The sequence below is a fragment of the Pseudomonas sp. DWP3-1-2 genome, from assembly GCF_049896285.1.
Taxonomy (GTDB): domain Bacteria; phylum Pseudomonadota; class Gammaproteobacteria; order Pseudomonadales; family Pseudomonadaceae; genus Aquipseudomonas.
Window position 1 is genome coordinate 852380 of sequence record NZ_JAFCTZ010000001.1, and the last position, 57671, is coordinate 910050.

Consider the following 57671-nt stretch of genomic DNA (forward strand, 5'->3'; position numbering starts at 1 on the left):
ATCGACCTTGATGCGGACCGCCTGGCGCTGGCCGCCGGCAATGCTGACCATACCGACACCGCTGATCTGCGCGATTTTCTGCGCCATGCGCGTATCGACCAGATCGTTGAGCTTGGGCAGCAGCATGGTCTTGGAGGTGATCGCCAGCGTCAGTACCGGCGTATCGGCCGGGTTAACCTTGTTGTACACCGGCGGTGCGGGCAAATCGGTCGGCAGCAGGTTAGTGGCCGCGTTGATTGCCGCCTGCACTTCCTGCTCGGCGACATCCATATTGATGTCGAGACTGAAGCGCAACGTGATGACCGAAGCGCCGCCCGAACTGGTGGACGCCATCTGCGTCAGGCCCGGCATCTGTCCGAACTGACGTTCCAGAGGCGCGGTCACGGCGCTGGTCATTACTTGCGGGCTCGCGCCCGGGTACAAGGTCATGACGCGAATGGTCGGATAGTCCACCTGCGGCAAGGCCGACACCGGGAGCAACGTGTAAGCAATCAAACCCGCCAGCACCAGGGCCAGCATGCTGAGCGTGGTGGCTACCGGACGCAGGATGAACAGCCGTGAGATGTTCATGCGTCGCCTTTTTCCGCCTTGTCGGCCGCAGCCGATTCACCCGATGCCTTGGCGGGCTTGCCTTGTAACTGCTGGCCTGGCGTGCTCGGCACATCCTTGCTGTCATTGACGATTTCCACTTGGCTGCCGTCGCGCAGCCGATCAGTCCCTTCAAGCACCACACGATCCCCCGCAGCCAGACCTTCAGTGACCACCGTTGACTGTTCATCGCTCGGACCGGTCTTGAGCTGGCGAATGCTGACTTTCTTGTCACCGTCCATGACATAGACAAACGTGCCATTGGTTCCGAACTGAACCGCAGCCGTTGGCACGAGCACTGCCTGATTCAGGGTGTCTGCGCGCAGGCGAACGTTGACGAACTGATTGGGGAACAGCACTTCATCCTGATTCTCGAACTGCGCCTTGAACTTCAAGGTGCCGGTGGCCACGTCAATCTGGTTATCCAGACTGGCCAGCACACCGGTGGCCTGCAGCTTCACATCGCCGCGATCCCAGGCTTCGACGGGCAGTTTGTCGCCGCTGCGGTACCGCGCAATGACCGATGAAAGGTCTTGCTCCGGCAGCGTGAAATTGACAGTGATGGGCTTGGTCTGGGTGATAACCACCAGAGCGGTGGTGTCATTGGCGGCCACGAGGTTGCCGACGTCCAGCTGTTTGAGACCGGTGCGGCCCGCAATCGGCGCGCGAATCCGCGTGAAGTCCAGATTGAGTCGGGCATCGCCCACGGCGGCCTGGTTGGTCTTGATGGTGCCCTGATACTGATTGACCAGAGACTCGGCGGTATCCAGCGTCTGCTTGGCGATGCTGTCCTCGGCATAAAGCCCGCGATAACGCTGCACGTCGATCTGAGCATTTTTCAGCAAGGCCTGGTTGGTCGCCAACGTACCTTCGGCCTGTTGCAACGCAATCTGGTAACTGCGCGGATCGATCTCGGCCAGCAAGTCCCCGGCCTTGACCATCTGGCCTTCCCGGAAGTTGAGTTTGACCAGTTCCCCCGCGACCCGACTGCGCACATTGATGGTGTTCATCGCCGTGACCGTACCCAGCGCCTTGTAATAGATCGGGAAATCCCCCAACACCGCAGGCGCTACGCGCACGGGCACAGGTCCCGTGGAGCCACCAAACCCTGGGCGCGTCGGGCTCGCCTTCAAGGCGCTTGCCGGCCTTGAGCCACCCGCGTGTTTGCCTGCGTCCGTCCCGGTCCCGGAAGACGGCCAGAACCACCAGCACAGACCGATGATAATCAACAGAACAAGCAGACTGATCAGCCAGCGACGGGAACTACGGGAGCCAGACAATTGCATGAATAATCAACCATTGCGGATGGGGCTTCTTCAGGAGGTGAACAATAAGCACAGACGAACTGTAAGCAAAGCGCCTTTACCGGCAATTTACCTTGGCGTTACTTCTGTTAAACACCTGAAGCATAAATAGAAACGGCCTGAGCAGGCTCAGGCCGTCGAAGTGTTGCCGGGTGTTACTTCAATACGGACAGCGCAGCGTCGTAATCAGGTTCGTGACCGATTTCCGAGACCAGCTCGCTGTGCAGAACGTTGTCGTTTTCATCAAGCACTACCACGGCGCGAGTCGTCAGGCCCTTCATGGGGCCATCGGCGATTTCAACACCGTAGTGCTTCATGAACTCGCCACCGCGCAGGGTGGAGAGGTTCTTTACGTTGTCCAGACCTTCTGCACCGCAGAATCGCGCCTGGGCGAAGGGCAAGTCTGCCGAGATGCACAACACCACGGTGTTCGTCAGGCCGTTGGCCTGGGCATTGAACTTGCGCACGGACGTCGCACAGGTCGGGGTATCAACACTTGGGAAAATGTTCAGCACTTTGCGCTTGCCGGCAAAGTCAGCCAGGGTCACGTCGGCCAGGTCACCACCGACCAACGTGAATGCCGGAGCAGCGCTGCCCACTGCCGGCAGTTCACCATTGATTTGGACAGGGTTGCCTCTACGCGTCACTTGAGCCATGAACTGAGTCCTTATTCCAGGGTTTGGGAAGAGCCGGAAGTTAACCACGAAAGTGTCCGGCCACCTACACAGGATGCGGCTGAATTTGATTCAACCATTGAGTTTTTCCTGCAACGCCTCGCGCGCGCACAGCTCCACCAACCAATCGATAAAGACCCTGACACGTCGCGACATCTGCCGATGCGGTGGGTAAAGCGCGTGCAATGCCATGGCCGGTGGACGATAGGTTTCCAGTACTTCCAGCAGCGCCCCGCTGCGCAGTTGCTCGGCAATATGGTAATACGGCGTCTGAACCAGACCGTACCCCGCTTCGCAGGCAGCCAGGTAGCCATCGGCACTGTTGATCGACATTGCCTTGGGCAAATTGAAGTCCTTGATTTGCCCGTCAATCATGAATTCCAGGCCATAACGCTTGTTAAAACTGGCAGAGAAATACTCGATCACCTTGTGCTGCGGCAGATCCGCCAGGGTTTTCGGAATGCCGTACTGATCGAGGTAGCCACGGCTGGCGCAGGTTACTTGAGTCATGGAGGTCAGGGGACGCGCCACCAGTGAGTCATCGTGGGGCGGTCCGGCACGCAGTACGCAATCCACGCCCTCCCGAATCAGGTCAACCGGCCGATCACTCATGCCGATTTCCAGCTCGATCAATGGGTAGCGGGCACTGAACTCGGGCAAGGCAGGTATCACAATCATCCGCCCGAACCCCACGGGGATATCAATGCGCAACACGCCCGTAGGCGCAATGCTGGCCGACGAAAACACGGCTTCCACATCATCCAGATCGGCCAGCAAGCTCACACAGCGCCGGTAGTACGCCTGACCGTCCAGCGTCGGGCTGACCTGCCGGGTGGTGCGCTGCAACAACTGCACACCCAGATGCGCTTCCAGTTGCTTGATCAGGATCGTCACCGAGGCCCTCGGCATGTGCAGGCTTTCGGCGGCCCTGGCAAAACCGCCCAACTCGACAATCCGAGCGAACACCCGCATGGCGTTGAATCGATCCATCGCGACGCCCCCGAACCGAGATTGTTTAGATTTTTTGAACAGTGAAAGCATTTTTAGCGGGTTTATCCCCATTCTGTCGAGGAGTAAAACTGTTGGCCTCTTTCATCCGACAGGAATCCATCATGCAAACCCGTCAACTGGGCCGCAACGGCCCGCACGTTAGCGCTGTAGGTCTTGGCTGCATGGGCATGACTGACTTCTACACCACCGGCAGCGACCGCAAAGAATCCATCGCGACGTTGCATCGTGCTCTGGAGTTGGGCGTCACGCTGCTCGACACCGCCGACATGTACGGACCCCACACCAATGAAGAGCTGCTGGGCGAAGCGTTGCAAGGCAAGCGCGACCAAGTGTTTCTGGCCAGCAAGTTCGGTTTTGTGCGCGATGCCAACGATCCCGCCGCTCGCGGCCTCAATGGCAGTCCTGAATACATTCGCAGCGCCATTGAGGGCACCCTCAAACGGCTGAAAATAGACACCCTGGACCTTTACTACCAACACCGGATCGACCCTCGGATACCCGTTGAGGAATCAGTGGGCGCCATGGCGGAATTGGTCAAGGCCGGTAAAGTTCGCTATCTGGGTTTAAGCGAGGCGTCAGCAGAGACACTGGAGCGCGCCCATAAAGTCCACCCCATCACGGCCCTGCAAACTGAATATTCCTTGTGGAGCCGCGAACCCGAGGAGAACGGCAGCCTTGAGGCCTGCCGCCGCCTGGGCATTGGCTTTGTGCCTTATAGCCCGCTGGGTCGTGGATTTCTCACCGGCACGTTGCAAAGTCCGGATGACTTCGCGGCTGATGATTACCGACGCAGCGCCCCGCGTTTCATGGGTGACAATTTCGCCAAAAACCTGCTGCTGGTCGAAAACGTGCAGCGACTTGCCGCCGAGAAAGGCGTCACTGCCGGGCAGTTAGCGTTGGCCTGGGTACTGGCCCAGGGAGACGACATCGTTCCCATCCCCGGAACCAAACAGCGCAAGTACCTTGAGGAAAACGTCGCCGCGTTGGACATCAAACTCAGCGCCAGGGAACTCAAGGCATTGAAAGACCTGTTCCCGGTCGACGCGATTGCCGGGCAGCGTTACAGCGACGCTTCGTTGAAACTGGTGAATGGCTAACACTCAAAGGGGACTGCAAGAACGCGCTTACCCACGATAGCGTCCCGGCTGAGCGTGCTATCAGCCGGACCAACGCCTTTGCGGGCAAGCGCCGCTCCAACTGGATCAACTGCGTTTACATCAAAAATCCCGCTTATAGAAGATATCCAGCGAACTGGCGATGCCGCTGGCAGCCTCCAGATACACCCGTTTACTGAGCATGTAGCGGAACGCGATGGTATTGGCCGATTCAAAAACACCTACGCCATAGCGCAAGCTCAATTTTTCGGTGATCTTGCCGCTGGCGACCACATTGGTGCGGTCGCCGCTGCCCTCGGTGTCCAGTGTGAAATCTTCGATCCCCAGATTACGCGCCAACTTGCCGGTGGTGGATTCGCTGCCGGCGAGCCCCAGGGCCAGAGCCGCTTGGGCCACCATATTGCTGTCTTCGCCTGTATTGTTCAGCGGCCTGCCCAGCACCAGGTAGGAAAGCGCCTGCTCCTGACTCATCGCGGGCTCGGAGAACACGGTTGTGGTGGGCTGTTCGGCACTGCCGGACAGGCGAATGCCAGCCACCACGTCATCGGTCGTTCGAATGGCTTCAACGTCCAGATAGGGTTGATCCACGGGACCTGCAAACAGAATCCGCGCCCTGCGGATCGTCAATCTCTGGCCATAGGCTCGGTAACGACCGTTATTCAGATTCAATTCGCCCCGGGTATCGAGGTTATCGCCAATATGCACCCGGCCGACCAGATCGGCGGTGAGTCCAAAACCGGTGAAGCTCAGCTTCTCCTGCCCCACCTGAACATCGATGTCCATGGCAATTGCCATGGGTGGTGCGCCCTGTTCGGTCTGATGCCCCACAATCACCGTATCGCCGGACACCTTGACGGTGGACGGCGGGAGTTCACGAACGGTAATCACACCCTTGGGGATCAGGACTTTTCCGGAGATCCCGAGCCGATCACCCTGCATGGAAATTTTCAGATCAGGGGCCGCTTCCAGCGTTGCATAGGGTTCGACGATGATTGGCAGGCGAGCACCTTTCACATTCAAGTCCACCACCAGCGTCGGTCCCCAGCTGACTTGACCGTTCAGGCTGCCTTGACCCGATGCTCCGCTTTTCCAGCCACCCTCCAGCTGAATGCTTTCCCCGGCAATCAATGCCTTGATCTGCAACGCCTCCAGGCTGATAGGCAGCTCCGGGCCGGAAATTTCGCCACCACTGAGGGTCACGCTGCCGTTGACCTGAGGCGCCAACAGCCCGCCCGACAGCCGCCCACTGCCGTTAAGCCGCCCAGTGAGCTTCTGCACCCCAGGCAGGAACGGCCGTGCAATGGAAACGTCCAGACCGCTGAGGTTGAAATCACCACTCAATGTCTTGGTCTGGGCCAGGGGATCAATCTTTGCGTTCAGCAGCAGCGTGCCGAGCTTCCCGCCACGAAAGTCCAGGCGACTGTCGATGAGTTTTGGTGTCAGCGTGCTGTTGAGTACCAGACTTTCATAGGGAAAATCCAGCCACTGGTTCTTGTCCCGGATGCGCAGCGTGCCGCCGCTGGCATTGACGGTAATCTGGCCATTGGGCCCCGACGCAGGCACATCAAGCTGCACGTCGGCGTTGAGCGAACCTTTCCAGGCAAAATCCTTGGGCAGCCATTGAGCGAGGCTGTCGAGGGGGAAATTTTTCAGGTGGTAGCGCAGACGCGGTTCCGGCATCAGGCGCTGCTCTTCCCCGCATAGACTGGCAGGCCCGGAAAGCCAACAGTGCGCACCAAAATTGACTTTGCCATCAGCCAGCCTTTCCAGCTTGGCAGGCTGTTGCAACCGCCAGTTCTGACCGCCGCTCTGCACCGTGCCACTGGCCAGCCGACCCCGCCAGCTGCCCTGGTCAAGATTGCCGTCCAGCGCCAGGGCAAGCTTGAGCAACGGGCCCTGCAAGTCGATGTTCAACTGCTGACGCTTGATATCGCCCTGAGCCCCCACGACCAGCGTGCCCAATTGAGTATCGCCCGCCTGAATGCCGCTGCCTTTGAGGTCAATGACGGCCCGCTGGGCGGCATCGAGTTTTGCGCTCAACACCAGACTTTGCAGACGATTATCCTCAAATGTCAGTTGTGCACCTTGCAGCGTCAACGCTCCCTGGGGAGCGTGTAAGGTTCCAGCCAGATCCAGACGGCCCTTGACTTGTCCTTGCAGACCCGGCCAAAGCTGACCAAGACGTGGCAGGTTGAGTTCCAACTGACCCAACAGTTGCTGCTGCAAACTGCCTTTGCCCTGTATACGGTTAGCCCCTAACTGAACGTTCAGGGCACTGACCGTCCATTTATCACCGTTACCTTCCGCCTTGGCCTGTAACAACGCCGGTTGCCCCCGCAAACGCCCCTTGAGATCGAGGTCCGCGTTCAGGCTCAGTTGCTCATTCTTGAATTGCCCCTTGCTACGCAGCGGACCGGCCAGGGTGCCGGGCATCTGTGCCAGCCAATAGGCGGGATCGATCGCACTCAGGTCCAGCGCTGTGTCCCAGCCAATGCCATCGGCGAACTGCAGATTCAGATGGCCGCGTGCCTTGCCCTGCCCCGCGTCCAGCTCCAGTTGCGGTAAAAAGACCTGAGTGAGGTCACCACTCAACGGGCTGCTCAACGTAAACACGCCTGCAGGGCCGTCCAGTTCAGAGCCGAAATGACCCAGGTACTTACCGTCGGTGTAGGACACTTCACCGTTGAACTTGCGCAATGTGACCTGCGGTTCAGCAACCTCGGGATAGAGCCGATGCCAGGGAAAATCCAGCCAATCGATTTTTGCATCGGCACGCAGACCTTGTTCCCAGTTCAATGTGCCGCTCACATTCAGACGCTGTTGCGCGTCGGCGCTCAAGTCCAGGGCATCGATATCGGCCCCTTTCGCGTCCACTCGACCTTTGAGCGCCAGGGCGACCGGCCCTTTTTCGGCTGGCAGACTGGCATTGCCGGTCAACCGATAGCCGTCTTTGAGATCGCCCTGGGCGTCCAGGACCAGTTGATTGAGCTGCAAAGTAGCCGGCAGCGCAGCGCTGGCCCTGAACGCATCGGCGGTGATTTTCAGTTGCGCCGGCAGGTTTTCAGCCAGAGGTTGCAGCTCGCCCGTGAGCTGAGCTTGCAGATAGCCGCTGCTGATGCCCTGAAGTTTCAGGGTTTTGAGCAAATCCCCTTGTACATCCAGGTTTAGTATCCAGACCTTTTCGTCCTGGTCAGGCAGCTTCAGAAGACCGCTGGCGGTCAACGGCCAATCGCCCGAGGGCTTGAGCAAACCGGCCAGGTCCAGCACCAGATCATCGCGTTGCAGGTGGGCGTTATCGATGCGCAGTCCGTCCCGGGTCCAATGAGCGGCCAATTTCAGCTCATGCAGTTCCTCTGTGCCATCCAGTTGCAGGCTGCCGATCCGCACGTCACCCAGACGAATGGCCAGCGGCAGATCAAGGTCAGGCAAGGTGATCGCCCCTTCACTCCCTTCATCGGCGCCGGGCGCCAGTTGCAGGCGAACCTGATCCGCCTGCAACTCGTCAATGCACAGGGTCATTTTGAGCAGGCAGCCGGGGGACCACGCAAACACCGGACTGTCGAGCTCGACGGTGGTCCCGGTCTGCTGCCAAAGCAGTGTGTCGGCCGTCCAGCGGCCACCCAGCGTGCCGTTGAAATTGTCTACCTGAAGGCCCGGCACTTGCTGCACGACCCAACGGCTGCCCGATTGAGTGCCGAGCACCAGCCACAGCCCTGCAACGATCAACAGCAACAGGGTAATGACGCTCAGGCCGATTATCTTCAGCGAGCGCTGCCAGGTCAGGGTTTTCACAGTTCCGGCCCCATGGAGAAATGCAGGCGTATGCCACCGTCGTCATCCAGCGCATGGGCCAGATCCAGTCGCAACGGCCCGACTGGCGACACCCAGCGCACGCCAATGCCAACACCCGTCTTGAGGCTCGGCAGTTCCAGGTTATTGAACGAGTTACCCTGGTCGACGAAGGTCGCCACCCGCCATTTTTCGGCAATCGAATACTGATACTCCACGCTGCCCGCCACCATGTAGCGCCCACCGATCCGATCGCCGTCAGAGTTTTCCGGAGACAATGTCTGGTAATCGTAACCACGCACGCTTTGATCGCCACCGGCGAAAAAGCGCAAGGAAGGCGGAATCGACTTGTAGCCATTGGTGGCATTGCCGCCAAATTGCACGCGCCCCAGAAGACGATGGTTCTGCCCCAGCGTTGTCAGGCCTTTGAGCAGGACATTGCCATGCAACAGATTGGAATCCGACATCAGCCCTTCCTTGGCGACCTGAGCATCAAATTGCAGGCGATAGCCGTTATGGGGGTCGATAGGATTGTCGCTGCGCAGAAACGAATAGCTGATACCCGGCATCAACAAGGTGCTCAGGCCAGTGTCATCCCCCAGGCGATACTCCTCGCGCTGCCATTTCAATGAGATAACCCGCTCCCAACCGCTGGGCAGCTTGCTGTGCCATTCGGGACCCACCGTGAGCAGCTTGCTCAAACTGTCGGTACCGGCGATCTCTTCGTATTGATAGCCGCCGGCGTAGCGCAACTTGTCGGTCAGGGGCGGATCCAGAGGAATGTCGTACCAGAGGCCCACGTTTTGCCGAGGGGCCGAGAGTTCTGACTCGATGCCGTAGCTGTGTCCTTGAGGGTTGACCCAGTGACGCGTCCAGTTGGCTTTACCCCGCGGCCCCACATCCGTGGAATATCCCAGGCCAAGCCCCATGGTGCGAGGCTTGCGGGTGTCCAGCGAGACCGTCACCGGGATGCTCTGCCCCACAGCCGCAGTGGGCGCAGCGTCAACCCGCACCCCTTCGAAGTAACCACTGGCCTGCATTGATTGGTTGAGCTCGGCGATCAGCTCCGAATCGTAGGGCGTTCCTTCCTTGAAGGGCACCATGCGCCTCAACAGGTCATCATCAAAGGGCGCATCGCCACTGAAGCTGACCTTGCCCAGCGTATAACGAGGACCGCTGTCGTAGACCAGATCGATGTCCGCCACGCCGGCCGCAGGATCCACCGACAGGCGCTGTTCGGTAAAACGACCGGAGAAAAAACCGTAGCGCGAGGCCCGATTCAGGATCAGGCGCTTGGCGTCCTCATAATGGCCGTGATTGAGCACTGCCCCACTTTTCAGAGCATCGCTTTTGGGAATGCGAAAAGCCTTCAGGGAAGCAGCCGGGCCGTCAATTCGCACCGTGACATTGCGCAAGTGGATCGGCTCGCCAGCCTGCACATTGATGACCAGGCGCAAGGTGCCATCAGTGCCCTTGACCACTTCGCTGTCGATGCGAGCCTGGTAATAGCCCAGCGCCTGGGAGGCTCGTTGCGCCTGCTCTTGAGCACCGATGCTGAAATGTTCCAGGCTGTCCTGATCGCGCTCGCCGGGGCTGCCCACATAGCCTTCGATATTGGCTTTGAGTTCAGAGTTGGCTGGCGAGATTCTCACATCGAGTTGCGCAGCGGCGGCAGCCAGAGCGCTTGAGAAAACGAGCAATAAGCCGCTGGTAATGTTTACAAAAGACTTCATAGGCGCGAATGCTAACACGTGCGGCAGGTGCCACTAAAACACACCGAAAGGCAGAAATTTCATACCTTTACGCCATGGATCTCAGGGAAGCCTGCGGATTTGGGTGGAAAAACACGTGCTCTCGGATAGGCCCTACAGCCACTTCACCGATTTCCTCGTATCCCAGTCGCTTATAGAACTCAAGGTATCGAGGATTCCCCGTATCCACGACGATGCCTTGTGAGTTTTCATCCACTGCGCACCAGTCGTGCAACGCCTGCAACAATTGTTCGCCCAGGTGTTTACCTTGAAACTCGGGGTGGATGCCCAGCAGCGGCAGCATATGCACGGACTCGGAAGGCACGCACGCCATGACTGCGTTGTAGTACTCCAGGTAACGCTTGGTGCAGTTGAACCCCGTACTCAGCACCATGCGCAGGCGCCAGGCCCAGCTTTCGGTAATACCCAATCGGCGCTGCGGCGGGGCGATCAGCGCGGCGCCCACCAGTCGATCTTCTATAAACAGGCCCAGTGCGGGAAGCTCCTGCAGGAAGTGCTGTTTGACCAGTTCGCGAATCGTCGCCCTCACCCGCTGATCGAACCCGGCGCGTTGCGAGTTGAACAAATACGCGAAGCTCGGCTCATGGCGATACGCCTGATACAACAGCGAGCGGGTTTCCCGGGAGTAACCGCTGTCGAGTTGGCGGACTTCGGCCACGATGGCAGACGATTCAGGCATGAAATAAACCTCGCATTGACGCAGCTGCTCGAACGGCAGCGTTCTCGTGATGCAAAGGCTTCGAGTGTTGGCCTTGGCCGAAAGTTGCGATAAACCTTCGCGTGCAGGCTTGAGCGTAGCAGTCGACTGCCAAGAGGCGGTGTCGGACAGCAGACTGGCCGAGAACCGACAGGTGGGCTAGCATCGCTTTTTGTTTCTGTCAGGACTGCCGCCACATGAAAATCGTTTCGTTCAACATCAACGGTCTGCGCGCCCGACCTCATCAGCTGGCGGCGCTGATCGAAAAGCATCAGCCGGACGTGATCGGCCTGCAGGAAACCAAAGTCTCTGACGAGCAATTCCCCCAGGCGGACATTGAGGCACTGGGTTATCACGTGCACTTCCACGGGCAAAAAGGCCACTACGGCGTGGCGCTGCTGTCGCGCAAAATGCCCCTGGCCTTGCACAAGGGTTTTGACACCGATGATGAAGAATCGCAAAAGCGCTTCATCTGGGGGACTTACGCCGATAACGATGGCCAACCGGTGACCATCATGAATGGCTACTTCCCACAAGGCGAAAGCCGTGACCACCCCACCAAGTTTCCGGCCAAACAGCGCTTTTACAACGACCTGCAGACCCTGCTTGAAACGCGGTTCAGCAACGAGCAGCCACTGGTGGTCATGGGTGACGTCAATATTTCACCCCAGGATAGCGACATCGGCATCGGCCCGGACAACGCCAAACGCTGGCTCAAAACCGGCAAATGCAGCTTTTTGCCCGAGGAGCGTGAGTGGATGGAACGCCTCAAGGCCTGGGGTCTGGTGGACAGCTTCCGGCATCTGTACCCGGAAGTGATCGATCAGTTCAGCTGGTTCGATTACCGCAGCCGGGGATTCGAGGACGAACCCAAGCGCGGCCTGCGCATCGACCTGATCATGGCTTCCCGTGGTCTGCAACCCCGAATCAAGGCCGCCGGTGTGGATTACGAGCTTCGCGGCATGGAAAAACCTTCCGATCATGCGCCGATCTGGCTCGAACTGGTCTGATTGAATCCATCCAATCTGGCCGGTTGCTGCAACCGGCCAGGATGTCTTGCAGCAATAACTGGATGTGACCGCCCTGTCACGTCCCGGTAACGTATCTGACTTATTCTCCCGGCACTTTCCTTCCTCTGTAGGTGCCGCAGATGCTGCGCGCTGTGTTGTCCCTGAAAGTTGGCCGCCTTGTGCCGACGTTGCTGACCGGCCTTCTTTTAGCGTCCATGGGCGTCTCGGCGGCCACCCCTCTCTCTAGCGATAACAACCCCGTGCTGCGTATTCAGGGTTCAAACACCATCGGCGCGCAACTGGGGCCTGCACTTGTCGAAGGGTTGATGCGCAAGCAAGGCTTGCAGTCGGTGCACACCGAACCCGGGGCGCAGCCCAATGAAGTGCGCGTGTCTGGAACAACAACCGAGCGTCACGTGGTCACCATTGACGTGGCGGCCCACGGTTCAAGCACCGGCTTTGAGGCGCTGAAAACCGGCAAGGCTGATCTGGCCGCGTCTTCGCGCGCCATCAAGCCTCAGGAGGCGCTCGACCTCAAAGCCCTGGGGGACCTGCGAAGCCACAAGGCCGAACAGGTCATCGCGATTGACGGCGTTGCGGTGATCCTGCACCCGGGCAACCCCCTGCGGGAATTGACCACCGAGCAACTGGCCCAAGTGTTTTCCGGGCAAATTGTCAACTGGGAAGAACTGGGCGGTTCCGGCGGCCCGATCCATCTGTACGCCAGGGACGAGCAATCAGGGACCTTTGACACCTTCAAGGAGCTGGTGCTGCTTAAATATGGCAAAACCCTGTCACGTAGTGCCAGTCGCCTGGAGTCCAGCGAGCAATTGTCGTATCTCGTGAGCCAGGATCTCTACGGCATCGGGTTCATCGGCCTGCCTTACATCCTTAAAGCCAAGGCGGTGGCCATAGCTGATGGCGAAGCGAAACCCATGCTGCCAACCGTCAGCCTGATCGCCACCGAGGACTACCCGCTCTCCCGACGCCTCTATTTTTACCTGCCGCCTGAGGCGCCTCAGCACTGGGCTCAGGCACTCGTACAATTTGCACAAAGCCCTGAAGGACAGGCTATCGTCGCGCAGAGTGGTTTCGTGGCGCAGACGGTACAGGCCATCCAGGTCCAGCCCACAGCGCAAATGCCTCGTGACTATCAGGTGCTGACCCGGGAAGCCCAGCGGCTCTCGGTGAATTTCCGCTTCGCCCAGGGCAGCGCCCGGCTGGACAGCAAGGCACAGCAGGACCTGACGCGGGTGATTGATTACCTCAAACACCACAACAAAATGAACGGCAGCGTCACGCTGGTGGGTTTTGGCGATGCCAAAAGCGATCCCGCACGTGCGACATTGCTGTCAAAACTGCGCGCCATGGCGGTACGCCGGGAACTGATCAAAAACAACGTGATCGTCCGGGATATTCGGGGATTCGGCGAGGATATGCCCGTGGCGGGCAATGACGTCGACGGAGGCCGAATCAAAAATCGCCGGGTGGAGGTTTGGGTGAATTGAGGCGCGCATGCACCGCTCACTCAAACCTCGCCTTCCTGACTGACTCGCGCCCCGGACGACGCGCTTAGCGCTTCCCGGCGCCAGGCAGGTCCTTGGGCAAATACTTGCCTATCTCGAACTTGCCAATGGCTGCGCGATGCACTTCGTCAGGGCCATCGGCCAAGCGTAGCGTGCGCTGCATGGCGTACATGTAAGCCAGGGGGAAGTCATTGGAAACCCCGGCGCCGCCGTGTATCTGGATGGCCCGATCAATGACTTTAAGTGCCACGTTGGGCGCGACCACCTTGATCTGGGCAATCTCGCTCTTGGCCACCTTGTTACCCACGGTGTCCATCATGTAGGCGGCTTTGAGGGTCAACAGCCGCGCCATATCGATCTCCATTCGAGAGTCGGCGATTTTGTCGACATTGCCGCCCAGCCGGGCCAAGGGCCGACCGAAAGCCACCCGACTGATTGCGCGCTGACACATCAACTCCAACGCCCGCTCGGCCATGCCGATTGAGCGCATGCAGTGATGAATACGGCCCGGCCCGAGCCGGCCCTGAGCAATTTCAAAACCGCGACCTTCGCCCAACAGGACGTTTTCGTACGGCACACGCACGTTTTCGAACACCACCTCGGCGTGCCCGTGAGGCGCGTCGTCGTAACCGAAAACCGGCACCGGACGGACGATTTTGACCCCCGGTGTATCCGTCGGTACCAGGATCATTGAGTGCTGCTGATGCCGCGGCCCATCGGGATTACTCAGCCCCATGAAGATCAGAATCTTGCAGCGCGGATCGCAGGCCCCTGAGGTCCACCACTTGCGGCCATTGATGACCCACTCGTCACCCACACGCTCAGCGCGCGCGGCCATATTGGTAGCATCCGACGACGCGACGTCAGGTTCGGTCATGGCAAATGCCGAGCGAATGTCTCCACGCAGTAACGGCTCAAGCCACTGGATTTTCTGCGCCGGGCTGGCATAGCGCACCAGCACTTCCATGTTGCCCGTATCGGGTGCAGAGCAATTGAAGGGTTCCGGTCCCAGCAGGGAGCGGCCCATGATTTCCGCCAACGGCGCATATTCCAGATTGGTGAGCCCGGCCCCCAGTTCGGATTCCGGCAGAAACAGGTTCCACAACCCTTGCGCCTTGGCCTTGGCCTTGAGCTCTTCCATGATCGCGGTAGGCTGCCAGCGGTCGCCTTCTGCCACCTGACGTTCGAAAACCGGTTCTGCAGGGTAAACGTAAGCATCCATGAACGCGGTGACGCGCTCGCGTAATTCCTGAACCTTCGTTGAGTACGCAAAATCCATGGGGCGCTGCCTTCTGATGAGGTTATTCGGTCATTAACCGGATGCTAGGCCAGCGACCAACATTTATCTAACCTATTCTCAGCGTGTATAAACATTCATAACCGATATATGATCGGGCTACGCAGCGATCGAGCCGCGACACAACAAAAACAGCAATGAGGGCATGGAATGAACCTGAGCAAGGTCGATCTCAACCTGTTTATCGTCTTTGACGCGATTTACACCGAAGCCAATCTGACCCGCGCCGGGCAAATCGTCGGCATCACCCAGCCCGCCGTTTCCAACGCGCTGGCGCGCCTGCGTGAGACGTTCAACGACCCGCTGTTTGTCCGTACCGCCCAGGGCATGGTGCCCACGCCCATGGCCCAGAACATCATTGGCCCGGTACGCAATGCCTTGTCGCTGCTCAGGGTGTCGGTGCAGGAAAGCCGCATCTTCAATCCCCTTCAAGCCAACAAGAACTACCGCATCAGCATGACCGACCTCACCGAAGCGGTGACGCTGCCCGCCTTGTTCCAGCGTCTGCGCCGCCTGGCGCCCAATGTGACCATTGAAAGCTTTCTGTCCAAGCGCCGGGAGACCACCAAGGAGCTGGCGGCCGGGCGTCTTGATTTCGCGGTGGACGCGCCCCTCAACACCGATCCGCAGGTGCGCCACGTCAAGCTCATGGAAGACAAATACGTCTGTGCCATGCGCCGTGGCCATCCGCTGGCCAGCAAGGAACATTTCAAGCTCGATGACTACCTGTCACTGACGCACATCCACATTTCCAGCCGCAGAAGTGGCTTGGGGTATGTGGATCTGGCGCTGGGAAAAATGGGCATACAGCGCAAGATCGCCCTGCGCTCGCAGCATTACTTGATGGCGTCTCAGGTGTTGCAGCAAACCGACATGGTGATGACGGTGCCAGAGCGCTTTGCGCGGCGACATGATCTGCACTACGTGGCACTGCCGGTCAATGACGTGCCGTCTGTGGAGACCCATCTGTATTGGCACGAAAGCACCGATCAAGACCCTGCAAACCGCTGGATGCGGGAGCAGATCATTGAGCTGTGCCAGTCAATCACAGCGAAGGAAAATACCTCTAAAGACTCTCAAGAATCAGCTTTAATTAGCTGATTTAAATAAAATATTCGACAACAGTTAAAGTTATTTCTAGCTAACAAGCTCAAGGGAATTTAGTGGTTACGCCACCGTGGGCCCTGATACCAACGGGATGTCTGCTTGACGTTTACGTCAAGGGGGTCGTAGGTTAGCGCTATGTTTTCCCCTGAGCCGGCTGATGAGCAATCAAACCTATAGCATTTCCGATCTCGCCCGTGAGCTTGATATTACGACCCGGGCGATCCGCTTCTATGAAGAACAAGGCATGCTGGCCCCCGAGCGCCGAGGGCTGGAGCGTATCTATTCGGCTCGCGACAAAGTCACCCTCAAACTGATTTTGCGTGGCAAACGCATCGGGTTTTCCCTTGCCGAATGCCGGGACCTGATCGGGCTGTACGACCCCAGCGGCGGCAATAGCAAGCAGCTGCATACCATGCTCGACAAGATCGGCGAGCGCCGCCTCCAGCTTGAACAACAGTTGCTGGACATCCGGCAAATGCAGCTGGAACTGGATACCGCTGAAGAGCGGTGCATGCTTGCGCTAAACACAATCGATGAAAATCAGAAAATTACTCAATGATCCTCGACTGAATCCAGCTGGAGTCCTCTATGTTGCTGCCTAAACATGTCCGCCTGATAGAAGTCGGCCCACGGGACGGGCTTCAGAATGAGGCCCAACCCATCAGCGTCGCAGACAAGGTTCAGTTGGTGGATGACCTGTCCGGCGCTGGCCTGGGCTATATCGAGGTCGGCAGCTTCGTCTCGCCCAAATGGGTGCCGCAGATGGCCGGGTCTGCCGAGGTGTTCGAACACATCCAGCGCAGCAAGGACGTCACCTACGCCGCACTGACACCCAACTGGCGCGGTTTCGAAGATGCCCTGGCGGCGGGCGTCAAGGAAGTCGCCGTGTTCGCCGCCGCTTCCCAGGCGTTTTCCCAACGCAATATCAACTGCTCCATCAGCGAGAGCCTTGAACGTTTCGCCCCCATCATGGAGGCGGCGCGGCTGCATGGCATCAAGGTACGGGGTTACGTTTCCTGCGTGCTGGGCTGTCCTTACGAAGGCAAGGTGGAGCCGCAACAGGTCGCAGCGGTGGCCAATGAGTTGCTGGCCATGGGTTGCTACGAAATCTCCCTCGGCGACACCCTCGGCACCGGAACCCCCGGCGCAACCCGTGAGCTGATCAACGTCGTTGCCAGTCAAATCCCCCGAGGCAAGCTGGCCGGGCATTTTCATGACACGTATGGCCAGGCTCTGGCCAATGTCTATGCGAGCCTGCTGGAAGGCATTCAGGTCTTTGACAGTTCGGTCGCCGGGTTAGGCGGCTGTCCCTATGCCAAAGGCGCCAGCGGTAATGTCGCCACCGAAGACTTGCTGTACATGCTCAACGGTCTGGGCATTGAGACCGGCGTGGATCTGGACAAGTTGATTGCCGCAGGCCAACGCATTTGCCAGGTATTGGGCCGTCCAACAGGTTCGCGCGTGGCCAAGGCGCGACTGTCGGCCTGAACTGCGACAACTTGTCACAGAGTGTTACCCTGGGCACAGCGACACGGGCAGCGAGCCACGCAAACGGGTAACACGGAAACAAATCTCGATACATTTCCCCGCTTCATCGGCCATCGAATCTCCCGACACCCCCGTAATCAAAGGACTTGGCAAAACTGGCACGGGTCCTGCTATATCTTCCGTACAACAACAATAAAATGTGCAACAACCCAATAAAAACAATACGTACCGGCTCTGACATAACAAGAACAACACGGACAGAGACGCAGCTAACAGATCTTTTTGGAGTGGATTAGCTTTTTGAGGCTTCTGGTTTACAGAACCTCGCCACCGGATAGAGAACAATAAAACTGCCTTCAGGCAGCGCCAGAACGGTTGGATCGATTCGATAAAAGCAGCATCAGCGCTCAAAAAAATACGTTTGCTCTTGACCCCGAATGGGGGTCGCTCAACAACGCAGTGAAGGCCAGGTCGCCAAAAACAACAACAGGCCAGCCTCATAATAAAAAAAGAGCAGCAATACATACCTTGAAGGGGAGCTTAGGCTCCCCTTCGTGCTTTCCGCTCATCCGTTTTTCCTTCCCCCTCCCCCCCATGCTGCAAACCTTTTCTGTAGTCCTTTTCCTGTTTGACACATTCTGTTTACAGGTTTACGTTAACGTAAAGGTCACAGCATCTACACCCGATAACAATAAGGAACGCCACCCATGAGCTACCCCAGCCTGAATTTTGCTTTGGGCGAAACCATCGACATGCTGCGCGACCAAGTGCAGTCCTTCGTTGCTGCCGAAATTGCCCCGCGTGCCGCGCAAATCGACAAGGACAACCTGTTCCCGGCCGACCTGTGGCGCAAATTTGGCAAGATGGGCCTGCTGGGGGTTACGGTCGACGAGGAATACGGCGGCGCGGGCCTGGGTTACCTGGCCCATGTGGTGGCCATGGAAGAAATCAGCCGGGGATCGGCCTCTGTTGCCCTTTCCTACGGCGCACATTCCAACCTGTGCGTGAATCAGATCAATCGCAACGGCAATCCGGCGCAGAAAGCCAGGTACCTGCCCGCGCTCATCAGCGGTGAGCATGTCGGTGCCCTGGCCATGAGTGAGCCCAATGCAGGTTCGGACGTTGTGTCCATGCGGCTGCGCGCCGACAAGCGCGGTGACCGGTTCGTCCTCAATGGCAGCAAGACCTGGATCACCAACGGCCCCGACGCCAACACCTATGTGATCTACGCCAAGACCAGCCCGGAAAAAGCCGCCCACGGCATCAGTGCGTTCATCGTTGAGCGGGACTGGAAAGGTTTCTCCCGCAGTACCAAGTTCGACAAGCTCGGCATGCGCGGCTCCAACACGTGTGAGCTGTTTTTCGACGACGTTGAAGTACCGGAAGAAAATCTGCTGGGCGCACTCGATGGCGGCGTGAAAGTGCTGATGAGTGGCCTGGATTATGAGCGCGTGGTGCTTTCAGGAGGCCCTACCGGGATCATGCAAGCCTGCATGGACGTGGTAGTGCCTTACATCCATGACCGCAAGCAATTTGGCCAGAGCATCGGCGAATTCCAGTTGATCCAGGGCAAGGTCGCCGATATGTACACCCAACTCAACGCCAGTCGTGCCTACCTGTACGCCGTGGCGCAAGCGTGCGAGCGCGGTGAAACCACCCGCAAGGACGCCGCCGGGGTGATTCTGTACAGCGCCGAACGCGCCACGCAAATGGCCCTGGACACCATCCAGATTCTGGGCGGCAACGGTTACATCAACGAGTTTCCGGCGGGCCGGCTGCTGCGCGATGCCAAGTTGTACGAAATCGGCGCGGGCACCAGTGAGATCCGGCGGATGTTGATCGGGCGCGAACTGTTCAACGAAACCCGATAAGCCGCCGCAAGGTTCAAGCGGCGCGCCGGGTTCCGGATTCAGCGCCAGGGAGTAACGGATGGCCATTTTTCTTACACGTATCAATACGCACTCGGCGGAATTCTCTGCCAACAGCATGGCAATGCTGGAGCAGGTCGAGGGCTTGCGTCAGTTGCTGGAAAAGGTCCAGCAAGGTGGCGGCTCCAAAGCCCAGGAGCGTCACGCCTCTCGAGGCAAGCTGCTGCCTCGGGAACGCATCAACCGTCTGCTCGACAGCGGTTCGCCCTTCCTTGAAATCGGCCAGCTCGCCGCGTATCAGGTCTACGAGGAAGACGTTCCCGCCGCCGGGGTCATCGCTGGCATTGGCCGGGTCGAAGGCGTCGAATGCATGATCATTGCCAACGATGCCACGGTGAAAGGCGGCTCTTACTACCCCCTCACGGTGAAGAAACACCTGCGCGCCCAGGCCATTGCCCAGCAAAACCGCCTGCCCTGCCTCTATCTGGTGGACTCGGGAGGCGCCAATCTGCCGCGTCAGGATGAAGTGTTTCCGGACCGCGAGCACTTCGGTCGCATCTTCTTCAATCAAGCCAACATGAGTGCTCAGGGCATCCCGCAGATTGCCGTGGTCATGGGTTCCTGCACGGCGGGCGGTGCCTATGTGCCCGCCATGGCTGACGAAGCGATCATGGTGCGCCAGCAGGCCACGATTTTTCTTGCCGGTCCACCACTGGTCAAAGCCGCGACCGGCGAAGTGGTGAGCGCTGAAGACCTCGGTGGTGCTGACGTGCATTGCCGCACCTCCGGGGTCGCGGACCACTACGCCGAGAACGACGAGCATGCGTTGGAGCTGGCCCGTCGCTGCGTCGCCAACCTGAACTGGCGTAAACGGGGCCAACTCGACGCCATCGCACCCATCCCGCCGCTGTACGCCAGCGACGAGCTGTATGGCGTTGTCCCCGCCGACGCCAAGCAGCCATTCGACGTGCGGGAAGTCATCGCCCGACTGGTGGATGGCTCGCAATTCGATGAATTCAAAGCGCTGTTCGGCACCACCCTGATATGCGGGTTCGCCCGCCTGCATGGCTATCCCGTCGCGATTCTGGCCAATAACGGCATTCTGTTTGCCGAAGCGGCGCAAAAAGGCGCGCACTTTATAGAACTGGCCTGTCAGCGCGGCATCCCGCTCTTGTTTTTGCAAAACATCACCGGGTTCATGGTCGGCCAGAAATACGAGGCCGGGGGCATCGCCAAGCACGGGGCCAAATTGGTCACGGCCGTGGCCTGCGCCAGGGTGCCGAAGTTCACCGTGATCATCGGCGGCAGCTTTGGTGCGGGCAACTATGGGATGTGCGGTCGCGCCTACGATCCGCGCTTTCTGTGGATGTGGCCCAACGCGCGCATTGGCGTCATGGGGGGTGAACAGGCGGCGGGCGTGTTGGTGCAGGTCAAGCGCGAACAGGCCGAACGCAGCGGCCAGCCTTTCAGTGCCGCCCAGGAAGCCGAGATCAAACAGCCGATTCTGGATCAGTATGAACATCAGGGGCATCCCTATTACTCAAGCGCCCGCTTGTGGGACGACGGCGTGATCGACCCCGCCCAGACCCGGGACGTCCTCGCCCTGGCGCTGTCCGCCGCGCTGAACGCCCCCATCGAACCCACCACATTCGGCCTGTTTCGCATGTAAGCCGGTGTGTGCGCCCAAGGAATGATCATGACCGATTTTCATACTGTAGAAATACACCGCGACCCCCGTGGCTTCGGCACCCTGTGGCTCAATCGCCCGGATAAAAACAACGCGTTCAATGCCCAGATGATTCGCGAGCTGATCGTCGCACTGGATCAGGTTCAAAGCGATTCCAGCCTGCGTTTTCTGTTGATTCGCGGACGTGGCAAGCACTTCAGCGCCGGCGCCGATCTGGCCTGGATGCAGCAGTCCGCAAACCTGGACTACAACACCAACCTGGATGACGCCCGGGAACTCGCCGAACTGATGTACAACCTGGCCAGGCTGAAAATCCCCACATTGGCGGTCGTGCACGGCGCGGCCTTTGGCGGCGCGCTGGGGTTGATCAGTTGCTGCGACATGGCCATTGGTGCCGAGGATGCGCAATTCTGTCTCTCGGAAGTGCGTATTGGCCTCGCACCTGCCGTGATCAGTCCGTTTGTGGTCCAGGCCATCGGCGAGCGTGCAGCACGCCGTTATGCCTTGACCGCCGAGCGATTCAGCGGGGCAAAGGCACAGCAGATCGGCCTGCTGGCCGAGTGTTATGGCGCTGACGAGCTGGAGCAGCAGGTCGAGCAATGGGTGGCCAACCTGCTGCTCAACAGCCCGCTGGCCATGCGCGCCAGCAAGGACTTGCTCCGCGAAGTCGGCAACGGCGAGTTGAGCCCGGCGCTGCGGCGCTATTGCGAGAATGCCATCGCACGCATCCGCATCAGCGCCGAAGGCCAGGAGGGGTTGCGGGCCTTTCTGGAAAAACGTACGCCCCGCTGGCAGGCCGCCGCCGACAGTCATAAGGAGCCGCGCCCATGAGCACCTCGACATTGACCACGTTGCTCGTCGCCAATCGAGGCGAAATTGCCTGTCGGATCATGCGCACCGCCAAAAAAATGGGGCTGACGACCGTCGCCGTCCACAGCGCAGCGGATCACGATGCGCGCCACACCCGTGAAGCGGATATCTGTGTGGATCTGGGCGGCAACAAGGCAGCCGACAGTTACCTGCGGATCGACAAACTGATCGAAGCCGCCAGGGCCGGCGGTGCCCAGGCGATCCATCCCGGTTATGGTTTCTTGTCAGAAAATGCCGACTTCGCCCGGGCTATCGAGGCCGCAGGGCTGATCTTCCTCGGTCCGCCCGCCTCGGCCATTGACGCCATGGGCAGCAAGGCCGCGGCCAAGGCGTTGATGGAGGATGCCGGTGTGCCACTGGTGCCCGGCTATCACGGACAGGCGCAAGATCTCGACACCTTTCTGGCCGCTGCGCAGCGCATTGGTTATCCGGTGCTCCTCAAGGCAACGGCGGGCGGCGGCGGCAAAGGCATGAAGGTCGTGGAGCGCGCCGAAGACATGGCCCAGGCTCTGGCGTCCGGGCAACGGGAAGCCCAGGCGTCGTTCGGCGACTCGCGCATGCTGGTGGAAAAATACCTGCTCAAGCCACGGCACGTGGAAATACAAATATTCGCGGATCAGCAGGGTCGCTGCATTTATCTGCACGATCGCGACTGTTCGATTCAACGGCGCCATCAAAAAGTCGTCGAAGAAGCCCCTGCTCCGGGCCTGAGCGCAGAACTGCGCCGGACCATGGGCGAAGCAGCCGTGCGTGCGGCACAAACCATCGGCTATGTGGGCGCAGGAACCGTGGAGTTTCTGCTCGACGCCCGTGGCGAGTTTTTCTTTATGGAAATGAACACGCGCCTGCAAGTCGAGCATCCGGTCACCGAACTCATTACAGGTGTGGATCTGGTTGAATGGCAGATTCGCATTGCCCAGGGTGAAGCCCTGCCGCTGTCTCAGGAAGACGTGCCGTGCAACGGCCATGCGATCGAGGTTCGTCTGTACGCCGAGGACCCCGATCACGATTTCCTGCCTTCAACCGGCACGCTGGAGCTCTACCGAGAGTGCTCGCTGCAACCGGGCGAACGTATCGACAGTGGCGTCCATGAAGGGGACCGTGTTTCGCCGTTTTACGACCCGATGCTGGCCAAATTGATCGCCTGGGGCGACGACCGCGAACAGGCCCGCCTGCGCCTGCTACGCATGCTGAATGAGTGTCTGGTGGGCGGCGTAAAGACCAACCTGCCCTTCCTGCGGCGCATCGTGGGCCATCCGGCGTTCGCCGCGACCGAACTGGATACTGATTTCATCCCCCGTTATCAGGCCCATCTGTTGCCTGGCCCCACCGAGCTGTCCGCTGACTTCTGGCAGGCTGCGGCTCAGGCCTTCAGCCAAAGCGCTACGACGCGGGTTCGTGAAGATGACGTTCATTCACCCTGGGCAACCCACACCGGGCTGCGGCTGGGATTGCCCGCTGAAATCGACCTGCATTTGAGCTGCAACGATCAGCATCAGACCCTCAAGTTGCGCAACAGCCCATCCTTCTGGAACGGGGAAGAGCTACAGGTCATCACCCATGGCGTGACGCGCAGGCATCAGGCCATTCGACGCGGGAACACGTTGTTTCTGCACTGGCAGGGTGAAGTTCACGCCGTCAAACGCCTGGACCCGATTGCCGAGGCAGCGTCCAGTCACGGCCCTCAAGGCGGCCTGACGGCCCCCATGAACGGCAGCATTGTTCGCGTACTGGTAGCCGTGGGCGAACCGGTGGAGGTTGGCACGCAATTGGTGGTGCTGGAAGCCATGAAAATGGAACACAGCATCCGCGCAGCGCACGCCGGGACTGTAACGGCGCTGCATTGCGCAGAAGGCGAGATGGTCAGTGAAGGGACGGTGTTGGTGGAGCTTGAGGCCGCTTGCGAATGACCTGAGTGGCGGGTCTGTTTGCCAGGACCTACCCGCCTCCAGCCCCAACCCGTCCAGAAAGACAAGCGATCACCTGCGAACACGGGGTCTTCCATAGACCCCGTTTACCGGCTTGAATCAGGCAGCCACTTCATACAACTTCGGCAACTCCACTTCGCCGCTGATCAAACCCTGGCGCATGCGCCCGGCTTGCAGGGCGGCGGCTTTCATGGCGCTTTCCTTGATGTGGCCGTAACCCCGGATTTTCTCCGGCAGCCGTGCCAGGCTCAATGCCGTGTGGCGATTGGAGGCATTCAAGCGTTGGAGAATCAGCTCGATGTCGCTGACATAGGACTCGATCAGTTCCCGCTCCTGACGCCGCTCCAGACTGCGCCCAAAGGGATCAATGGCTGTGCCACGCAAGAACTTGAATTTGGCCAGCACATTGAAAGCTTTCAGCATCCAGGGTCCAAAGCTGCGCTTGCGCGGTTGTCCGGTCAGCTTGTCGCCCTTGGCCAGCCATGACGGGGCCAGGTGGAATTCCAGACGATAATCGCCTTCAAATTGCGCCTGTAGTTGGCGAGTGAACTCGCCATTGCTGTACAAGCGCGCCACTTCATACTCGTCCTTGTAGGCCAGCAATTTGAAGTAGTTGAAGGCCACGGCTTCGGTCAACGCCAACTGCTGACCGGGGAACAGGCGTGCCTCGGTGGTCTGGACTTTCCTCACCAGGTCCATGTATCGCTTCGCATAAGCGGCGCTCTGGTAGTCAGTCAAGGCCGCGACATTGGCCTGCACGCGCTGATCGAGCGTCAGAAGCTGCGGCGTTTCAGGTACCTGCCGCTGAGGATCGGCTGCAGCCTGAACGGCCGCCGGATCATGGGCAGCGCGACGGCCCCACAAGAAGGCCTGCTGATTAAGCGCCACCGACACCCCATTGAGTTCGATGGCTTTCTCGATCGCCGCCGAACTGAGCGGGATCAAACCCAGCTGAAAGGCGTAACCCAGCATGAACAGGTTACTGGCGATGGTGTCGCCTAGCAGTTTGGTGGCCAGTTCGGTGGCTTGCACAAAGTGGGTATGCGACTCGCCCACGGCATCACGAATGGTTTGCTTCATGGCCTCAGCCGGAAACTCGGCGTCCGGGTTGCGGGTAAACTCGGCGGTGGGCGTTTGCTGGCTGTTGACCACGGCGTGGGTAAATGTCGAGTTGAGTTTGGCAATCGCGTCCGGGCTGGACGCCACCAGCAGGTCACAACCCAGCAACAGATGGGCTTCACCGGCGGCAATGCGTACGGCAAACAGATCGTCTTGACGCGCTGCGATTCGAATATGGCTGACCACCGGGCCAAACTTCTGTGCCAGACCGGCCTGATCCAGCACGCTGCAGCCCTTGCCTTCCAGATTAGCGGCAAAGCCCAGCATGGCACCGACCGTAGTCACACCAGTGCCGCCGACACCCGGCAATAGAATATTGAACGGCTTGTCCAAGCTCGGGAGTTGCGGCTCCGGCAGCGCTGCAAAGGCTGTTGCCTGGGTTGGCAAGGTGGGTTTACGCAATGTTGCGCCGTGGACCGTCACGAAGCTTGGGCAAAAGCCTTCAACGCAACTGAAGTCCTTGTTGCAGGCGTTCTGGTCGATTTCACGCTTGCGGCCCTGAGCGGTTTCCTTGGGCAATACCGACAAACAGCCCGATTTGACCCCGCAATCGCCGCAGCCTTCGCACACGGCGGGATTGATCACCGCGCGCTTTTCCAGATCCTTCAGGGTGCCGCGTTTGCGCCGACGACGCTTCTCGGTGGCGCAGGTCTGGTCGTAGATGATCACCGACACGCCTTTGAATTCCCGAAGTTCTCGCTGCACGCTGTCCAGGTCGCGACGATGGTGAAAGGTGGTGATCGGCGCAAACCCTTCGCGGCTCGGGTATTTATCCGGCTCATCGGAGACCAGGGCAATGCGCTGCACGCCTTCATTGAACACCTGACGGCTGAGCTGATCGACCCGCAGGATGCCATCGATGGGCTGCCCGCCGGTCATGGCCACCGCATCGTTGTAGAGAATTTTGTAGGTGATATTGACCCCGGACGCCACCGCCGCCCGCACCGCCAGATGCCCCGAATGGAAGTAGGTGCCATCACCGAGGTTCTGAAACACGTGGGGTGTGTTGGTAAACGGTGCCTGGCCGATCCAGGTCACGCCCTCACCGCCCATCTGGGTAAAGGTGTCGGTGGCGCGGTCCATCCAGATGGTCATGTAGTGACAACCAATGCCCGCCAGGGCCCGACTGCCTTCAGGTACACGGGTCGAGGTGTTGTGCGGGCAGCCGGAGCAGAAATGCGGGGTGCGCTGGGTGTTGAACAAGGGCGCTTGCAACGCCTGTTCCTTGTCAGCGAGAAATTGCAGGCGTGCTTCGATCTGCGGGCTGCTGTAGAACGGCGCCAGGCGCTTGGCGATGACCCGAGCGATCATTGCCGGAGTGAGCTCGCTGAGGTTTGGCAACAGCGAACGCCCTTGCTCGTCGAACTCCCCCACCACGACCGGGCGGCGATCCACGGGCCAGTTGTAGAGCTGGCCCGTGAGCTGATCCTCAATGACGCTGCGTTTTTCTTCAACCACCAGAATTTCGTCCAGCCCCTCGGCAAAATCATGCACCGACACCGGCTCCAGCGGCCAGCTCATGCCAACCTTGAGCACCCGGATGCCGACCTGCGCGCATAAATCCTGATCGATGCCCAGTTCTTCCAGCGCCTGGCGCACGTCCAGATAAGACTTGCCGGTGGTGACAATCCCCAGCCGAGGCTGGGGCGAGTCAATCACCACCTGATTGAGTTTGTTGGCACGAGCAAAGGCTCGGGCCGCATAGATCTTGTAGGTATTGAGCCGCGCTTCCTGGGCCAGGGGCGGATCGGGCCAGCGAATGTGCAGGCCGCCTTCGGGAATTTCAAAGTCTTCGGGGATGTGCGTGGTGATGCGCAGTGGATCGACTTCAACCACGGCTGAGGAATCGACGTTCTCGGCAATGGTTTTCATCGCCACCCAGCAACCGCTGTAGCGCGACAGCTCCCAGCCGATGATGCCGTAATCGAGGATTTCCTGAACGTTGCTGGGGTTGAGCACCGGAATCATCGACGCGATGAATGCATGTTCACTCTGATGGGCGATGGTCGACGACTTGCAGCCGTGGTCGTCACCCGCCAACACCAGCACGCCGCCGTTATTCGCCACACCCGCCGAATTGGCATGCTTGAACACATCACCGCAACGATCAACCCCCGGGCCTTTGCCGTACCACAGGGCAAAGACGCCATCGTACTTGCCTTCGGGGAACAGATTGACCTGCTGACTGCCCCAAACCGCCGTCGCCGCCAACTCTTCGTTGACGCCCGGCTGGAAATGGATGGCGTTCTGCTTGAGGTAGTCCTTGGCTTCCCAGAGGCTTTTATCAAGGTTACCCAACGGTGAACCGCGATAGCCGGAGATAAACCCGGCGGTGTTGAGGCCACGTGCCTCGTCGCGCTGCTTTTGCAGCATCGGCAGGCGGGTCAGTGCCTGTGTGCCGGTCAAATACAGATTTCCGGTCGCGAGCCGGTACTTATCGTCCAGACGAATATCAGCCAAAGACATTCAGGTGCTCCTTTTATTTTTATGAGCATTTCAGGCTGTGGCGCCCAACCGGTTCGATCCAGGGGCACACGTAAAATACTGCCTGTAGCAAAGGGGCTTTTTCTTTCTAAATGGGCCAATATCTGCTGATATTCGACATGTTCCTTTCGATAACAATAAAAAAGCGGGTCAGTTCATGCAGACAAAATTAAGCCCTATCGACCGTAAGATCCTGCGCCTGCTGCAACACGACGCCGACCTCTCGGCGGCCGAGATCGCCGAAAGGGTCGAGCTGTCCCAATCCCCCTGCTGGCGGCGAATCAATCGTCTTCAGGAAGAAGGCGTGATCGAGCGCAAAGTCGCCTTGCTCAGCCCGAAAAAACTCGGCCTGACCATGACGGTCTTCGTCAGCGTGAAGTTATCGGGGCATGGTCGGCGCTATCTGGCCGAGTTCGAAGAGGCGATCACCGGATACCCGGAGGTGCTGGAGTGCTACGCGATGGCGGGAAATATGGATTTCTTGCTGAAGGTCGTGGCCCAGGACATTTCCAGCTATGAACGCTTCCTGCGCGATCATCTGCTGCAACAGCCACACGTACAGGAAGCGCATTCCAACATCGCCATGAGCGAAGTCAAACGCACCACGGAGCTTCCGCTGGATTGAGGTGTGGGCCTGGAAAGCGATTGTTTTTTTGCATGGGCGCAAGAAAAACATTTGACTTGCAAATGATAATGATTATTATTGCATCAGCTGATCGCAAGATCAGCTGGATAACTCAGGAGTCTTAGGTCGGCTCCTGGATTATCTCCTCATCAGGCTAATCACGGTTTTTGACCCGGATTTTTTCCGGGTCTTTTTTTTGGTTTTTTCGTTGCTTCAGGCTAATGAAGACGTGTCGTTCTACGATGGCGCGGATCATAGCAAAAAGAATATTGAACGGGTTTGTGAAGTTGGCTTTCATAGACTTTGATGAACAGATAAATAGTAAATGATGAGGGATCTCCGCTGAGAACCACTCTCATCATCACCCGGTTCCACGAGCGTCACGGAAGACGCCCCCCTTCTTTATCAAGGACGACGACATGAAAGACCAGCGAGGCCAATCGATCATGAGTACTCAGCTCTCGTCTTTTTCTGCCCTTCCTGATCTTCGGCCGGACGAACCCCTGAGCCGACAATCGGAAAACCTGCGCATCGGCCTGCAGAAACTGTCACGTCGTACCCAGCAGGTTTTCCTCCTCAGCCGACTCGACGGTCTGACCTACGCGGCCATTGCCGGCTTTCTGAACATGGCGCCGGACAGCGTCGAGCGCGCCATGGTGCGTGCGCTGCAACAGAGCCGACGCCATGGCACCGCGCCCATCGACCCGATTGCCGAGTCGGCCCATGAAGCGGCCAGTCGCTGGTACGTGCATTTACAAAGCCCCCAGGCGACGGCCAGCCAGCGCATCGAGTTTCGTCACTGGCTGGATGCCAGCCTGGATCACCTTCACGCTTTCGAAGCCACCGAACGACTCTGGCGTCAGTTGCAGGCACCGGCGTCCGCCATGGGCTCAAGTGGCTGGCATCGGCGCAAGCGCCGCGCGTTTCTGGGCTGGTGGCTGTTGTGCACATTCGTGAGCGGGCTGCTGGTCGCGGCCGAGGCGTTCTCCTGAGTTGCCGGCGACAGATTGATTGAAGTTTACGTCGCCGAGGCACCCGGTGTTCCGTGTAAAGTAGCTGTCACATTTGGCACTGACGTACAGGAACACACCGTGACGACTCTCAGCATCAGCGCGGACTTCGACAGCGGCAATATAGAAGTCATAGACGCAAGCAGCCCTGCACACATTCAACTGGCCATGCGCCCTGACACCCAAAGCCCGCATTTCCAGTGGTTCCATTTCAAGGCTGACGGCCTGAAAATCGGCGAGCCGCACCACTTCAGCCTCAACAATGCCGGCCAGTCCAGCTATAACCAGGCGTGGACAGGCTACAACGCTGTCGCCTCCTATGATCATCAGGACTGGTTCCGCGTGCCCTCTTCATTCGATGGCACGGCGCTGAACTTCACCCTGACGCCGACGCACACGCACGTCTATTTCGCCTATTTCGAACCCTACAGCCGTGAACGCCATGACTGGCTAATCCAACACGCCCAGGAAAACGCGGGCACGCAATGGCTCGCCACGGGAAAAACGGTCGAAGGTCGGGACATTACGCTGCTGCGCAAAGGGGATGGCGCGCCGGGCAAACGCAAGATCTGGATCATCGCCCAGCAGCACCCCGGCGAACACATGGCCGAGTGGTTCATGGAAGGCGTGATCGAGCGTCTGCAGGAACAGAACGATCCTGTACTGAATCATCTGCTGGATGCCGCCGATTTGTATCTGGTGCCGCACATGAACCCCGACGGTTCGTTCCATGGCCATCTGCGCACCAATGCCAACGGCAAGGACCTCAATCGTTGCTGGCAGGATTGCACCGAAGACGCCAGCCCCGAGGTGTTTTTCGTCAAGCAGCAAATGGAAAAGTATGGCGTGGACATGTTCCTCGACGTCCATGGCGACGAAGAAATCCCTTACGTTTTCACGGCCGCGTGTGAAGGCAATCCTGGCTATACGTCCAAGCAGCGCGAGCTGGAGGCGTTGTTTCGCAGCCGCCTGAGCGAAATCACCCGGGATTTCCAGACCCGGTACGGGTATCCACGCTCGCAGCCCGGCCAGGCCAACATGAACCTGGCCGCCAACAGCGTCGGCGAGCAGTTCAAATGCCTGTCGCTGACCCTTGAAATGCCGTTCAAGGACAACGACGACGCCCCCGACCTTATAACGGGCTGGTCCGGCAAACGCTCGAAACAGCTGGCCAAGGACGTGCTGACGACGCTATCGGATATGGTGTCTGTGCTGCGCTGAACACGAGACACCCTCTTTGCGACCTTACTGCGCCCCTCCTTTGTTTTGGCAAAGGAGGCAAACTTCCGCTCTTTTGTCAGGTTGCGCTTCGCGCAATCCCCTCACTTCGGTCGGCCACAAGTCGCAATCGCGTCGTCTGGACGATTTGCGCACACGCACAAACCCGTGGGACCGGCTTTAGCCGGGAAGAGGCCAGGGCGTTCGCTGCATCTGCATCGCCTGAAATACCCCTTCCCGGCTAAAGCCGGTCCCACGGTGTCAGGAAGGTGTGCGACCGCCTACAGAACCCAGACGCGAGCTGCCTGACAAGTGCAGCTCGCTAGCGAACGTCCCTGCCCCGCAACATACTCCCCAGCACCTCGTCGCGCCGTATCCAGGCATGAAACAAAGCGGCCGCGACGTGCAGCAGGATGGTAAGAAACAGCAAGTAAGCCAGGTACGTATGCGCCTGGCGCAGCCACGCAAAGACATGAGGGTTGGCAGCGACGATAGAAGGCAGTCGCACCGAACTGCCCAGCATCACCGGGTCTCCGGCAGCGGAAATCATCGACCAGCCAATCAGTGGCAGCACCAGCATCAGGGCGTACAGCAGCACATGGGAAAGCCTGGCCGATAACACCTGCCATGCGGGCAAATCCGCAGGCAACGGCGGCGTTTTCGTGGACATCCGCACGATAAGGCGCAGGATGACCAACACCAGAATCGCGATACCCAATGGTTTGTGAAGGTTCAGCAACCATTCATGACGCTGGGACACCGAGGCAACCATGCCCGCCCCCACGAACAACATGGCAATAACCATCAGCGCCATGGACCAGTGCAGCAGCCGCGCCAACGGGGCGAAATGTCGATTAGGTTCGCTCATGATTTTTTCTCCGATACGGGCGCTGTTGTTTTCGGTAACTGATCGACCTCACCCGTACGGCGCTGATAAGACGCCGCATAGGCCGCGGAACGGGCCGCCAGCAACGGGTCTTCAGAGCCCGCAATACCAGCAGGCAGCACCAGAGGGTCAAAATTGATATCACGGCAATCGCCGTCCACCTGCGGTTGGGTGCTGTCGATCACCAGCGTTCCGGCATTGACGACGCGGCGCTCGCCCGGCCATTGTTTGCTGGCATCACTGACCGGGTCACCCGGTTCGGCCAGGGTGATCATCAGGTCCCAGCGCAAAGGCCCGCTGGCCAGCCGCCCGTCGAGGTCCGGCTCCAGATAATCCTTGGCATCCGGTGGCGGGCTGGCCACTGTGGGCTGATCGACCGGCACCATTTTCCAGCGCACGGCCTGCCGTTCGCCTCCGGCATTGATCAGGTAGAACGCGTTGACGCTGGTATAGGTCTCAGTGGCGTAACTGGCTGAAGGCTTGGCGGTCTTGACCCAGGCGAGAAACGCCGCGGACTCGGGATGACTGGCGAAAAATGCGGCCGGTTTGGCCGGATCAGGTTTGCCGGTGGCGGGGTCCGGGGCCTGCGCTTGCATCAACTCATAAAACGCCTCGGGCGTGCTTACCGGGAAAACCGGCATGGCGTTCATTCCCGTGCGCCATTGCTGGCCGTTGGCCTGGGTGAAGCGCAATGCCATGCTGCGCAAGGGAACGGCACTGTCCGGTGAATAGGGGTTGCCGGTGGGCAGCGCAAACCGGCCTTCAACCGGCGTGCGCGTCGGGGAAAACACTTCGGCGCTGGAGAACGGCGCGGCGTTGCCGTTGCTTTCAAAGTAACCTGCCACGCAGACACCCTTGGAATGGTTACGCCTGAAGCCGGGATGCACGCCATTGTTGTGTTCCAGACCGTCAACCAGCCTCGCCGGAGTCAGGCGATGAGGGTCAAGGTAACCGCCAACGTAGGCCAATGAGACGGCGGCAGTCACGACAAGGACGCCGATCCCGGCCAGGCGAAACAGGGTATTGCCGGTGCCAAGGGGCGGTTTTTGCTGCTCGGGCGGAGGGAAGCGCTCGACCATGAGTGTTCTCCTGGGCCATTGGCCTGTCGGTAAGTGGACGGTAAGACGCACCCCCGAAGTGTTTATTCCCTCCCGGGAAATTAATTGTAGATATGAAGGAATAAACGCCAGGGAGCGTCGTCTTTCTGCTCACACACTGATCATCGTGACAAACCGGAATCACGCCGACCATGAATGAGTTTGATGACCTGTTACGGGAGTTGATCCCTCGCCTGCGCCGGTTTGCCCAGTCGCTGACCCGCAATCCCAGCAGTGCCGACGACCTGGTCCAGTCCAGCCTGGAAAAAGCGTTGTCGGCCTGGGGAAGCAAGCGACCGGAGGGTGATTTACGCGCCTGGCTGTTTTCCATCCTGTACCGGCAGTTTCTCGACGCCCATCGACGCTCCCGGCGCTATACACGGATGCTGGAACTGTTCACCGGTGGCGCAGAGGACCATTACCAGCCCAGCGTCGAACGCACCGTGGTGGCGCAGTCCACGCTGGTCGCTTTCGAGCGATTGAACACCGAACAACGCGCCCTGCTGCTGTGGATTTCGGTGGAAGGCTTGAGTTACAAGGAAGTCGCAGAGATTCTTGACGTACCGATCGGCACTGTCATGTCCCGCCTGTCTCGCGCACGTCAGGCCCTTCGTCAACTCAGTGAGGGTGAAATCATGCCCCCTGCCCTGCGGATATTGAAATGATTACCCTGCCCCCCACCGAACATGTACTCCATGCCTATGTTGATCATCAGCTCGACGAGGCGGACCGGCTGACGCTGGAAACCTGGCTGGCCGCACACCCCGACGTCGCCTTGCAGGTCCGGCAATGGCAAGAAGATGCGCAACTGCTGCGCGCCGCGTTGAGCGGTGATCTGCAGCGCGAAGCCAACCCCGAACTGGACCCGGCATTCATACGCCAACGCCTGCGCCGCAATCGCTATCGGCATTTCGCCACAGCGGCGGTGTTGCTAATGGCCGTCAGCATCGGTGGCCTGAGCGGCTGGCAGGCCAGGGAAATGACCCTGAGTAACGCCACGCCGCCCATGGCCGATGCCGTTCAGGCGTACCGGATGTTCGCGGTCAACGACACGATGGCCAGCGACTGGAACCCTGAAAAGTCAAACGATGCCCAGCAATGGCTGGACCGCAACTTCGCCCGTGCCGAGCGGCTGCCCAACATGGAAGCTGCCGGTTTCAGACCGGTCAGCGGGCGCATGACCAGCACTGAACAAGGGCCGGCCGCCATGGTGGTGTACAAGGATGAGCAAGGACGAACCTTGAGTTTCTACATCCGGCCGCCAGGTGCGCGCAACCATATGCTCCCCCGTGGCAGTCGTCTGGACGGCGATTTGCAGGCTGACTATTGGTCCGGCGACGGATACAACTACGCAGTGGTGGGCGCGGCAAAAGACGAAGCCACCCAACGCGCCCGACAGGCATTGCCTGCATCGATCTGATCACTGGCAAGTGGGCACAGCGGCGTGAACGGCGGCGTGTCGCTGGCGATTCGGGTTCTGAAACGAACGGGACATGGGTAGACTCTCGCCCCACGCCAACCCTCAACGCTGATCGTTAACGTTTTCGAGCATGTTGACTGCCGCGACCCAACCGATACCCCGTGTTAAGGCCCGCATCATGGTTATAAAAGAAGGAACAGGCACTCCAGGCCATAGCGCCCCCGTGCACACGTCGCCGCACAGCCTCGACGACTTGCGCGCCGGCAGACTGGCCGGCCTTAAACGGCTGGACCTGTCCTGTGGCCTGAAGGAATTCCCCAGGGAAATCTTCGAACTGGCGGATACGCTGGAAGTGCTCAACCTGAGCGGCAATGCCCTGCAACAACTGCCCGATGACCTGCATCGCCTGACGCGTCTGCGGGTGCTGTTTGCCTCCGACAACCTGTTCACTGACCTGCCTGAGAGCATCGGCCAGTGCCTGGCGTTGCAGATCGTCGGCTTCAAGGCCAACCAGATCAGCCACGTGCCGGCTCAAGCCCTGCCGCCCCGGTTGCGCTGGCTGATCCTGACCGACAACCGGATACAGCGCCTGCCCGAAGCGCTGGGTGACTGCCAGGCGCTGCAAAAACTGATGCTGGCCGGCAACCAGTTGCAGAAACTGCCCTCCAGCCTTGCCCGCTGTGAACAGCTGGAGCTGGTACGCATCGCGGCCAATCAACTGACGCAATTGCCCTCATGGCTGCTGGAACTGCCGTCCCTGGCCTGGCTGGCTTACGCAGGGAACCCGCTCTGTACCGAACCTGCACAGCCCGCCGTGCGGCAGATACCCTGGCAGCAGTTGCACGTTCAGCAGCAATTGGGGGAAGGCGCGTCGGGGGTTATCCAGCAGGCACACTGGCACAGCCCCCATCAGGCCGAAAAAGCGGTGGCCATCAAGCTGTATAAAGGCAGCGTCACCTCTGATGGCTCGCCCCTCAATGAGATGGCCGCCTGCATTGCCGCTGGCAATCACGCCAACCTGATCGGCATCGAGGGCCAGATTCTCGACCATCCCCAAGGCCAGTCGGGTCTGGTGATGCAATTGATCGCCCCGAGCTTTGCCAATCTTGCGGGGCCGCCCAGCCTGGAATCCTGCACCCGGGATATCTACCCGGCGGCGATGCGCCTGTCTTTGTCTGTCGTCCTGCGTATTGCTCACGGCATCGCCTCGGTCACGGCACACCTGCACGCATGCGGCATGACCCATGGCGATTTATACGGACACAACATTCTGTGGCAGGCCGATGGCACGTGCCTGCTGGGGGATTTTGGCGCCGCGTCGTTCCATCCCGCTGCGGCCTATGGGCATGCGCTGGAAAGGATCGAAACCCGGGCGTTCGGGATTTTGCTGGGGGAATTGCTGAACCGTTGCGAGGAGGACGCATCGCAGTTGACTGCGTTGCGTCAGTTGCAGGCGCGTTGTGTGCAGCCTGCCGTGAATGAAAGACCGGCATTGCGGGACATCGAGCCACTGCTGCGCTTCTGACACTCAAGCCGGTTGGAGCGCCGCAGGCCAGCGCGCTCCAACAGGTACGACGGCTGCTTAGCCCGCCAGCCCCACATAAACGTTCTGCACGTCATCGTGGTTATCGATGGCGGCAAGAAAAGTCTCGACTTCGGCCATCTGCTCGTCGGTCAGGCCATCCACGGTGCTTTTCGGGCGATAGCCCAATTGCGCGGACTGCACGGTGAAGCCGAACTCAGGCAGTTTTTTGCATACAGCGTCCATATCGGTCGGCTCGGTGAGGAACAGCGTTGCGCCCTCTTCGCCCGGCTCGCAGTCCTGCGCGCCCGCTTCGATGGCCGCTTCGTCAGGGTCGGCGTCAGGCGTGGTGGGCACCGCTTCGATCATGCCTTGATAGTTGAAGTCCCAGGACACCGAACCGGCGGCGCCCAGTTGGCCCTTGCGGAACAGCACGCGAATTTCCGACACGGTGCGGTTGATATTGTCCGTCAGGCACTCGACGATCACCGGGACTCGATGGGGCGCGAAGCCTTCGTAGGTCAGGCGTTCGAACGTCACGTTCTCGCCCAGCAGTCCGGCGCCCTTCTTGATGGCGCGCTCCAGCGTTTCCCGGGGCATCGATGCCTTTTTCGCTTGCTCGACCACCAGACGCAAACGCGGGTTCATGTCCGGATCAGCGCCTGCGCGTGCGGCGATCATGATTTCCTTGGACAGCTTGCCAAAAATACGGCCCTTGGCATTGGATGCTGCTTCTTTATGCTTGACCTTCCACTGTGCGCCCATGCTCGTGCTCTCTTGATCCGATTGCGCCCTGCCCATCACAGCCACCGTCGATACAAACGCCGATGATGGCTGGGGCAACGCGCTGAAAATTGGGTAAACGACTGAAACGCGTCGTGACCGATGGACAACGCCGGGCGCATTTTATACGCGATGGCGTCAGATGAAACCCCCTAGAGCCTGTTGGCCCACCCCTCCCGCTCAAAGCTCTGGAGCGCAATTACCGATATTCCTCTTTAAGTTGTAGTCCTTTTCCGAAAAAGACTGGAGCGATGCCCATGGACCTTGGCATTTCGTACCCTCTGCACCCTGAATTTCAAGCCGGGAGCGCCGTGGATGTTCGAAGACAAGCAAATGCCGATCACGCTGGACATTGCCGGCACGCCGATGGACCTGCGCGTCCTGGCCTTTACCGGACAGGAGGCACTGAACGAGCCTTATCGCTTTGACATCGACCTGATCAGCACCAACCCGCATGTGGACATGAACAGCCTGGCAGGCAAGCCCGCCTGGCTAAGCTTCGGCGTTCAGGACGCTGGCGTACACGGCCTGATCCACGACGGCAGGCAACTCCATGCGGGAACGTGCGTGAGCCTGTACCGGATAACATTGGCGCCCAGCCTGATGAAGCTGGAACTCGGTCGCCAGCGCCGCGTATTCAAGGACCTGAGCGTGCCGCGGACGATCACCCTGTTGCTGGAACAGCAGGGTTTTAACGAGCGTGACTTTCGTTTTGAGCGACCGGTGGGGATTTATCCGCCCAGAGACCTGTGCGTGCAGTACAACGAAACCGACCTGCACCTGCTGCAAAGGCTGTGCGAGGAGGAAGGCATTCATTTTCGCTTTGAACATCACCGCGACGGTCATGTGCTGGTGTTTGCCGATGACCCGGCCAGCTTTCCCGAGCGCCAGGGACCCATCCGTTTTCGGCTTGATGACGCTGAAAAGGATCAGCCCGCTATCGGCCATCTCAGCGAACGCCTGACCCTTCACCCCGCAAGCGAGCCTCTGCCCAGGCACGAAAGGCTAACCACTGATGCAAGCCCGCCTGGCGACTCGCAATCCCGGGACAGGGCTGCAAGCAACCAGCCTTTCGATACCCGCTACAGCGTACCCACGCCTCATGATGAGGAAACGCATCATCGACAGATAAGCGCTCGCACGCTGGAGCGCCTGCGTTGCGAGCGACGTCATGTTCATGGCCGAAGCCGTCATTGCCCGTTGACCAGTGGCCAGATCATGCAGGTTCTGGATCACTCCGTCGCCCTGTTCAATGACCAATGGCTACTCGTCAACGTTCACCATCGTGGTAAACAGCCGCAGGTGCTGGAGGGCTTAGACCCTCACGACATCGCTGCAGTCCTGACGACGGAAAACGACAGTCCATCGTCGGTGCAAGCACCGGGGCGGCTGCCTGTCATCGAGTCGTTCGAACACGGCTATCGCAACGGCTTTGGCGTTTTGCCCTGGGCGATGACCTTTCGCCCGTCCTGCACCCATCACAAGCCTGGCATTGGCGGTGATCACCACGTCACCCTGATGGGTGAGGCTCGGTCAACCCAAACGGGGGAGCCGGTCCGGCTGGCGATACGTTACGACTGGCAGCAAGCATCCACTTCGGAGGATCAAAAAAACGGTTGGCCGCTGGCGGCGTTGTCTGATTTCGCTGACCTGCCGATCAATGCGCTGATACCCGGAGACAGGCTCGTCGTTCGCCATTTCGACAATGATCCCGACCGGCCCGTCATCTGCGGCGTTCCCGATCAGGAAACGGCCGCCACACTCGTCGACAACCCTGCACTGTCCCTGCGCTTGAATGGCAATCGCGTTGGCCCTGAGTTAATCGATGTGCAGCTAGAAGGCGCTGACGCACTGTGCGTCCATTCCCGACAGGACCTGACGATAGACACCGCGAACACGACACTCTTGATCGGGTCAGCAAGCATAACCCTCACTGGCCCACCAACCTTCAACCTTGGCTTGCGCACCTCAACGAGCGGGGCCGTGACTGAACCCGCAATCCCTAAGGCCCTTGAAGGCGACCTGCGCCTGACGGAGCATCCCGGCCTGAGCGGTGCGCCCCTGGCCCACCGGATCTGGTACATCGTGGCCATGGCAAAGCCCGGCCTGGACCAGTTGGCGCGGCTTGACCCAAAGCACCTGCTATTCGAAGGCAAGACCGATGAACTGGGCTACCTGGGCCTGACGCGAGCCCAACGGCGCGAGCTCGCTGCACGCTATCGCGCCAGTCCGGAGGCGCTTTGCCTGGTGCATCCGGGCTGCTGCATACGTCTGCATGACTATTTTTCCCGGAACTGGAGCGAACAGCGGTTACGTGAGTTCCTGCGGCCTGACGGATAATCCGCTCAGGTTACCGTCCCTTGATTAGCGCCCCTTGAAGTGCGGCTCACGCTTCTCGATGAACGCCGCCATGCCTTCCTTTTGATCCTCGGTAGCGAAGGCGGCATGGAAAACGCGGCGCTCGAAACGAATGCCTTCGGCGAGGCTCACTTCAAAGGCCCGATTCACGCTTTCCTTGATCATCATCGCCATCGGCAGGGATTTATCCGCAATTGAGGTGGCGACCTTCAGGGCCTCATCCATTAACTGCTCTGCGGGCACGATACGCGCCACCAGTCCGGCTCGCTCGGCTTCCTTGGCGTCGATCAGGCGTCCTGTCAGGCACATTTCCATGGCCTTGGCCTTGCCGACTGCAAGAGTCAGGCGCTGTGTACCGCCCATTCCCGGCAGCACGCCCAGCTTGATTTCCGGCTGCCCGAAACGGGCAGTGTCGGCGGCCAGGATGAAATCGCACATCAAGGCCAGCTCACAGCCTCCGCCCAAGGCAAAACCTGCCACGGCGGCAATCATGGGCGTGCGTCGATTGGCGACTCGGTCACTCTGGGAGAACAGATCGTCGAGGTAGATCTGCGGGTAGGTCAGCTCGGCCATTTCCTTGATGTCCGCACCGGCCGCGAAGGCCTTGGCAGAACCCGTGAGCACAATGCAGCCGATGTCGCGGTTGCCGTCGAACGCATCCAGTGCGTGGTTGAGTTCATTCACCAGCTGCGCGTTCAGGGCGTTCAGGGCGTTGGGGCGGTTCAACGTAATCACGCCGACCCTTCCTAGAACCTCTGTCAGAATAGTTTCATAAGTCATTGATATTTATCCGTTTAGAGCCATCGAATCAATATTACAAACAAGATTAGATTTGATTCATAACTCATTATTTTTTATCAATTATCAAACAACCTCGATGGCCATCGCGGTCGCTTCGCCTCCGCCAATGCAGATCGCTGCAATTCCACGCTTGAAGCCTTTTTGCCGCAACGCATGGATCAGCGTAACGAGGATCCGGGCCCCCGATGCACCAATGGGATGACCCAGAGCGCAAGCGCCGCCCTGCACGTTTACCTTCTCATGGGGCAGCGCCAGTTGGCTCATTGCCACCAGTGTGACCACAGCGAACGCCTCATTGATTTCGAACAGATCCACGTCACTCAAGGACCATCCCGTGCGGCTGATCAGCGCCTTGATCGCACCGATGGGTGCGGTGGTGAACAACCCCGGCTCACTCGCGTATGCCGCGTGACCATGAATCACCGCCAAAGGCGTCAAGCCACGACGCTGCGCCTCGGAGCGACGCATCAAGAGCAGTGCCGCGGCACCGTCGGAAATCGAGCTGGAATTGGCGGCCGTCACGCTACCGCCTACCCGAAATGCAGGCTTGAGCGCCGGGATCTTCTCCGGGCGCGCCTTGGGCGGTTGTTCGTCCCGGGTGATTTCCCTTTGTTCTTTGCCCTCGGTGACGTGCAGTGGGACGATTTGCGCGTCGAACCCGCCATTGTTGGCCGCCGCCTGGGCGCGGGTCAGCGAAGCAATAGCGAAAGCATCCTGATCTTCACGGCTGATGCCGTAGGTTTCGGCGCAGTCCTCGGCAAAGGTGCCCATCAACCGGCCGCGTTCATAGGCATCTTCCAGCCCGTCGTAGAACATATGGTCGATGACCTGACCATGGCCCATGCGATACCCGCCTCGGGCGCGGTCCAGCAGGTATGGCGCGTTGGACATGCTTTCCATGCCGCCGGCCACAATGACGTCGGCGCTACCGGCCAGCAGCATGTCATGACCGAGCATGGCGGCCTGCATGCCGGAACCACACATTTTGTTCAACGTGGTGCACAGCGTCGACGTGGGCAAGCCTGCACCCAATGCGGCTTGTCGCGCAGGTGCCTGGCCCAGCCCGGCTGACAGGACGCAGCCCATCAGCACCTGCTGGACATCCACCGAAGCCAGCCCGGCGCGCTCGACAGCAGCGCCAATGGCAACGGCCCCCAATTGCGGCGCCGTGAGGCTCTTCAGATCGCCCTGAAAACCACCCATGGGCGTACGCACCGCACTGACGATGACCACCGGATCATCGCGGTTTGCAGAATCAAAATTGGACATGATCAAACTCCTGAATCGGGTGGCTCATTTGGCGGCCATGCGCAGCGCGCCATCCAGCCGGATGACCTCGCCATTGAGCATGGGGTTTTCGATGATGTGCCGCACCAGCGCCGCGTATTCTTCCGGCTTGCCCAGCCGTGGGGGGAATGGCACACCCGCCGCCAGGGATTCACGCACCTGAGGCGTCATGCCGGCCATCATCGGCGTTTCGAAAATGCCGGGGGCGATGGTCATGACCCGTATGCCAAAGCGCGCCAGCTCCCGAGCGGCCGGCAACGTCATGCTGGCAATGCCGCCCTTGGATGCGGCATAGGCAGCCTGACCCATCTGGCCGTCGAAGGCGGCAATGGAAGCCGTGTTGATGATCACACCGCGCTCCCCGCTTTCGTCAGGAGAGCTGTTGGCGATGGCCGCCGACGCCAGACGCAGCAGGTTGAAGCTGCCGATCAGGTTGACGTCGATGACCCGGCGAAAGCTCTCCAGGTCATGCACGCCGTCCTTGCCGAGTATTTTCTGCGCCCCGACGATCCCCGCGCAGTTGACCAGCCCGTGCAGCTCGCCAAAGGCCGCGACCGCTGCATCCACGGCCGCCTGGACAGAATCCTCACGGCTGACATCGGCGACAGCGCAGTGGGCACGTGCGCCCAGTTTTTCACGCTGGATGGCGAGCGCATCGCCATTGAGGTCCAGCAGCATGACGCGGGCACCCGCCTGAATCAGCATCTGCGCCGTAGCGGCGCCCAGCCCGGACGCGCCGCCGCTGACGATGAATGCCTTGTCTTGAATAACCATGAACCCTCACTGTCTCGATTTATTATTGTTGGATTAATCGAGATAGTCGCCCTGCCAGAAGGCACAGGCAATGGTCAAAACGCTCAGTCCGGATGACTGGTTTGATCAATACTCAGCAGCGCCACGCTGCGGTAATGGCCGGGATTGGAACCGGTCCATTTGCGAAATGCCTTGTAAAACGAACTGGTGTCGGCAAAGCCGAGACGAGCAGCAATGGCGGACAAGCTCATCCGCTCTTCCCCTAACCAACGAATGGCCAGCTCTTTACGCACGCCGTCCTTGAGTCCCTGATAGCTGTGCCCTTGCTCCGCGAGACGTCGCCGCAAGGTCGACGCTGACAGGCACAGGTTCTTCGCCAGATCCTCGGTGTCCGGCCACTGATCGGCGGGCCGGGTGCGCAAGTCATGTCGAATGCGACTGGCCAGGCTTTGTGGGTCACGGTACTTGACCAGAATATTGGCCGGGGCAGCGGACATGAAGCGCTGCAGGTCGTCCTGCGAGCGTCTTATTGGCAAATCCAGGCATTCGGACGGGAAGATCATCCGGGAGCAAGGTCGCTCAAAGCGCAGGTTCTCGGTGAACATCACCTGGTAATCGTCAATGAACGCCGGCGCTTCACAGCGCAACTCAATGGCCAGGATAGGAATACGGCGCCCGCTCAGCCAGCAGGTCACCCCATGCACGATCATCCAGTACGTGAAGTAGCAGAATGCTCGGCGCTGGGTGGCGTCGCCTTCATCCAGAACGATTTCTGCAACGCTGTTGCGCCTGATCAGACGAGCGCTGAAACACTCCAGCATCAAGGACAGAAAACCCAGTCCCGACTCAAGCCCGCTCGCCACTGTCGGTTGGGCCATGGAGGAGCGGCAAAGAAAAGCCAGACTGCCATAGCGCAGCCCCCGAGGGTCCATGCCGAAAAACTCATCGTCAGTCGCTTGCGCCAGATCGCGCCACAAGGCGGCATAGGCGGTGGCCGGCACTCGGGCGCCCGCTTGCGCCAGTAAATCAGGGCCGATACCGACTCGCGCCAACAGGTGAGCCCGAGCCTCGGGGTTCAAGCCGCTCTGGAGCAAGGCTTCGCGCACCAGTTCGATGGCGATGGTGTCTTTTTCGGGCACGCTGGTGGCGAGTTCAAGGGGTATTGTTCGATCATCCATCCGGGGATCACCAGTCTGTGAGCCGCCCAGCATAAGGCCAGCGGCCCGGGAAAACGAATCTCTGCACGCCAGTGCGGTCTGAGGCACTGTCGCAACGTTGTTTTTTCATCCCCCATGGAGCACACCGGATGCCCTTTCGCCTGTTTCGCCCCGTGCTGGTCGGCCTTCTACTGGTGAGCCTCTCGGCATGCGCGCTGTTTCCCAACCGTGACCCGCTCAATATCAACGTGGTGGGCATCGAGCCTTTACCTGGCCAGGGCCTGGAGGTGCGCATGGCGGTCAAACTGCGCCTGCAGAACCCCAATGAGACGGCGATCGAATACAGCGGCGTCGCGCTGAATCTGGACGTCAATGGCAAGCTGTTCGCGTCCGGTGTCAGCGATCAACAGGGCAGCATCGGGCGGTTTTCGGAAACCGTGCTGGTGGTTCCTGTCAGCGTGTCCGCATTCGCCGCGTTGCGTCAGGCGGTGGGCCTGACGCAGGCGCAAAGCCTCGATAATTTGCCCTACACACTGCGGGGCAAACTGGCAGGCGGCGTATTCGGCACGATGCGCTTCAGCGACAGCGGCACGCTGAGCCTGCCGCAACCGGCCGGCGGCTGGTAGAGCCCGCCGCTTACTTGGTAGACGCCACCAGGCGATTGACTTCGCTGCGCACCATGTTGGCGTACTCCGGCGGGCTCATGCTGTCCAGCTCCGAGCGCACCCACTCGGACCACTTGCCCTTGCGCTTGGAACGCTCGCCAAACAGCCGGGCGGCGTCCCCCTTAGCCTTGCCCAGGTTGCTCTGCCACAAATCGAACAGACGGGATTTTTCATCTTCGAGTGCAGCGCGCTCTGGCAAAGGCCGATTGGCCAGATTGAAACTCATAACGATCACCTGTGACTAAAAACGGCTGCATCTTACACCCGACACAGACAAATCCCGGGCAAATTCGACGAGCGAATGCGATGTGTCATACAGTTCACTGCAACTTTTCGAGAAGCCCGAGACTCCATTGCTCACTGATGTCATCAATTGGAAGGAAATCACCATGGCTCGTAAAACTGCTGCCCAAAACACTGCCGAGCAAATCAAGGATCAGGCTTTCAGCGAACTCCAGTCCCTGATCGAAGAATCCGACAAATTGCTCAAAGACAGCGCAACGCTGGTCGGCGACGAAGCTGAGACCCTGCGTGCGCAACTGAGTCTGAAGCTCAAGCAAGCGCTGGAGTCTGTGTCCAGCGTGCGTGAACGCACCAAGCCTGTGGTCGAGGCGACCGAGACTTACATCGGTGGCCACCCATGGCAGACCGTGGCGATCTCCGCAGGCTTCGGCTTGGTGGTGGGTCTGCTGCTGGGCCGTCGTGACTGATTGACCGGTCACCTCTGAGGCGTTCGACAACTGAGTGGACGAACGCCGTGCAGCCTGTGTAGGAGCGAATGGATTCGCGAAGCGATTTAGCTGGCAGTACCGGGCTCACGCCTCGCCCATTCATTGGCTCCTACGCCATTTTGCCCTTCAGACCGAATGTATTGGCACCAGTGCCTGCAACTGCTTGGCAAAATAATCCGCCGTAAACGGCTGGGCATCCGACTCCTTGACCCCTATCCGCTTCTTCTCCAGCCACTGCGTACCCTGCGCAGGGTCCTGACAGCTCAGCGACACCTGTTCCTGAGCATGCACGCTCAACCCCGTAGCAGCCACCGACACCGAACCTTTGCCCCCCATGGCATCCGGAATGAACGCAACCTGACGGCCTGCAATGGTCAGCGTCATGCGCTGGGTACGGAAGGGGGAGTTTTCGTCGGGATAACCTTTGCTTTGCGCCAGATGCGGCTCGTATTCCACAGCGATCTGGCCGCTGTCGATCAACGGCTTGAGCCAGGTTTCGATCTGCTGATAAAGGGTGGTGATACTGGCCTGCCATTGCGCAAGGCCAGTGTGGAACTGCTGGTGCTTTTGCTCTTCGTTACGTTGATTGGCGTTCAGCAATTCGCCCAATCGTTGGATTTCGTCCATAAAAACGTTTCCCGGAGGTGCGCGTCGAATGATTCGTACGCATGAACCGAGGGTGTCACAGAGGCGGTTAAGTGTCGCTAGGGATTTGCCCCGCGTTAAAGCGGGCTGATCACTGGACGCGCTCGATCACCACCGGATAGGCGAAACGGTGGGACTTGGTGATCTTGGCTTGTAGCAGTGCCAACTGCTGTTCGGCTTCCTCCCGGGTCTTGTACGGCCCGAGCAACAACTGCTGTTTACCGTCGAGGGTCACCAGAAACGGCGCGTAGCTGCGCTCAAGCAACCAGGCGCTGATATCGCTCACGGCCTCTTTGGCATTGAGCTGAATATTCCACTGCACGGAAGTATTCGGGGAAGTCTGTTCGGTCGCGGCCGCCTGCACTTTGGGGGGCGTCGGGGTTTTGCCGACATCGCAGCCGGTCAGGGCCAGAACTGCGATCATTATTGCCATCTTGCGCACGTCTGCTTGCTCCTCGTCTGAAGTGGCGGGAGTTTATCACCGTGTGACGGCCAACGAAGCGTCAAAAGGCCAGAATGGCCGCGCCGTCAAAAGATGTGTGTATCAATAAAATTCTGCCCTACGATGGAATCAAGTGAAACGGGCAGACAGCGGGAACATCTGCGGCCTGGGTGCTGCCAAACACATGTCTTCCCATTCGGTCTGAGGTTTTCGCATGTGCACTCGCCATTCCCTGCATTGCATTATTCCGCCCTACATCATGGAACACATGGCTCTGTCGCAACATGAACCGGTCAGAGTGCTGGCCATTGCCAACCTGGCCAGCAGTGCCGCGTTCGTCGCGTCCCGTATGTCGGCGCAGGCAATGCCGACCCTGCTGGCGCGCAAGTCACCCGATGGCAAGAAAAACCGGCTGATCTATGACGCAAAAGGCACGCATACCTTGCCGGGCACCCTCGCACGGGCAGAACATCAGGACCCCACGGGCGATGCCGCCATTGACGAAGCCTACGATGGGTCCGGTGACGTCTACGACTTTTACGAACAACTGTTTCAGCGCAACTCGCTGGACGACAACGGCATGACACTGGTGTCCACGGCCCATCTCGCCGAGATCGACTTCCAGGGCGAGTTCGTGCCCATGAACAACGCCTTCTGGAGCGGCCAGCAAATGGCCTACGGCGACGGCGATGGCATTGTCTTCAAACGCTTTACCGGCAGCCTGGAGGTCATTGGCCACGAGTTGACCCACGGCGTGCAATCGTTCACCAGCAACCTGACTTATCAAGGCCAGTCCGGTGCGCTGAATGAACACTTTGCGGATGTGTTCGGCATTCTTATTCGCCAGTGGAAAGAAGGCACAGCGGTGGAAAACGCCAGTTGGCTGGTGGGCAAGGAGCTACTGGTACCAGCCCCCACTCGCCGGGGCATTCGCGACATGGAACATCCCGGCACGGCCTACGCAAATGACCCGGAACTGGGGGATGATCCACAGCCAGCGACCATGGCCGGGCTTTACACCGGCCCCAAGGACAACGGCGGCGTGCACATCAATTCAGGCATCCCGAACAGAGCCTTTGTATTGACGGCAAAAGCCCTGGGGGGTAATGCATGGGAGGTAGCCGGCAGAATCTGGTACGAAACCATGTTGCAATTGAGCAGCTCCAGCCAGTTCGTCGATTGCGCCAGAATCACTGTGCAGGTCGCCGGTTCCAAAGAGTACGGCGCAGCCGCGAAAAAAGCGGTCAAGGCGGCGTGGAAGAAAGTCGGCATCACGGTCTGATCGGCCCGCCGGAGCTCACCAAAAAACGTACGGGAGCAAGACAATGAAAGTTTGCCTGATACAGTCAGGTGGTGTTGTCGGGGCCATCAAAAGCTGTGAGGTAAATACCTCCAGCCTTGAGGAAGCCGAGGCGCAACACCTCAAACAACTGGTCCATGACAGTGGCCTGATCCAGTCCAGCAGGGCTGTCTCGGAACAGGCCCGGGACCTGAAACAGTACGAGATTACTATAGAAGACGAAGCACACCCCATCTGTGTCGTCTTCGATGATCAGAATGTCCCGCCTTCGGCCCGGACCTTGCTTGGTTTTCTGATGCAGCGAGCCAAGCCAGGGGGGTTGTAGAACCGTTATGAGGCATCACGCCCAGAAAAATACCGGCTTTGCCGAAGCCGAAAATCACGCCATTAACTAATGGCCAAGTGACATATTTACGTCAATCTGCCGCAGGGGTCCATGCATCGCCCTGATTTCTACCTGTTCTCAAGATTTAATTCGGCTGAATCAGTGCTGACAAGGTATCTTCCCCGGCTTGTTTTTTTTAAATTATCCACCCTGTCCCCCCCATGCAGATGAGTTCACCTTGCCTGATACAAAACCGTCCCCGGACCTGATCATTTGCGAGCACTGTGACTCGTTGTATGAATCACATCCGCTCGTGCATGGTGAGACCGCTCTGTGCCAGCGATGCGGCTCGGTATTGGCCCGGGGTCATCACCTGACCATCGAGCAGTTACTGGCCCTGACCATCGCCGCGGCTGTGCTGTTTGCGTTCGCCAATTTCTTCCCCGTGATCAGTATCAGCATGCAGGGCCTGAGTAACCAGGTGACCCTCTGGCAGTCGGTGGAGGCCCTGGCACAGGGCCGCATCACCTTGATTGCGCTGGTAGCCGGGCTGGCGATCATCTTTGCGCCCCTGTTGCAGATCACCCTGTTGTTCTGGGTGTTGCTCCACGCCCATAAAGGCGTGATCGCCCCCGGCTTCAAGATGTGCATGCGGGCCCTGGAGCATCTTCGGCCTTGGAGCATGCTGGAAGTCTGCCTGCTGGGCATCCTGGTGGCGATCGTCAAGCTGGGGGGCATGCTCGACGTGCATCCGGGGCTGGGTTTATGGGCGATGGCGATGCTGATGGTGCTTATTATCCTTATTGCCGGCAAAGACATTCGCCGGTTATGGAAAGAGCTGGGAGTCCCGCCGTCATGAATGGCATTCCCTATGCCCGCGAACACGATGTATGCCTGTGCCACACGTGTGGTTATGTCTGCCCGGCCGATACCCACGTCTGCCCGCGCTGCGAATCGGCCGTGCATGTCCGCAAACCCAACAGCATGGCGCGCACCTGGGCTTTCTTGATCGCAGGCCTGATTTTCTATATCCCGGCCAACCTGATGCCGGTGATGTTCACCTCGATGCTTGGCAACAGCAGCGAGAGCACGATCATGAGCGGCGTCATCGAGTTCTTCGAAGCCGGCTCGTGGGACATTGCCCTGCTGATATTCATCGCCAGTGTCGTCGTGCCCTGTATCAAGTTCGTGGTACTGGGCATGCTGCTCGTCACCTGCCAGCGCCGCAGTACCTGGGCCATGCGCGAGCGGTCGCGGCTCTATCGTTTCATCGAGTTGATCGGCTATTGGTCGATGCTCGACGTGTTGGTCGTCGCCCTGGTGGCGGCGCTGGTGCAGTTCCGTGAGCTCAGCACCATCGAGCCGCGCATCGGCATTTTGTTTTTTGGTCTTGTTGTGGTGATGACAATGTTAGCCGCCATGAGTTTCGATCCCCGGCTTATCTGGGACGCAGAGGTTGAAGATGTCTGACAATACCCTACCCCCTTCCCCCTCCGCGCCGCCAAGGCCCGAGGTCAAAAGACGCCGCGTGCGCGTCTCACTGGTGTGGCTGGTGCCCATCGTTGCCGGTTTGATCGGGCTGTCCATGGCCTTGCATGACTGGATGAACGTCGGCCCGAAAATCACCGTGAGTTTCCTGACGGCTGAAGGCCTGGAAGCCAAGAAAACCCAAGTGAAGTACAAGAACGTCGTCATCGGTATCGTCAGCGACATCGCACTCAGTGATGACCGGACACACGTTCTGGCCACCATTGAACTCGACAGCAGTGCAGCCCCGTTCACCCGGGAAGACAGCCAGTACTGGGTGGTGCGACCACGCATCGGCGCCAACGGCGTCTCCGGGGTCGATACCTTGTTGTCCGGCGCGTTCATCGGTGCCGATGCGGGCAGTTCGGAACAGACCAAGGATGAGTTCCTGGGTCTTGAGACCCCGCCGCCAGTGACCTTTGGTGAAAAAGGCCGGCGTTTCAAGCTCCACACCGATGACCTGGGATCGCTGGATATTGGCTCGCCGATCTACTACCGGCGTATTCAGGTCGGGCAAGTGGTGTCGTATGAGCTGTCCAAGGACGGTAAGGGCGTCAACATCGAGATTTTCATCAACAGTCCCAATGACCAGTATGTCAGCACCGACACCCGTTTCTGGAACGCCAGCGGCGTGGACGTCACCGTGGGCGCCAACGGTCTGAAGATCAATACTCAATCGTTGACCTCGATCATTTCCGGCGGTATCGCTTTCCGCGAGCCCAACTGGAGTCCGGATACCAAGCCTGCTGCCGAAAATGCCGAATTCAAGATTTTCAACGATCAAGCCGCTGCTCTGGCACCGCCAGATGGCCAACCGCGTTACATCCGCATGCGTTTCGAGCAGTCGCTACGAGGGCTGGATGTCAACGCCCCGGTGGATTTCCTCGGGGTCAACATTGGCCGCGTAGTGTCGGTAGACCTGGACTACGACCCGAAGACACAAACCTTCCCGGGCATCGTCGGTGCAGTGATTTACCCCAAACGTCTTGGCACGGCTGAAGCCAAACTGCAGCAGCTAGGTGGCTCGGGCGATGAAGACGAGCAATCGGCGCGCGTTCTTGGTGCATTCGTGACACGGGGTTTGAGGGCCCAGGTTCGAACCGGCAACCTGTTGACCGGGCAGCTCTATGTCGCCATGGACTTCGAACCCAAGGCACCCAAGGTGGTGTTTGATTCGAAAGCACGTCCACTGGAGATTCCGACCGTGCCCGGCAGCTTCGACAAGTTGCAGGAGCAATTGCAGGCCTTTGTCGACAAACTGGGCAAATTGCCCATCGACGAGCTGGCGAACAACCTCAACGGCAGCCTGAGCGAACTGCAAAAAACCCTGAAACAGGTCAACAGCACGGTCTTGCCAGAAATGCGCGGCACACTGCAACAGGCACAGAAAACCCTGCACACCGCCAATGACAGCCTGGGCGAAGATTCCCCAGCCCGCCTCCAGCTTGGTCAGGCCATGGACGAAGTGCAGCGCACCGCCCGCTCTGTTCGGGTGCTGACGGACTTCCTCAGTCGTCATCCGGAAGCGCTGATTCGCGGCCGCACCGGCGATGCCGCGCCGGGTTCTTATAAAGCCCCTGCTTCTTCCCGTGCAATTGATCTGGAGCCACAGCAATGACCCTGCGCCTGAAATTTATCGCCCTGGCCGCAGTGCTGGGCGTCAGCGCCTGCGCCTCTACCGAGACGCGCTACTACACGTTGATAGCACCCGCCAACACCACTGTTGCGCCCGCGGTTGCGGCAGCGCCGTTCCAGTTCGAGATGCTTCCAGTGCTGATGCCGGTGCAGGTCGATCAGCCTCCGTTGGTGATACGTCAGGGCAACGGCAGCCTTGCGATTCTTGACGCGCAGCGTTGGGGTTCGCCGCTGGGCGATGAGTTTCATGACGCATTGACCGGCCAACTGGAGCGACGTTTTGGCACACGGGACATGGCGGGGTTGCCCAAAGACAGCGCCAGGCCGGTACTGTCCTTGCGCGCCGATGTAAGACGTTTCGAGTCGGTGCCCGGCAGCTATGCAATGATCGATGTGGTCTGGAGCCTGGGTCTGCGCAATACCGGTTCCAAGGTGCAAAACCTGACGTGCAGCAGCGTGATACGCGAGCCCGCCGGACCTGGCATCGAAGACCTGGTACTGGCCCACCAGCGCGCCGTCTCACGCCTGGCTGACAGCATCGCCAAAACCGCTGGCAACTGGGCTCGGGACCAGCAGTCGCCCTGCCTCTGACCTATACCGACATTCCTGCCGGTGGATGCCAACAAACGGTCCACCCGACAGAAATTTTGGCGTATCGTTCAACTCAATTCAGGCCGAATGGAACTCGTAAGCAGTGAACATGAACGTCGCCACTTCCTGCGACTTCGTCCTTCGTGTTTCCGTTCTCGATGAACAATGTCCTCTCATTTCGCCGGATCAATCCGGCAAGCTATTGTCTGGAAGGAAGATCGCCATGACTGGGATTGGCCCGCGTCTTAAACAGGAACGCCTGAGACTCAAGCTCTCGCAAAGTGCCCTCGGTGCAATCGGTGGAGTAGAAACCAACGCTCAGGGCAACTACGAAAACGGAATACGCTCACCCCGGGCAGATTATCTGTCACGCATTGCTCAGGCAGGTATCGACGTTGCTTTCGTCGTGACGGGTATGAGGCTCTCAGGTGCCCCCACCCCTGAAGAGCCCCATGAAATGCTCCAGTCTCAAAGCGTTTGGGGGCTCCAGACCGAGGATCGTCTAGCGACTCTGGTGGAACGCCTGCAAGGCAGCCTGCACGACATCACCGACAACCTTTACCAGATCACGCGCCTGGCAGACGCCAGAGTGGAACCCGGCCGGTCAGAGACCTTGCAAGCCCAACTGGAGAACATCAAAGGCGATGCAGAGGCCATCGCGCTGGCCACGGTGCGCCTGATTTTCGTGACGTCCCGCCTGAACTGAGCACGGCCCCCGGGCCAGGGCCTGTGGTTATATGGATGTAACCAAGTGGTCTTGCCGAATGGCCATTAGTGCTTGCGAATACACGGGTGCAAGCGATGATATTCAGGGTCTACATCAGCCCGGATTGCCGTCGTTGCAGGTCGTGTGTCGTACCTTGATTTTCTGCCTTGCATACCTGACTGCCAAACCTGCATGCAGAAGACAGGAAGCGCGACCATGAACGAACCTCTTGATCTACAAGCCGTAAAAAACCGCCAGATGACGGCATGGGCCAGTGGCGACTACGCGGTGATTGGCACCACGCTGCAACTGGTTGGCGAGTTGCTGGCCGAAGCCTGCGACCTTCGTTACGACGAACGCGTCCTTGACGTCGCCGCTGGCAACGGCAACGCGACTCTGGCGGCCGCTCGCCGCGGATGCGTGGTGACCTCCACCGATTACGTCAGCGGCTTGCTTGAGCGCGGCCGCGAACGCAGCCGGGCGGAGCATTTTGATGTCAGTTTCCGTGAGGCAGACGCTGAAGCCCTGCCCTTCGAAGACGCATCGTTCGACGTTGTGTTGTCGACATTTGGCGTGATGTTCACCCCTGATCAGGCGCGTGCCGCCGCCGAAATGGCGCGGGTATGCCGCTCCGGCGGGCGCATTGGTCTGGCCAACTGGACGCCTGAAGGCTTTGTCGGACAAATGTTCAAGACACTGGGCAAGCACCTTCCACCACCTGCCGGGTTAAACCCGCCTTCGCTGTGGGGCGTCGAAGCGCATCTTGATCACTTGTTCGGTGACAGCGCAGCCGAGATCAACGTGACCCGCCGCGAGTTCAATTTCCGTTACCGCTCGCCTGCGCATTTCATCGAAGTGTTCCGCGCCTGGTACGGGCCGGTTCACAAAGCCTTTGCTGCACTACCGCCGGAAGGCGCCGCAGCTCTGGAGCGAGATCTCACCGAACTGATCACCCGAATGAACCGAGGCGGCGAATCGTCTTTGGTGGTGCCCAGCGAATACCTGGAGGTGGTCATCCGTCGTCGGTAACTCGCTGCCTGATAGAAGAGACCGTTTTTTACGGGACATTATCAATGTCTCACCTCAAGGCACGCTCAAGCAGCCTGGGCGCGCCTCTGGATGACTAGAAACCAACCGTTGCCGACACCAGCCAGGTACGCGGCGTAGACAGGGTCAAACCGGCCGCCGCGTCCGACGAAGTCGCCGCCGAGGCCCAGCACGTCTTGTCTAGCACGTTCTCCACCGCCGCCCGCAATGTGATGGGGTTGTTGCCCAGCTTGAAGGCATAGCGCCCGCCAAGGTCGTAACGCTGCCAGGCGTCGATTTTCTGCTCGTTGGCTTGATCCAGATACTGGGAGCCGGTGTGAATGGCGCGGGCGGTCAGCGTCAAGCCCGGCATACGATTGATGTCGTACTCCAGCCCCAGATTGGCATTGAGGATGGGTGAACCCGTGCCGCGCTTGCCATCGTATTGGCCCAATGCGGTTTTGGTCTGCTCGCTGTCCAGGACCATCACCCCGCCCAGCAGACGCACATCGCTGGCCAGTTCGCCAAACACGTTCAGCTCGACACCCTGATTGCGCAGTTCGCCGTCCGGCTTGAAATTGCCGCCCGCGTCGGTGATGTAGCTGGGCTGCTCGATGCGGAACACGCTCAGGGTGGTGGCGAGGCCGCCCATGTCGAGCTTGACGCCCACTTCCGTTTGCTTGGATTTGTACGGTGCGAAGACCTCGTCCCGGTTGGTGGCGGTGGTCGGCGCGGTTTCGCCCTGGCTCAGCCCTTCGATGTAATTGGCGTACAGGGAAATTTCATCCGTGGCCTTGATCACAAGACCTGCGGCAGGCGAAGTAGCTTGTTCGTCATATTGCTGCCCGAGCACGCCACTGGCGTAGGCGTCGACTTCCACGCGTTGCAATCGCGCGCCCAGCGTCAGCAACACCCGATCGTCGAAAAGGCTCAGCGTGTCAGCAAGCGCCGCACTGGAGAACACATCTTCGGTGTGGGTCGAGGTGTCGAAGCGATTCGGCACGCCGGGGTATGGCTGCAAGACCGGGTTGTAGAGGTTGCTGGTACGCGTGAGGTAACGCTCGCCGCTGTTGTCGAACTCCATGTCGAAGCGATTCAGGCTCAGGTTGACGGTATGCCCGATTGGCCCGGTGTTGAACCAGTTGCGGGCGCCCACCGTGAAGGTCTTGACCTCTTCGTCCCGCTGAAACGACCGGGGCGTCAGGCTGAAGTTGCCATTGTTACTGTTGACCTGCACTGCATGGCGCAAAAAATCATACTCGCCGCTGCGGGCACCTGCCGCCGCATAGACCATCAACGAATCGCTGACGTCGAACTCGCCACGAACAGCGCCGAAGGTGTCCTTGGAGTCGGCATACGTCCAGGGTTGGGCGAAGTTGCGATCAATGTCCTCAGCCTTGGGTATTTTCACGCCTGCGGCGACTTCAACCCGTTCGATGGGGGCTTCGCCGTGGCGCTCCGAGCGGCCCAGGTCCAGCGACAGGCGTACGCGCTCCTTTTTGAAATCGAGGCCGATCACCGCCGCTTCGCGCTCCACCGACTGATGATCCCACTCGGTATCCCCCGACTGGCGCACGCCATTGAACCGCACACCGTATTCCTGTTCGTCGCCGAAACGCCTGGCAATGTCCATGCTCCCGCCGAACTGTCCCGCCGAGGCGTAGCTGCCGGTGAACTCCGTCAACGGGTCTTTGCCCGCACGCTTGGGCTCGATATTAATGCCGCCGCCAACGCTGCCACGGGGGGCAATACCGCTGAGCAACGCACCGGGGCCTTTGAGGATATCGATGCGCTCGACCATCTCCATGTCGATGGAGTACGTGGGCAGCACGCCATACAGACCGCCGAACGATACGTCGCTGTTGTACAGGCTCAAGCCGCGAATGGAGAACTGCTCGAAGCGCCCGCCCGCTGGGTTGGTGGTGCGCACCGAGGGATCGTTGGCCACCACGTCTCCCAGGGTGCGAGCCTGCTGGTTTTTCACCGTGGTGCTGGTGTAAGACGTCAGGTTGAACGGCGTTTCCATGAAATCGCGATCACCGAGCATGCCTTGACTGCCCCGACGCGTGACCTGCCCGCCGGTATACACATCCCCTTGCGCGTCAAAGCGGCTGCCATCGATGGAAGTTTGGGGTAACAGCACCGAACCGCTTTCTCCGGTGGGCGCGGGGATCAGTGTGTAGGACTGATCGGCAACCGGCTGTAATTGCAGGCCGCTGCCTTGCAATAGCCGGGCGAACCCTTCCTGGGGTGCGTATTCGCCACTCAACCCGGCTGTGCTGCGCCCGGCCACCAGTGCCGGATCCACGGACAGACTGACGCCCGCCTGGGCGGCAAAGCGGTTCAATGCCGAGCTCAGGTTTCCGGCAGGTATCTCATAACGATGTTTGGCACCCTCTTCAGCCCATGCAGGGACCATGAATACCGATCCAGCGCCAATCCCCGCCAGGACGCTCGCGTGGCAGCTCATTTGAAGCAAAGGGCGCATCCCCAGATGGGTCAGGCGCAGACGTCGAAGAAAAACTGCAGGCATCGGAACACTCTCTTATTACGTTCACTTAAGAGCAATGACAGGCGAGGCCTAAAAAAGGGACAGGGATCAGGCGGTAATTTTTCGAGGCGTCAGGGTCACCCAATACCGGGTTCGCGTCTGAACCTGTAGCGGCAGGCTGGCGGCCAGCAGAAACAGGACCTTGTCCGTGTCGTCCAGACGGAACGTACCCGTGACGTTCAGGGCTTCCAGCGTCGGGTCCCAACGCAGCACGCCGGGACGATAACGGCTCAGTTCAGCCAGAAAAACCCCCAAAGGCTGGTTCTCGACACTGAGCACACCGTCCCGCCAGCCCGGCTGTTGAGTGTCGAAGGGTTGCAACGGCGCCACCGAAGAGGCCGTCATGGTGGTCTGGTGCCCGCCGTGCAAACGCAGGGGCTGACCATTTTCAGGAAAGAGGTCGACGCTGCCGCGCCACACCGAAACCCGGCAGCCCTGCCCGTTCAGCCGCACGCAAAGTTCGGCCTCATTGGCCACGACCCGGCCGATGCGGGTGTGGATCGCGATGGCGGCGATATTGGTCGCCATGCTCAGCGCCAGTTCGCCTTCAATCAACGCCAGCGTACGTGTCTGGGTGTTGATATTCACCGCGCTGGCGGTGTCCAGTTGCAGCAGGCTGCCATCGGGCAGACGCAGCGCCTTGCGCTCCCCCGCCGCCGTGCGTAGATCAGCGCGCAAGGCCGCCACTGGCGCTTGCTGGCTCAAGACCCAGCCGGCAGGCAGCAACGCCGCCACCACCAGGGCGCGCTTGAGGGCAGCCCGTCGGCCCAGGTCCGGGCGGTCGAGGCTGGCCAGCGCCAACTCCCCAGGCAGCGAAGCGAATCGGCCACGCAAACCCTGGGCTTTTTGCCAGGTCTGTTCGTGACTGGGGCATTGATCGCGCCAGTGTTGCAGTTGCCTGCGGTCTTCATCACTGGCGGCACCGGACTCCAGCAACACCAGCCAGTGCGCGGCATCTTCGGCCACCCGACGACTCGGCGCGGCGCTGCTCACAGCTCAGCCATCAGGCAGTGGGTGTAAGCCTGCGCCATATAGCGCTTCACCGTGCGCTCGCTTACCCGCAACCGTTGCGCGATCTGCGCATACCCCACCCCCTCCAATTGCGCCCATAGAAATGCCCGCCGTACCGCCAAGGGCAATGCATCGAGCAGTTCATCCAGCGCCTGCAGGGTTTCCAGCAGAATCCAGCGTTGTTCAGGGGAAGGGATGACGGTATCGGGCAGCGTCGCCAACGCCTCCAGATAGGCTTGCTCAAGGCTGCGACGTTGATAGTGATTAATCAGCAAACGCTTGCCGACCGTGAGCAAGTAGGCGCGAGGCTCGCGCAGTTGAGTCAGCGGTTCACTGTGATGACTGGCCAGCACCCTGACGAACGTGTCCTGACTCAGGTCAGCCGCATCCCAGGCATTGCCCAAACGAGCGCGCAGCCAGTTTTCCAGCCAACTGCGATGCTCTCGATAGAAATGTTCCAGGGTGGCCTCTGAGGGACCTGTCGCTTGCCTCATGCTGAATCGCCCACTGCGCATGCCGCCAATTAAAATGAGAATCATTCTATTTAGTTAGCGTGGGCTCGCCAATCTTTTTCGCCCTGGCGCACCGGGCCAGGACTCGGCAAAAGCTCGCCTGCCCGCGACGGCGGCGTATCAGGCCCAGCGTTTTTTGGGCTGGAGGTGACCTGTCGCGGGTAAGCGTATCTATCGGGTTAGTCTTCCTTACCGACGCTTCATTCGGTCAATGATCACGGCCAGGAGCAGGATAGAACCGCGAATGACGTACTGATAGAAGGTGTCGATATTCTTGAGGTTCATGGCGTTCTCGATGATCGCCAGAATCAGCACGCCGGCAATCACATGGCGAATCATGCCGATGCCGCCGCTCAGGGACACGCCGCCCAGCACGCAAGCCGAAATCACCGTCAGCTCGAAGCCTTGGCCAATCATGGGTTGCCCGGACGTCATGCGTGAGGCCAATACGACGCCGGCCAATGCGCCGATCAGGCCATGCACGGCGAAGATGATGATTTTGGTGCGATCCACATGCACGCCAGCCAACAGAGCGGCTTCCTGGTTGCCACCGATGGCCAGGGTATTGCGCCCGTAAGTGGTGTAGTTCAGTAGCCAGCCAAAGAAGGCGAAGCAGACGATCGTGATCAGGATGGGCACCGGGACGCCATACACCTGACCGTTGCCCAGCACGAAGAAATCCTCGTTCATCACGCCCACGGCCTTACCGTTGGAGAAGATGTAGGCAAGGCCACGCACGATCTGCATGGTTGCCAGGGTGGCGATCAACGCATTAATGCGCAGCTTGGCAATGACGATGCCGTTGATCAGCCCCACCACCAGCCCCATGGCCAATGCCGCAGAAATACCGAGAAACAGGCTGTCGGTGTCGCGCATGACGATCCCGGCGACCACCCCGGAGCAGGCCAGGACCGACCCCACGGACAAGTCGAAATGCCCGGAAGCCAGGCAGAACAGCATCGTGCAGGCGGCAATGCCCACCGTTGAAATGGCCAACCCCAGGCCGCGCATGTTCAGCGGTGACATGAAATTGTCGATCAGCAGTGCGCAGAGCACAAAGATGCCCACGGCGGCCATCAACATCGCCCAGTCGTCGATAAAACGACGCACATTGAGACCTTGGCGGGGAGCCGTCAGACTGGTTTCGGTAGACATACGCACCTCTTTCTTATTTTTCACGGTGTTTGAGCCAGGTTCAGCCACGGGTTCGCGGCAGTGCAAGTTGCAGCAGCCGCGCTTCATCGGCCTCGTCGCGAGAAAGCTCGCCACTGATGGCGCCCTCGCTCATGACCAGAATCCGGTCGGCGATGCCCATGACTTCCATCAGATCGCTGGACACCACAATCACAGCGATGCCCTTGGCAGCCAGGTTATGAATGATCTGATAGATCTCGGATTTCGCGCCGATGTCGATCCCGCGGGTTGGCTCATCCAGCAGCAACACTTTCATGGGCATCGACAGCCAGCGCCCGAGAATCGCCTTCTGCTGATTGCCGCCAGACAGGTACAGCATGTGCTGATCGGCTGACGGCGTTTTGACATTCATCGACTGGATCTGCGACTTGGCGTTCTCGCGTTCCCAACGGCCCTGAATCAGGCAGCCCAGAGAAACGTGACGCGGCCGGGCGCCGATATTGATGTTTTCCTGCACGCTGGACAGCGGCACGATGCCTTCTTTTTTGCGGTCTTCGGGGCACAGCAGAATGCCTGCCGCGATGGCATCGCGAGGTGACTTCAGCGCCAGGGCCTTGCC

Annotated in this window: 51 protein-coding genes (2 of these 51 running past the window's edge); 27 read left to right on the top strand and 24 right to left on the bottom strand. The window is 59.5% G+C overall.

Annotated features, from left to right (window positions below; genetic code table 11):
• From ACP7B0_RS03990 to ACP7B0_RS04005, 4 genes are all read right to left on the bottom strand, one after another.
• Positions 1-570: the 5' end (the start) of an MdtB/MuxB family multidrug efflux RND transporter permease subunit gene (locus tag ACP7B0_RS03990; protein ID WP_426139606.1), read on the bottom strand. It extends 2526 nt beyond the left edge of the window; 570 of the gene's 3096 nt are visible here — the first part of the coding sequence; it begins with the start codon at positions 568-570; its stop codon lies beyond the left edge, outside the window.
• A complete protein-coding gene (locus tag ACP7B0_RS03995) occupies positions 567-1874 on the bottom strand; it encodes an MdtA/MuxA family multidrug efflux RND transporter periplasmic adaptor subunit (protein ID WP_426139607.1) in 1308 nt (435 codons plus the stop codon). The genes ACP7B0_RS03990 and ACP7B0_RS03995 overlap by 4 nt, the downstream gene beginning before the upstream one ends.
• A gap of 173 nt (positions 1875-2047) precedes the next feature.
• Positions 2048-2548 carry a thiol peroxidase gene (gene tpx, locus ACP7B0_RS04000; RefSeq protein ID WP_426139608.1) on the bottom strand — a complete coding sequence of 167 codons (501 nt, stop codon included), beginning with the start codon at positions 2546-2548 and terminating at the stop codon, positions 2048-2050.
• Between the two features lie 90 nt (positions 2549-2638).
• Positions 2639-3556 (bottom strand): LysR family transcriptional regulator, encoded by a 918-nt coding sequence (locus ACP7B0_RS04005; protein WP_426139609.1) that lies wholly within the window; start codon positions 3554-3556, stop codon positions 2639-2641.
• A 122-nt stretch (positions 3557-3678) separates the two neighbouring features.
• Here ACP7B0_RS04005 and ACP7B0_RS04010 point away from each other — a divergent pair, with 122 nt between their 5' ends.
• Positions 3679-4674, top strand: coding sequence for an aldo/keto reductase (locus tag ACP7B0_RS04010; protein ID WP_426139610.1), 996 nt, complete (start codon positions 3679-3681; stop codon positions 4672-4674).
• A 120-nt stretch (positions 4675-4794) separates the two neighbouring features.
• On the opposite strand, the gene ACP7B0_RS04015 is transcribed toward ACP7B0_RS04010, so the two are convergent.
• The 3 genes from ACP7B0_RS04015 to ACP7B0_RS04025 all read right to left on the bottom strand — a co-directional run bounded on the left by ACP7B0_RS04015 (position 4795) and on the right by ACP7B0_RS04025 (position 10932).
• Positions 4795-8475 (bottom strand): translocation/assembly module TamB domain-containing protein, encoded by a 3681-nt coding sequence (locus tag ACP7B0_RS04015; protein ID WP_426140064.1) that lies wholly within the window; start codon positions 8473-8475, stop codon positions 4795-4797.
• A gap of 5 nt (positions 8476-8480) precedes the next feature.
• Positions 8481-10214: an autotransporter assembly complex protein TamA gene (locus ACP7B0_RS04020; protein WP_426139611.1), complete on the bottom strand. Its 1734-nt coding sequence runs from the start codon at positions 10212-10214 to the stop codon at positions 8481-8483.
• Positions 10215-10281: 67 nt separating this feature from the next.
• A complete protein-coding gene (locus ACP7B0_RS04025) occupies positions 10282-10932 on the bottom strand; it encodes a GNAT family N-acetyltransferase (protein WP_426139612.1) in 651 nt (216 codons plus the stop codon).
• A gap of 215 nt (positions 10933-11147) precedes the next feature.
• Here ACP7B0_RS04025 and xthA point away from each other — a divergent pair, with 215 nt between their 5' ends.
• Positions 11148-11960: an exodeoxyribonuclease III gene (gene xthA / locus ACP7B0_RS04030; RefSeq protein ID WP_426139613.1), complete on the top strand. Its 813-nt coding sequence runs from the start codon at positions 11148-11150 to the stop codon at positions 11958-11960.
• A gap of 140 nt (positions 11961-12100) precedes the next feature.
• A complete protein-coding gene (locus ACP7B0_RS04035) occupies positions 12101-13468 on the top strand; it encodes a substrate-binding domain-containing protein (protein WP_426139614.1) in 1368 nt (455 codons plus the stop codon).
• A 64-nt stretch (positions 13469-13532) separates the two neighbouring features.
• Here the strand turns inward: ACP7B0_RS04035 and ACP7B0_RS04040 are convergent, their stop codons facing one another.
• Complete coding sequence (locus ACP7B0_RS04040; RefSeq protein ID WP_426139615.1) at positions 13533-14765, bottom strand: acyl-CoA dehydrogenase; 1233 nt, start codon at positions 14763-14765, stop codon at positions 13533-13535.
• 168 nt (positions 14766-14933) lie between these two features.
• On the opposite strand from ACP7B0_RS04040, the gene ACP7B0_RS04045 reads away from it, so the two are divergent.
• The 7 genes from ACP7B0_RS04045 to ACP7B0_RS04075 all read left to right on the top strand — a co-directional run bounded on the left by ACP7B0_RS04045 (position 14934) and on the right by ACP7B0_RS04075 (position 23713).
• Positions 14934-15884 (top strand): LysR family transcriptional regulator, encoded by a 951-nt coding sequence (locus tag ACP7B0_RS04045; protein ID WP_426139616.1) that lies wholly within the window; start codon positions 14934-14936, stop codon positions 15882-15884.
• Positions 15885-16047: 163 nt separating this feature from the next.
• Positions 16048-16449 (top strand): MerR family transcriptional regulator, encoded by a 402-nt coding sequence (locus tag ACP7B0_RS04050; RefSeq protein WP_426139617.1) that lies wholly within the window; start codon positions 16048-16050, stop codon positions 16447-16449.
• A 29-nt stretch (positions 16450-16478) separates the two neighbouring features.
• A complete protein-coding gene (locus ACP7B0_RS04055; protein WP_426139618.1) occupies positions 16479-17378 on the top strand; it encodes a hydroxymethylglutaryl-CoA lyase in 900 nt (299 codons plus the stop codon).
• A 707-nt stretch (positions 17379-18085) separates the two neighbouring features.
• Positions 18086-19249, top strand: coding sequence for an isovaleryl-CoA dehydrogenase (locus ACP7B0_RS04060; protein ID WP_426139619.1), 1164 nt, complete (start codon positions 18086-18088; stop codon positions 19247-19249).
• A gap of 58 nt (positions 19250-19307) precedes the next feature.
• Positions 19308-20915: a carboxyl transferase domain-containing protein gene (locus ACP7B0_RS04065; RefSeq protein WP_426139620.1), complete on the top strand. Its 1608-nt coding sequence runs from the start codon at positions 19308-19310 to the stop codon at positions 20913-20915.
• 27 nt (positions 20916-20942) lie between these two features.
• Positions 20943-21764 carry a gamma-carboxygeranoyl-CoA hydratase gene (locus ACP7B0_RS04070; RefSeq protein WP_426139621.1) on the top strand — a complete coding sequence of 274 codons (822 nt, stop codon included), beginning with the start codon at positions 20943-20945 and terminating at the stop codon, positions 21762-21764.
• A complete protein-coding gene (locus ACP7B0_RS04075; RefSeq protein WP_426139622.1) occupies positions 21761-23713 on the top strand; it encodes an acetyl/propionyl/methylcrotonyl-CoA carboxylase subunit alpha in 1953 nt (650 codons plus the stop codon). Before ACP7B0_RS04070 ends, ACP7B0_RS04075 begins: the two co-directional genes overlap by 4 nt.
• Before the next feature lie 117 nt (positions 23714-23830).
• On the opposite strand, the gene ACP7B0_RS04080 is transcribed toward ACP7B0_RS04075, so the two are convergent.
• On the bottom strand, positions 23831-27316 hold the full coding sequence (locus ACP7B0_RS04080; RefSeq protein ID WP_426139623.1) for an indolepyruvate ferredoxin oxidoreductase family protein: 3486 nt from the start codon (positions 27314-27316) through the stop codon (positions 23831-23833).
• A 175-nt stretch (positions 27317-27491) separates the two neighbouring features.
• On the opposite strand from ACP7B0_RS04080, the gene ACP7B0_RS04085 reads away from it, so the two are divergent.
• From ACP7B0_RS04085 to ACP7B0_RS04095, 3 genes are all read left to right on the top strand, one after another.
• Entirely contained in the window at positions 27492-27959 is a 468-nt protein-coding gene (locus ACP7B0_RS04085) for an Lrp/AsnC family transcriptional regulator (protein WP_426139624.1), read from the top strand.
• 446 nt (positions 27960-28405) lie between these two features.
• Positions 28406-28951 carry a sigma factor-like helix-turn-helix DNA-binding protein gene (locus tag ACP7B0_RS04090; protein ID WP_426140065.1) on the top strand — a complete coding sequence of 182 codons (546 nt, stop codon included), beginning with the start codon at positions 28406-28408 and terminating at the stop codon, positions 28949-28951.
• A 99-nt stretch (positions 28952-29050) separates the two neighbouring features.
• Positions 29051-30190 (top strand): M14 family metallopeptidase, encoded by a 1140-nt coding sequence (locus ACP7B0_RS04095; RefSeq protein ID WP_426139625.1) that lies wholly within the window; start codon positions 29051-29053, stop codon positions 30188-30190.
• 319 nt (positions 30191-30509) lie between these two features.
• On the opposite strand, the gene ACP7B0_RS04100 is transcribed toward ACP7B0_RS04095, so the two are convergent.
• A complete protein-coding gene (locus tag ACP7B0_RS04100; RefSeq protein ID WP_426139626.1) occupies positions 30510-31055 on the bottom strand; it encodes a cytochrome b in 546 nt (181 codons plus the stop codon).
• Positions 31052-32152, bottom strand: a complete 1101-nt coding sequence (locus ACP7B0_RS04105; protein WP_426139627.1) for a catalase family peroxidase — start codon at positions 32150-32152, stop codon at positions 31052-31054. Before ACP7B0_RS04105 ends, ACP7B0_RS04100 begins: the two co-directional genes overlap by 4 nt.
• Before the next feature lie 170 nt (positions 32153-32322).
• On the opposite strand from ACP7B0_RS04105, the gene ACP7B0_RS04110 reads away from it, so the two are divergent.
• From ACP7B0_RS04110 to ACP7B0_RS04120, 3 genes are all read left to right on the top strand, one after another.
• A complete protein-coding gene (locus ACP7B0_RS04110) occupies positions 32323-32835 on the top strand; it encodes a sigma-70 family RNA polymerase sigma factor (RefSeq protein ID WP_426139628.1) in 513 nt (170 codons plus the stop codon).
• Positions 32832-33590, top strand: coding sequence for an anti-sigma factor family protein (locus ACP7B0_RS04115; protein WP_426139629.1), 759 nt, complete (start codon positions 32832-32834; stop codon positions 33588-33590). Before ACP7B0_RS04110 ends, ACP7B0_RS04115 begins: the two co-directional genes overlap by 4 nt.
• A 178-nt stretch (positions 33591-33768) precedes the next feature.
• On the top strand, positions 33769-35115 hold the full coding sequence (locus ACP7B0_RS04120; RefSeq protein ID WP_426139631.1) for a leucine-rich repeat-containing protein kinase family protein: 1347 nt from the start codon (positions 33769-33771) through the stop codon (positions 35113-35115).
• Positions 35116-35172: 57 nt separating this feature from the next.
• Here ACP7B0_RS04120 and ACP7B0_RS04125 read toward each other — a convergent pair whose 3' ends face one another.
• Complete coding sequence (locus ACP7B0_RS04125) at positions 35173-35877, bottom strand: YebC/PmpR family DNA-binding transcriptional regulator (protein WP_426139632.1); 705 nt, start codon at positions 35875-35877, stop codon at positions 35173-35175.
• A gap of 333 nt (positions 35878-36210) precedes the next feature.
• Here ACP7B0_RS04125 and tssI point away from each other — a divergent pair, with 333 nt between their 5' ends.
• On the top strand, positions 36211-38235 hold the full coding sequence (tssI, locus tag ACP7B0_RS04130) for a type VI secretion system tip protein TssI/VgrG (RefSeq protein ID WP_426139633.1): 2025 nt from the start codon (positions 36211-36213) through the stop codon (positions 38233-38235).
• 24 nt (positions 38236-38259) lie between these two features.
• On the opposite strand, the gene ACP7B0_RS04135 is transcribed toward tssI, so the two are convergent.
• The 4 genes from ACP7B0_RS04135 to ACP7B0_RS04150 all read right to left on the bottom strand — a co-directional run bounded on the left by ACP7B0_RS04135 (position 38260) and on the right by ACP7B0_RS04150 (position 42233).
• Positions 38260-39033 carry an enoyl-CoA hydratase gene (locus tag ACP7B0_RS04135; protein ID WP_426139634.1) on the bottom strand — a complete coding sequence of 258 codons (774 nt, stop codon included), beginning with the start codon at positions 39031-39033 and terminating at the stop codon, positions 38260-38262.
• A gap of 84 nt (positions 39034-39117) precedes the next feature.
• Positions 39118-40323 carry an acetyl-CoA C-acyltransferase gene (locus tag ACP7B0_RS04140; protein ID WP_426139635.1) on the bottom strand — a complete coding sequence of 402 codons (1206 nt, stop codon included), beginning with the start codon at positions 40321-40323 and terminating at the stop codon, positions 39118-39120.
• Positions 40324-40347: 24 nt separating this feature from the next.
• Positions 40348-41115, bottom strand: coding sequence for a 3-hydroxyacyl-CoA dehydrogenase (locus ACP7B0_RS04145; protein WP_426139636.1), 768 nt, complete (start codon positions 41113-41115; stop codon positions 40348-40350).
• 83 nt (positions 41116-41198) lie between these two features.
• Positions 41199-42233, bottom strand: a complete 1035-nt coding sequence (locus ACP7B0_RS04150) for an AraC family transcriptional regulator (protein ID WP_426140066.1) — start codon at positions 42231-42233, stop codon at positions 41199-41201.
• Between the two features lie 167 nt (positions 42234-42400).
• Between ACP7B0_RS04150 and ACP7B0_RS04155 the strand changes: the two genes are divergently transcribed.
• Positions 42401-42877 (top strand): LEA type 2 family protein, encoded by a 477-nt coding sequence (locus ACP7B0_RS04155; RefSeq protein WP_426139637.1) that lies wholly within the window; start codon positions 42401-42403, stop codon positions 42875-42877.
• 10 nt (positions 42878-42887) lie between these two features.
• Here the strand turns inward: ACP7B0_RS04155 and ACP7B0_RS04160 are convergent, their stop codons facing one another.
• Positions 42888-43142: a hypothetical protein gene (locus ACP7B0_RS04160; protein WP_426139638.1), complete on the bottom strand. Its 255-nt coding sequence runs from the start codon at positions 43140-43142 to the stop codon at positions 42888-42890.
• A gap of 163 nt (positions 43143-43305) precedes the next feature.
• Here ACP7B0_RS04160 and ACP7B0_RS04165 point away from each other — a divergent pair, with 163 nt between their 5' ends.
• Positions 43306-43626, top strand: a complete 321-nt coding sequence (locus ACP7B0_RS04165; protein WP_426139639.1) for a DUF883 family protein — start codon at positions 43306-43308, stop codon at positions 43624-43626.
• 147 nt (positions 43627-43773) lie between these two features.
• On the opposite strand, the gene ACP7B0_RS04170 is transcribed toward ACP7B0_RS04165, so the two are convergent.
• On the bottom strand, positions 43774-44274 hold the full coding sequence (locus ACP7B0_RS04170) for a hypothetical protein (RefSeq protein ID WP_426139640.1): 501 nt from the start codon (positions 44272-44274) through the stop codon (positions 43774-43776).
• A 109-nt stretch (positions 44275-44383) separates the two neighbouring features.
• Positions 44384-44734: an SPOR domain-containing protein gene (locus tag ACP7B0_RS04175; protein ID WP_426139641.1), complete on the bottom strand. Its 351-nt coding sequence runs from the start codon at positions 44732-44734 to the stop codon at positions 44384-44386.
• Positions 44735-44948: 214 nt separating this feature from the next.
• Between ACP7B0_RS04175 and ACP7B0_RS04180 the strand changes: the two genes are divergently transcribed.
• From ACP7B0_RS04180 to ACP7B0_RS04215, 8 genes are all read left to right on the top strand, one after another.
• Complete coding sequence (locus tag ACP7B0_RS04180) at positions 44949-46016, top strand: M4 family metallopeptidase (protein WP_426139642.1); 1068 nt, start codon at positions 44949-44951, stop codon at positions 46014-46016.
• 43 nt (positions 46017-46059) lie between these two features.
• On the top strand, positions 46060-46359 hold the full coding sequence (locus ACP7B0_RS04185; RefSeq protein ID WP_426139643.1) for a protealysin inhibitor emfourin: 300 nt from the start codon (positions 46060-46062) through the stop codon (positions 46357-46359).
• 238 nt (positions 46360-46597) lie between these two features.
• Entirely contained in the window at positions 46598-47218 is a 621-nt protein-coding gene (locus ACP7B0_RS04190) for a paraquat-inducible protein A (protein ID WP_426139644.1), read from the top strand.
• Positions 47215-47829 carry a paraquat-inducible protein A gene (locus ACP7B0_RS04195; protein ID WP_426139645.1) on the top strand — a complete coding sequence of 205 codons (615 nt, stop codon included), beginning with the start codon at positions 47215-47217 and terminating at the stop codon, positions 47827-47829. The genes ACP7B0_RS04190 and ACP7B0_RS04195 overlap by 4 nt, the downstream gene beginning before the upstream one ends.
• Positions 47822-49504 (top strand): intermembrane transport protein PqiB, encoded by a 1683-nt coding sequence (locus ACP7B0_RS04200; RefSeq protein ID WP_426139646.1) that lies wholly within the window; start codon positions 47822-47824, stop codon positions 49502-49504. Before ACP7B0_RS04195 ends, ACP7B0_RS04200 begins: the two co-directional genes overlap by 8 nt.
• Complete coding sequence (locus tag ACP7B0_RS04205; protein WP_426139647.1) at positions 49501-50112, top strand: PqiC family protein; 612 nt, start codon at positions 49501-49503, stop codon at positions 50110-50112. Before ACP7B0_RS04200 ends, ACP7B0_RS04205 begins: the two co-directional genes overlap by 4 nt.
• 223 nt (positions 50113-50335) lie before the next feature.
• Positions 50336-50818, top strand: a complete 483-nt coding sequence (locus ACP7B0_RS04210) for a helix-turn-helix domain-containing protein (RefSeq protein ID WP_426139648.1) — start codon at positions 50336-50338, stop codon at positions 50816-50818.
• Between the two features lie 216 nt (positions 50819-51034).
• Complete coding sequence (locus ACP7B0_RS04215) at positions 51035-51847, top strand: class I SAM-dependent methyltransferase (protein WP_426139649.1); 813 nt, start codon at positions 51035-51037, stop codon at positions 51845-51847.
• Between the two features lie 94 nt (positions 51848-51941).
• Here ACP7B0_RS04215 and ACP7B0_RS04220 read toward each other — a convergent pair whose 3' ends face one another.
• From ACP7B0_RS04220 to araG, 5 genes are all read right to left on the bottom strand, one after another.
• A complete protein-coding gene (locus tag ACP7B0_RS04220; RefSeq protein WP_426139650.1) occupies positions 51942-54377 on the bottom strand; it encodes a TonB-dependent siderophore receptor in 2436 nt (811 codons plus the stop codon).
• 66 nt (positions 54378-54443) lie between these two features.
• Positions 54444-55388: a FecR domain-containing protein gene (locus tag ACP7B0_RS04225; protein ID WP_426139651.1), complete on the bottom strand. Its 945-nt coding sequence runs from the start codon at positions 55386-55388 to the stop codon at positions 54444-54446.
• Positions 55385-55900, bottom strand: a complete 516-nt coding sequence (locus ACP7B0_RS04230; protein ID WP_426139652.1) for a sigma-70 family RNA polymerase sigma factor — start codon at positions 55898-55900, stop codon at positions 55385-55387. Before ACP7B0_RS04230 ends, ACP7B0_RS04225 begins: the two co-directional genes overlap by 4 nt.
• 207 nt (positions 55901-56107) lie before the next feature.
• On the bottom strand, positions 56108-57073 hold the full coding sequence (gene araH, locus ACP7B0_RS04235) for an L-arabinose ABC transporter permease AraH (protein WP_426139653.1): 966 nt from the start codon (positions 57071-57073) through the stop codon (positions 56108-56110).
• A gap of 40 nt (positions 57074-57113) precedes the next feature.
• Positions 57114-57671 carry the final stretch of an L-arabinose ABC transporter ATP-binding protein AraG gene (gene araG / locus ACP7B0_RS04240; protein WP_426139654.1) on the bottom strand. The gene runs 969 nt beyond the window's last position, so only the last 558 of its 1527 coding nucleotides appear in the window; the start codon falls outside the window, past its right edge; the stop codon is at positions 57114-57116.

Coding starts and splice junctions, on each gene's coding strand:
- ACP7B0_RS04085 (WP_426139624.1), top strand. CDS start 27,492: ATGCAGACAAAATTAAGCCCTATCGACCGTAAGATCCTGCGCCTGCTG.
- ACP7B0_RS03995 (WP_426139607.1), bottom strand. CDS start 1,874: ATGCAATTGTCTGGCTCCCGTAGTTCCCGTCGCTGGCTGATCAGTCTG.
- ACP7B0_RS04135 (WP_426139634.1), bottom strand. CDS start 39,033: ATGACTTATGAAACTATTCTGACAGAGGTTCTAGGAAGGGTCGGCGTG.
- ACP7B0_RS04060 (WP_426139619.1), top strand. CDS start 18,086: ATGAGCTACCCCAGCCTGAATTTTGCTTTGGGCGAAACCATCGACATG.
- ACP7B0_RS04100 (WP_426139626.1), bottom strand. CDS start 31,055: ATGAGCGAACCTAATCGACATTTCGCCCCGTTGGCGCGGCTGCTGCAC.
- ACP7B0_RS04195 (WP_426139645.1), top strand. CDS start 47,215: ATGAATGGCATTCCCTATGCCCGCGAACACGATGTATGCCTGTGCCAC.
- ACP7B0_RS04115 (WP_426139629.1), top strand. CDS start 32,832: ATGATTACCCTGCCCCCCACCGAACATGTACTCCATGCCTATGTTGAT.
- ACP7B0_RS04065 (WP_426139620.1), top strand. CDS start 19,308: ATGGCCATTTTTCTTACACGTATCAATACGCACTCGGCGGAATTCTCT.
- ACP7B0_RS04205 (WP_426139647.1), top strand. CDS start 49,501: ATGACCCTGCGCCTGAAATTTATCGCCCTGGCCGCAGTGCTGGGCGTC.
- ACP7B0_RS04045 (WP_426139616.1), top strand. CDS start 14,934: ATGAACCTGAGCAAGGTCGATCTCAACCTGTTTATCGTCTTTGACGCG.
- ACP7B0_RS04215 (WP_426139649.1), top strand. CDS start 51,035: ATGAACGAACCTCTTGATCTACAAGCCGTAAAAAACCGCCAGATGACG.
- ACP7B0_RS04165 (WP_426139639.1), top strand. CDS start 43,306: ATGGCTCGTAAAACTGCTGCCCAAAACACTGCCGAGCAAATCAAGGAT.
- ACP7B0_RS04220 (WP_426139650.1), bottom strand. CDS start 54,377: ATGCCTGCAGTTTTTCTTCGACGTCTGCGCCTGACCCATCTGGGGATG.
- ACP7B0_RS04105 (WP_426139627.1), bottom strand. CDS start 32,152: ATGGTCGAGCGCTTCCCTCCGCCCGAGCAGCAAAAACCGCCCCTTGGC.
- ACP7B0_RS04050 (WP_426139617.1), top strand. CDS start 16,048: ATGAGCAATCAAACCTATAGCATTTCCGATCTCGCCCGTGAGCTTGAT.
- ACP7B0_RS04035 (WP_426139614.1), top strand. CDS start 12,101: ATGCTGCGCGCTGTGTTGTCCCTGAAAGTTGGCCGCCTTGTGCCGACG.
- ACP7B0_RS04080 (WP_426139623.1), bottom strand. CDS start 27,316: ATGTCTTTGGCTGATATTCGTCTGGACGATAAGTACCGGCTCGCGACC.
- ACP7B0_RS04230 (WP_426139652.1), bottom strand. CDS start 55,900: ATGAGGCAAGCGACAGGTCCCTCAGAGGCCACCCTGGAACATTTCTAT.
- xthA (WP_426139613.1), top strand. CDS start 11,148: ATGAAAATCGTTTCGTTCAACATCAACGGTCTGCGCGCCCGACCTCAT.
- ACP7B0_RS04070 (WP_426139621.1), top strand. CDS start 20,943: ATGACCGATTTTCATACTGTAGAAATACACCGCGACCCCCGTGGCTTC.
- ACP7B0_RS04145 (WP_426139636.1), bottom strand. CDS start 41,115: ATGGTTATTCAAGACAAGGCATTCATCGTCAGCGGCGGCGCGTCCGGG.
- ACP7B0_RS04180 (WP_426139642.1), top strand. CDS start 44,949: ATGTGCACTCGCCATTCCCTGCATTGCATTATTCCGCCCTACATCATG.
- ACP7B0_RS04210 (WP_426139648.1), top strand. CDS start 50,336: ATGACTGGGATTGGCCCGCGTCTTAAACAGGAACGCCTGAGACTCAAG.
- ACP7B0_RS04160 (WP_426139638.1), bottom strand. CDS start 43,142: ATGAGTTTCAATCTGGCCAATCGGCCTTTGCCAGAGCGCGCTGCACTC.
- ACP7B0_RS04010 (WP_426139610.1), top strand. CDS start 3,679: ATGCAAACCCGTCAACTGGGCCGCAACGGCCCGCACGTTAGCGCTGTA.
- ACP7B0_RS04110 (WP_426139628.1), top strand. CDS start 32,323: ATGAATGAGTTTGATGACCTGTTACGGGAGTTGATCCCTCGCCTGCGC.
- ACP7B0_RS04090 (WP_426140065.1), top strand. CDS start 28,406: ATGAGTACTCAGCTCTCGTCTTTTTCTGCCCTTCCTGATCTTCGGCCG.
- ACP7B0_RS04025 (WP_426139612.1), bottom strand. CDS start 10,932: ATGCCTGAATCGTCTGCCATCGTGGCCGAAGTCCGCCAACTCGACAGC.
- ACP7B0_RS04185 (WP_426139643.1), top strand. CDS start 46,060: ATGAAAGTTTGCCTGATACAGTCAGGTGGTGTTGTCGGGGCCATCAAA.
- ACP7B0_RS04055 (WP_426139618.1), top strand. CDS start 16,479: ATGTTGCTGCCTAAACATGTCCGCCTGATAGAAGTCGGCCCACGGGAC.
- ACP7B0_RS04140 (WP_426139635.1), bottom strand. CDS start 40,323: ATGTCCAATTTTGATTCTGCAAACCGCGATGATCCGGTGGTCATCGTC.
- ACP7B0_RS04040 (WP_426139615.1), bottom strand. CDS start 14,765: ATGGATTTTGCGTACTCAACGAAGGTTCAGGAATTACGCGAGCGCGTC.
- ACP7B0_RS04005 (WP_426139609.1), bottom strand. CDS start 3,556: ATGGATCGATTCAACGCCATGCGGGTGTTCGCTCGGATTGTCGAGTTG.
- ACP7B0_RS04200 (WP_426139646.1), top strand. CDS start 47,822: ATGTCTGACAATACCCTACCCCCTTCCCCCTCCGCGCCGCCAAGGCCC.
- ACP7B0_RS04075 (WP_426139622.1), top strand. CDS start 21,761: ATGAGCACCTCGACATTGACCACGTTGCTCGTCGCCAATCGAGGCGAA.
- ACP7B0_RS04120 (WP_426139631.1), top strand. CDS start 33,769: ATGGTTATAAAAGAAGGAACAGGCACTCCAGGCCATAGCGCCCCCGTG.
- ACP7B0_RS04125 (WP_426139632.1), bottom strand. CDS start 35,877: ATGGGCGCACAGTGGAAGGTCAAGCATAAAGAAGCAGCATCCAATGCC.
- ACP7B0_RS04155 (WP_426139637.1), top strand. CDS start 42,401: ATGCCCTTTCGCCTGTTTCGCCCCGTGCTGGTCGGCCTTCTACTGGTG.
- tssI (WP_426139633.1), top strand. CDS start 36,211: ATGTTCGAAGACAAGCAAATGCCGATCACGCTGGACATTGCCGGCACG.
- ACP7B0_RS04020 (WP_426139611.1), bottom strand. CDS start 10,214: ATGAAGTCTTTTGTAAACATTACCAGCGGCTTATTGCTCGTTTTCTCA.
- tpx (WP_426139608.1), bottom strand. CDS start 2,548: ATGGCTCAAGTGACGCGTAGAGGCAACCCTGTCCAAATCAATGGTGAA.
- araH (WP_426139653.1), bottom strand. CDS start 57,073: ATGTCTACCGAAACCAGTCTGACGGCTCCCCGCCAAGGTCTCAATGTG.
- ACP7B0_RS04170 (WP_426139640.1), bottom strand. CDS start 44,274: ATGGACGAAATCCAACGATTGGGCGAATTGCTGAACGCCAATCAACGT.